The sequence below is a fragment of the Candidatus Poribacteria bacterium genome (genome assembly GCA_009839745.1).
Classification (GTDB): domain Bacteria; phylum Poribacteria; class WGA-4E; order WGA-4E; family WGA-3G; genus WGA-3G.
Window position 1 is genome coordinate 1 of the sequence record VXPE01000134.1, and the last position, 45,142, is coordinate 45,142.

Here is a 45,142-nt window from a genome sequence, read left to right on the forward strand (position 1 = left end):
CAACGATTTACCCGTGCTTTTCTAAAGACTAAACTTTTATCAAACTCACGTTATTTTTGTAAATATTTTAAAATAGGAACTTTTAGCGCATCCGGGATCTCAACTATACTATCTGGATCAGGGGTAAGATAGCCTTTGTTAGGTCTGACGAATATACTACTTTGGGCGACGACGCGATGCATCGGTTCATTAGGTTCCCACGGGCTTTCGACTAATCCTTCGATATCTTCTCTTTTTCGCAGGATAACCCTACCTACCTCATCATGAAAGCCGTCGCAAGCAAAAAAAAGTGCCACGCGAACGTCAGTCGTAAAATCTATCAGATTGGTTTTTCCACCATAATGCTGAAGTTGGATTAGAATTTGTAAAGCACTGTGCCCAAATCCCAAATCATTATTGTCAATGGATCCTGCAAGATGTTGTCTTGCATGGTTTATCACTATTTCCCTCTGAATACGTTCAATATCAAGATCATCACGCAATATTTGTCGGTACCCTCTCCAAAGGCCTGAGGAAACTTCTGTATAGCATTTAGGCTCGCCACGGAAAATATAGTTTCCGCCTAGAGTCTTATCTTCTATTTCTTGGATCTTTTCTCGAACTTTGCTGATTTCACTCTCGGATTCGGACCGTTTTACTGTGGTCATTCATTCTCCTTTACAGATATAGGTTACTAATCTTTTTAAATGGATTTCACTCGTTAATTAGTATATGTATAGGTAATTTCTACATGCAGAGTCATTTAATTGTCGGTTTTTTGAGTATTTTCGCGAAGGCATCGCGATCTAAGGAAATCGGAAGAAACACCCAAGCAAAACATTCGCTTCTATAGGGATGTATCGGGAATCGAAGGTCCCTCCTACAGGAAAACTAAATGCCCCTATCCATGAGTGAAAAGGATATCATCTAAAAGAAGTCTTCTCCATAAGAAAACCGTGTTGTGTGAGTTCAGTCGATACGGAGGTCCAGACGGCGCGGGCATGTTCAACGGCCGTGGATGCGTCTGTTTCCGTGGCTTCTTGTGCGGTCTCCGGGTAGCGGGCTTGGACCGCCCATCTGTTTAAGTCCCGAAAGTTTGGCAGCGCGGTTTTGAGGGGTTTCCAATTCTCAGGCAACAGATCCCGTAGAACATTCAAGTCATGCGTTCTCCGAAAATCGATCTGTAAGAAAATTAATGCTGCTTTAAGTGCCTTTTCGGCGGCTTGTTGGGCGAACCAACACGCTTGGCGAGGCGGAACGTGTCGTTGCCTTAAAAGGGTTTCAGCTGTTGTTAAGTCTTCCTCCGCATAGCGGAGCCAGCGAGCGGTGTCTGTGAGTCGATCAGTGGTTTGCATGGCGGAGTTTACCTCCTTGCTGGGTATATTGCGGTATGCATCTACATTCCAGTTCTTCCACAGGACTTTACCCTCCTGCTGGGCATACCGCAGCACTGACCCGATCCGGGTGCGGCTGCGTTCAAGCTCTTCCGGTGTGGATACAATGATGTCCTTTGCCACGGGCACATCAGATAGTGCATCCTCAAGGTCAATGGCGGTTTTCCGTTTATCCGTGAGTTCCGCGAAAACCACGAGCAGATCTATGTCGCTATCGCGATCTGCGTCGCCTCGTGCCTGTGAACCGAAGAGGATAATCTGCAAAGGGTCGAAGTCGCGCACGATGCGCTCTGTCATGATTGAGATAAATTCGTTATCCATTGGCCTCTCCTTCTAAATTGACCCCTATAGTTGGCAATTTTCTAACACCGATGCTTCCTCAGGTATTGACTTGATAGGAGCAAGGCAAAATCCGCGTAATCCGTGCCATCCGCGTCAATCCGCGATTCAGACAGGTAATTGCCAGTATATTTACATACTCGTTAGATTGTGGAGACTACGCGTGCGCAAACTAAAAGTTTACGCTACAAGCGGTTGTCTCATCCACCGATTAACTTGGTGGTTCAGAACGAGCAAGCAGTTTATTGAGGTCATAATTTATACTCGTCGCACTGAAGTCTGGTTCTTTTTCAAACGGTTGTCGAATATAACGAGGTTCTTTTGCTTCTTCACCGTCTACTTCAATAATGGCAAGGATAAAACTCTCTGGCTTGTTGAATGCGGTGAAAATCTGTGTTTTGGAGACAGTAACAGTCGGGGAATTGGGAGATTTTCCTTTCACTTCAATGAACAGCAACTGATTGGTGTTCGGATCTCTGGACTCAATATCGTAGCCCGGGTTTTCATGAGGCATCTCTTTCGGCTTCCGTCCAAGTTTGCATTCTGTTTCCATCACAGCGGCAACTGCGAGTCTATCAATTCGTTCTCTGTCGGCTTGTGAGAATGTAACGGGCACGGGAGGTTCAGGATCGAGGCAAGTATCTAATAAACGCTGCGGAATGACAAGTGCTCCACCAATAACAACGGGTGACAGTGGCGAGATGTGGCGTTCTAATTCTAACTCCTCCATTCGCTTTTCGAGTCGTGCCTGTAACTCATCGGCGCGTTGCCGCGCTTGTGCTGCGTTGAGGCTCGCCATCCTGTTTCCAGATTCCTCCTGCAGTCTTAATTCATAAGCCCGATTGTCCCAATAGTGAATCTCTTTTGTAAGCCGTTCCTTGACTGCGCGCATTGTTTTCTCGACAAGAGTCTCTCTGTGTTCTTTCACTTCATCGAGGTGCCCTGGAACGAGGCGTTCCACAGCATAATCCTTAATTTCTGATTCCAAATCCGCGCTTAGCCAATCCGCTTCCAATAGAGGTTCAACCGCTGACCATTCATCCTCGTCTATCGGGCGGTAATCAAGATACGGAGCATATCCGGGCGTGCTAACCGTTTTGTCGCTGTTGATTTCCACGAATTGCATCTGTCGTGAGACAACTTGTTGGCTTCCATCACTACGCATCCGCCCATCTTGAATCGTATGTTCAAGGTAAAATAGGACCCGAACCTCGTCGCTCCGTTCATCTGAATCAACCAAAACGGTTCCTTGTTTAAGCAAGTTCCGATGACGTTCTAACGTTGCACTTAATGCCGCATCAAGCAGTGGATGCCCAGGGCAAACGAACTCGGCGAGCGGTTTTCCTTGAATGTTCACCTTATCCTTTTCAAACGTAATCCGATCATATTGACCTAATATAGGCTTACCGGTCCCTAAACCGCGATTATAGATACCCCCGGGGACATGACGAATTTCATAGCGTCCCGGTTCGCGTTCAGATAACCTTCCTTGGAGTCGTGAAAACGCCTCGCGGAAAAAGGATGCTATAAAGTGCGGTTGCAAACGGCGGGCTTCCGCACGTTCCATTTCTTCACGGATATTACCAAGGCGAGTGGTGTCCATTATTCCATGAGTCAAAACATTTTCATCAATCAATGCTTGTAGGTGCCCTTGGTTTATCATGCCATCAATGACTTCTGTCAGGCGCGCTTTGACTTCAGGTTTATCGCCTTCACGGATGGCTTCAATGAGAAGATTTCGGAGCGATGTGTCCGTGAAACATTTGCCGAGCACGTCAAAAACAGCTCCGCCCAAGGCATCGCGTTGCTGTCCAAGTTTATAAAGCAGTGTGTTGAACACTTCACCCTCACGAGTTTTTGATGCGACGAGATTCCAGAGATTACACACTTCTGTCTGCCCGATTCGGTGAATACGCCCGAACCGCTGCTCAATGCGATTTGGATTCCAAGGGAGATCGTAATTCACCATCAAATGTGCACGCTGTAAGTTGATACCTTCACCTGCGGCATCTGTCGCGACCAGAATCTGGACCTTGGCATCTTGCATGAACGCCTCTTGTACTTTTCTCCGTTCTTCCCATCGCATACTTCCATGAATTGTAGCAATAGCCTCGGTATCGCCAATCAATGTTTGGATACGCTCTGTCAAATAGTGGAGTGTGTCCCGATGCTCTGTGAAAATAATGAGTTTGCGGCGGTGTCCTTGTGAGTCAAACAGTTCTTGAGCAGCATCGGCATCGCTTTCACCCTGTAGAAGATTGGACAATTCTTCCCATTTCCGATCCGTATCGCTTTGTCGAACCCTTTGGGCAAGTGTCTCTAAGTGTTGCAGGGTCTGAATTTCTGATCGCAATTCAGTAATCGTCCCAGCGGCTGAAGCACGAGCAACGACTTCTTCCTCTTTTGCTTCTACTTCTTCAGCGGGTGTTTCATCATAGAACTCATCTGCTTCTCCAGTGTTTATCGGAATCTCAGTCAATCCTGCCTGATTTTCTAAATCAACATTACGGTTCTGTATCATTTCTTGCAGGAGTGCCTCTAAACGCGCCCTGCGACGTTGAATCGAGCGGTAAATCGCCTCTGGTGAGGAGGCAAGCCTTCGCTGTAAAATCGTGAGTGCAAAACCGATTCTGTTACCGCGTTGTCCTCTGATTAAGTCAGCGCGATTCATTTCCTTACGGACATACGCTGTCACTTCATCGTATAGAGACTTCTCCAGTTCAGAGAGTTCATAGTTAATCGTATAGGCATAGCGTTCCGGGAATAACCGTGTGCCATCAAATTTCAATAAATCTTCTTTCACCATTCGGCGCATCAAATCAGAAGTATCCACAGCGTGAACACCATCTCGGAAACGTCCCTCAAAACGGTCTTCATCCAGCAATGCCATAAAGAGTTGGAAATCTGCCTCTTTACCGTTATGGGGTGTTGCGGTGAGCAAGAGAAAGTGGCGTGTGAGTTTTCCAAGCAATTGTCCGAGTCTATAGCGTGCTGTAGTGCTTATTTTCGTGCCAGTGGCTGAAGCCGACATTTTGTGTGCTTCATCGCAGACGATAATATCCCAGTGGGTTTCTTTCAATTTCTCTTGATACGCGTCATCTCGGCTGAGTTGATCGAGCCGACAGATAAGGAAATCTTCTTCCTGAAACAGGTTTCCAGTACGAGGGGTATTAAATTTTTCGCGGGTGAAAATCTCAAATGGTAGGTGAAAGCGTTGATAGAGTTCTACCTGCCACTGCTCCACAAGGTTACCCGGACATACAATCAGGCATCGTTTTAAATCACCTCGCACAAGGAGTTCCTTAAGATACAGCCCCGTCATAATCGTCTTCCCAGCACCCGGATCGTCTGCGAGAAGGTAACGCAAAGGCTGCCGGGGCAGCATATCTTCATAGACTGCAGTAATCTGGTGGGGTAACGGTTCAACCTGCGAAGCATGCACCGCAAGTAACGGGTCAAATAGATGTGCTAATCGAATACGATGTGCCTCAGAAACGAGTCGAAACGTTTCGCCATCTCCGTCAAAGCTCCAAGGGAGACCGGCAGTGACAATTTCAAGGTCGGATTCCTTACTACGAAAAAGAAGTTGGGCACCCGGATTGCCAGCCGAATCTGTGAAAAAAAGGTCAATTGCGGCATCACGTCGCCAATGCACGACGACGACTGTTACGTGTTGGTTGGGTAATACACCTTTAACAATAGTACCTGGTTGGAGTTCTTCTAAGCGTGCCAAATGAAGTCATCCTTGCGTTTTGGGTTGATTATGGTAGATTTCGGACTTGCACAAACTAAAAGTTTATGCTACAAAGAGATCTACTTATTTATAGGTTTCACCATTGTCAATGCCTTAAAATGTTACACCAGTGTAACATTGCAGGGTCAGCAGTCAGTATCTCTAACCTTAGGGTCCGTCTGCTTTTCGGAGCATTTTTGGAACTGGTGTTCTGTTAGAAAAAAATAAATTGGTGGAAGTGTAACATTTTCGAAGTGCTTTTTTCTTGGTTCGGATTTACATTATATATGATAACATATTTGACTGCGTGATGCAAATTTATCTTTATCGTGAAATCTACAATTACAAAGAATGTGTATTGCTTTAACCTGCGGATTTATGCTAATATAATGGTGTGAACTTAAAAGCCGTTTTTGAACAACTTCAAGGCAAGCGGGTCGTGATTATCGGTGATGTCATCTTGGACAGATATGTCTGGGGGGATGTGAAACGAATTTCGCCAGAAGCCCCTGTTCCAGTGTTTGAAACGACGACAGAGAAGACCGGATGTGGTGGCGCAGCGAATGTCGCCCAAAATGTTGCCAGCTTAGGCGGCAACGCAACGCTGGTCGGGGTCATCGGTGAGGACAGGGAAGGCGAAAAGTTAGTCCAGATGCTAACCGAAACGAATCTCGTTACGACCGGGGTCTATGCGGATCCGCAGCGACCGACAAGCACAAAAACACGCGTCATTGCCCGTGGCGCCATGCCCTTCCCAGATCGGGAACGGGATTCGGGACATCACCTGCTCCGTATTGACAGGGAATCCAAACAGGAAATCTCGCCGCAGATACGAGAACACCTACTGAACACTATCGCTGCGCAGCTGCCAACAAGCGATGCAATTATCTTTGCTGACTACGATAAAGGGGTCGTCACGCCTCAGCTCATCAAGGATGTTATGAAACACGCCAAATCTTACGGTATCCCCATCATCGTCGATCCGAAGCAAAACAACTTCTGGCACTATAAAGGTGTAACCGCCGTTACGCCGAACCACAAGGAAGCAAGTGCTGCTGTCCATGAAGAAATCACGGATATGTCCGATCTCGTCGCTGTTGGTGAGAAAATTCTGGACAGATTGTCCCTTAAGGCGTTGCTAATTACCCGCGATGCGAAGGGTATGTCTCTGTTTCACCGTTCGGCAGATAGTATCGTAAAAGCAGAGCATCTCCCACCCCACTCAAACAGTGTGACAGATGTTACAGGGGCAGGGGACACGGTTGTTGCCGCTTTCACACTCGCGCTCGCAGCCGGTGCTGAATTTCGTAGTGCTGCGGTGCTGTCTAACCTTGCAGGTGGGATAGCCGTCGGTAAGATGGGGTGTGCGACCGTTACACCACAGGAACTGCTGTACACTATCAAGGCTTTTTAATTTTACCTTAAATCGCGACGAAAGTTTCAAGGTTGCGAAGTGTGCTAAAGTTTGCGAGTTTCAAGAGACGCCTTAGCAACTTTACAGATTTTAGAACACTTTACAACTTTCTACCAGACCCGTAGCCTGCAACAACGGCGCAGGCGGATTTAAGGAATGTGCGTTAAAGATTCAAAATGATGTCATTTCTCCGCAAGGAAAGATTAAAAAGATGAAGACTATTTTTCTCGATAGAGATGGTGTTATCAACCGGAATCCACCCAATAAAGGCTACGTCCGGAAATGGGCAGAATTCACCTTCATTCCGAATTCCCGGAAAGCGATCCGAGAATTAACAGAAGGCGGTTATCGAATTATTGTGGTAACCAATCAATCAGGAATCGGGAGAGGCCTCTATTCAGAGGAAGATTTAGCGGATATTCACTCACGAATGGTTGCCGAAATTAGAAAATCAGGTGGAACAATTGATGCCGTTTATTACTGTCCACACCATCCCGATGCCGGATGTGAGTGTCGCAAACCGAAGCCGGGTATGTTAATGCGCGCTGCCCGTGAACACAACATTGAACTGGAAAATGCCTATTTGATTGGTGATTGGACCACAGATATTGAGGTAGGACAGCGTGTCGGTGCCACAGCATTTCTCGTTTTAACAGGACTTGGACAGGAGAGTTATTACCACTACATTCGGACGAAACCGTGTCGGCGTGCGGATCAGAACGGACATCGTCCTGATAGGATCTTCACAAACCTTTACACAGCAACGCGTTGGCTTATAGAAAATTAGAATGAAAAACTGAAACTGTAGCCCGTAATGTAATGGAGGGCGGATATACGGAGAGGCACTTCATCCATCAAATCCACCTGACCGAACCGCAAGGTAAAATTAAAAGATGATTCTTGGAAAAATAGAAACCCGGACGGCTCGCTCGGGTGTTATCGGGCTTGGATATGTCGGACTGCCGCTTGCCGTTGCGATTGCGAGTGCAGGATTCCGAGTTACAGGCATCGATATCTGTTCAGAAAAAATAGAACGGTTGAAACAGGGCATCTCCGACGTTCCTGATGCGACCAACGCAGTGCTCGTCCCCCTTATTGCGTCCGAGCAGCTGCAGGTAACGACAGACTTTTCTGTGCTACGCGAATTGGACACAGTTAATATCTGTGTGCCGACCCCTCTGGGGGAAAACCGAACCCCCGACATGCAGTTTATCATCGCTGCAGTTCAGCAAATTGCGCAATACCTCCACCCCGAACAACTGATTATCCTCGAAAGCACCACCTACCCCGGCACTACCGCAGAGGTTGTATTGCCCGAACTCAACGCCCAGTTTCCTGGCACCCTACAAGTAGGACGTGATTTCTATCTCGCCTACTCACCGGAACGGATCGAGCCGGGGAATAGTACCTACTCCGTGACAAACACCCCTAAAATTATCGGAGGTGTCACGCCGCAATGCACCCACGTCGCGAAAACCTTCTACGCACAGTTCATTCATAAAACACACACAGTCTCTTCACCCCGGACAGCAGAGATGGTCAAACTCTTAGAAAACACGTTTCGGAGTGTCAACATCGGCTTAATTAATGAGGTCGCGCTTATCTGTGACCGGATGGAGCTTGATGTGTGGGAAATCATTGATGCCGCTGCGACAAAACCGTTCGGATTTATGCCGTTCTATCCAGGTCCCGGGCTGGGTGGACACTGTATTCCAATTGACCCGCATTATCTCTCTTGGAAAGCACAGATGTATCAGTATCACGCTCGATTTATTGAGCTCGCTACCGAAATTAACAGTGAGATGCCGAAATACGTGTTAGACAAAATCATCCACGCCCTGAATCTTCAACGTAAACCCTTGAATGGAGCGAAACTATTAATCTTAGGAATCGCTTATAAAAAGGACATCGGCGACATTCGCGAATCGCCCGCACTTGAAGTAATTCGTTTAATTCTTGACAAAAAAGCGGAATTCCTATATCATGACCCCTATATAAAAGACTTGTCTCTTGATGATACAGAAATCTATCACTCAGAACCGCTAACAGCAGCTCTTGTAGAAAGTGTTGATTGTGTTGTCGTCCTAACCGATCATACTGCTATAGACTACAACTGGCTCGTCACACATGCCCAACTGATTGTTGACACACGCAATGCAACGCGCGGTGTCAAGAAAGGACAGGAAAAAATTATCAAAATTTAATTTTTAATAAGGTAAAATTAAAAATCGGAGTATAATAATGTCAAATCCAGACCTAAGATTTCATATACAGCGCGACCAACTCACGTGGTTTCTCGACCTACTTTTAAATGAAAGAGAAATTTTTCAATTGAGTGCCTCTACTGGCATCGTTCTCGATGTGGACCGGTTGTATGCCTTATCAAGACGAGAATTACTCGTAAATTTAGCCGATGTGTTTTTGGAGGTCGTTGGCACAACAAAATCTGAACTAAAAAATCCAGAAACTTCATTAGTCGGCCAATTTCTTACTGAAAAAGCACAAGCTGCGATCTCCCGAGTCGGGTATATGGAAATCTCGGAAATCGAAACGTTTTTCAAAACGTCTGATGTCCTCATAGAAGGCGGCGATTTTGGCGAAGTCGTCTGGGCACTTCTCACTGACCAGCGGACCGCAGTCGTTGAACACGGCTATAAACTCCTCAACACAACATACGAATCTATAGAAGTGGCGCATACAAATGGAAGCGGAAACGTCCATGCTATGGATCCAATGGAAAGCATCGAAGCTCAGCCCATTTACGACCCGGAAAGTGGACTGCAACACGCAGACGCATCTGACCAAGACCTTGAGCATCTTGAACGACAACTGGCGGATTCGAAAGCAGACTATACCTCGCTTGAGCAAAAACATAACCGGTTAGAGCAACAACGCGCCCTTCTATTAGAGGAAAACAAGGGATTAAAAACGAAAGCAGAGGAAGTTCATGGAAACGAAAAACGATTGAAGGCTCTTGAACAGGAAAATCACATACTTCGTGAACAGGTTGCACAATATATTGAAGACACCGCTGAACTACAACACCTTACCGCCGAACATGAACGCCTCCTTGCTGAAAAGGACCAGATGACAGAACAACTCAGAGAATATGAACAGATTAAGGCAGCCAAGGAGAACTTCACTACCGATCTCAAGTTGGTTGAGGAGGCAGTCTACAAAGGGCATCAAGGCCTCGAAGACTTTCAAACAACGCTTGACAACCATTTCGATATTCTGGAAAACAGCCATCAGGCGGCACGCGGTGCCTTGAATCAGATTCGTCAAACGCTCGCTTATCTGGATACGCAAGAAGCCGTGGAAGGTCAGGGTCCCTACAATCTAACGACGGAGCAACCCCGTGTTGGTGTGTTTGTTGATGTCCAAAACATGTTTTATGCCGCTAAGGATCGATTTGGACGCAGGGTCGATTATATCAAACTCCTCGATCTGATCGTCGGACCCCGGTATCTCATGGTAGCCTACGCCTATGTCGTCCAGATACCCGAAATCAACCAATCCAGTTTCCTGTCCCTTCTTGAGCACAACGGTTATACGATTAAGAGCAAAGACTTGCGTCTGCGCGGCGACGGGTCTGCAAAGGGGGATTGGGATGTCGGCATTGCAGTGGATGTCGTTTCAATGCTCGGTTCATTGGATGTCGTCATTTTGGCAAGCGGTGATGGCGATTTTTGTCCGCTTGCTGAGCTTATCAAACAACAGAATAAGCGTGTGGAGGTCGTCGCTTTTGAGCATAATACCTCCATGGATTTACAACAAATCGCCGACCAGTTCTTTCCAATCGGAGACGAGTTACTCATCTGATTTTTAATTTTTCCTTGCGGTTGAACGCCGTGTGTTTGGAACTTTGACGTGTCGTTCTCAAATCTGAAGAAATACGCAGAAACACCCTATCAAAAACCCCAAGCAAAGACCTCTATCAAAAACCCTGCGCCGTTGTTGCAGACTATAGGTTTGGTTTAAGGAAAGGAACGTCAAAATTCCCGAACCCAGTCGAAGCGGAACCGATTTTTAATTATACCTTGCGGTTCGGTCAGATGGGTTTGATGACTGAAGTGCGTCTCCGTAGACCCGCTTGCGCCGTTGTTGCAAGCTACAAGTTTGGTTTCAGGAAAAGAATGAAATGGAGTCCACAAATTAAAAATCTTTTCACTCTCCTTTCTGTGCTTATTGTAATAGACGCGGCAAGCGCGGAATGGTCATCCTCAGCGACAGAAAATCTTCCATTATGCACAGCACAGAATGAACAACACTTTCCTGTCCTCGTTACGGACGGGCAAGGGGGTGCTATCGTGGCGTGGAGTGATGCCCGGCACGCGAACCGTGATATTTTTGCACAACGCATCAGCGCGACCGGTGACGTTCAGTGGGAGGTGGATGGTATCCCAATTTGTGATCTACCGTCTTCGCAAAGTTGGCCCCTCATTGTCAACGATAACGAGGGAGGCGCCATCCTCGTTTGGGGGGATACCCGTCACGGTAATCAGGACAGTTACGCACAGCGTATTGACGGTAACGGAAACAAAGTGTGGGATCCCGAAGGTATACCTGTCTGTACGCATCCTACGTTGCAAGATGATTTGAATGCTATCGCTGACGGTAAAGGGGGCGTAATTGTTGTATGGGAGGATTGGCGGAACGGAAATCAAGATATTTACGCCCAAAGAATCGACAGCGCTGGAAACCCATTGTGGGAAGCGAACGGTGTGCCTGTTTATAGAGGCAATGGTGATCAGTATGATCCGGTTCTCGTCGCCGATGGACAAGGGGGTGCTATTTTCGCATGGTGGGACATCAGCACTCCAGACTGGAACATTTTCGCACAACGGTTGTCAGCAGAGGGGCATCAGATGTGGGATTCCGCCGAGGAGCCAGTTCCCGTCTGTACCGCGACCGGGAACCAAGGCGCGCCGGTTGCTGTTAACGATGCGAGTGGCGGTGTATTCTTCGTCTGGTCGGACTATCGCAATGACCCGAATTTTTATACGACTGCGCAACTATACGCGCAACGCATAACCGCTGAAGGACACGTCCTATGGGAAAAGGACGGCATTCCAATCTGTGAATTGCCTATCAACCAACAACAACCCTATTGTGTTCCTGACGGGAGTGGCGGTTTCATCGTCGCATGGTGGGACGAGCGAGATATTTTCGCGGACATCTATGCCCAACGTATCAACGGAAATGGCGAGAGGTTGTGGATCGACGAAGATTCGCAGTTCCAAGAGGCGGGTGTGCCTGTTTGCACCGGGGCAGGGGTTCAACGTCTCCCCCAACTTGTTCCGACTGGTAAGGTTGGAGAAGTTATCGTCTATTGGCTGGATTATCGCGAAGATTTCGGGGATTCGACAGAGGATGCAATCTACGTGCAACGGCTTGATGCCGATGGGAAGCCGTTTTGGGAAACCAACGGTATCCCTGTCTGTCAGGCACCGAAAGAGCAAATTACCCCCCAAGCTGTATCTACAGATGGTGATGCGGCAATCGTCGTCTGGAGCGATGCGCGCGGGGCAGATTACGACATCTATATTCAACGTGTCCCATAACAGACAGATTTGACTTTTTCTGTTTTCTATGCGATAATAGACACAGTAAAGGAGGACGAAAACATGTCGGAGCAAGATTTCAGAGAACGAGTATTAAGTGCCATTACGGACCTCAAGCGCACGACCGAACGCATAGAAGACAAAATAGAGCGCGTGGAAGACAAAATAGAACGCGTAGAAGGCAGAATGGAACAAGTGAACGAGAGACTAAATAGTAGGTTAGCAGCTGTAGAAAAAGACGTAACTAATCTTCACGGTGATGTTAGATGGATTCGGGGTAAATTTGAAGGAAGACAGGAAGCAACATCGAACCAAGACGTAAAGACTGCTATTTGGATAGCGTTGGGCTCGGCACTCGCAGCGATCGTATCGTTGATTAAGTCGTTTTGGGCATAATATGGTAAAGTTCACAATTATTTCAACATTACGGGAAGGCGAGGATACTAGGGGAAACACCTCACCAAAAACACCTTGCCAGCGTTGGTGGGGGGTCCTTTGTAGGGATAACCCCTGAAAGTTGCTGAACCTTGCAGAATGAATTCCCAACCTTTGAGGTTGGGGAGAGCGTTAAATAAAAGGAGTTTTTATGGCAAAACGTGCACAACTCGCTCCTGCAAAACGGGCAATTATTATCGGGATGGATGGCGCGAGCATGGAACTGGTCAAGAATATGATTGATTGGGGACACACCCCGAATATGGCGAAATTGCTGCAAACAGGCGTTTACCGACCCATGATCGGGGTATTTCCGACATTGACACCGCCAGGGTGGACGGCACTCTCTACGGGTTCATGGCCCGGTACACATAAGGTGATGGACTTTAACATCCGTGCCGTAGGAGATCGCCTTGATAAAACGGTGTGGGGTATTAATACCGGCTTGTGTCAATCCGAATACCTCTGGAACCTCGTAGAACGGGTAGGTGGGAAACCGATTCTGGTGAAATGGGAAATGTCTTGGCCCCCCACCGTCACGACGGGCATTCAGGTTGAAGGGACGGGCCCAGGGGTCTCGAACCACCATCAGGTTGCTGGGTATCATCTCTTTGTCGCAGGAAAATGGGCGGCACGTCCTATCGGGGGACAGCGGGACCCTGAGACGCTTGATCCGAGTGCCTTACAGGGGGTTCAGCACATTGATCCCGTCACTATTGAACCGATTGAAGATGGGGAATGGGCGGCTTTGCCCGATTCCACGGAACCAGCGCGGGAGGTCGTCCTCACAATTCGACCCTTGGCGCGTGGCAGAGAAGATGTGATGCCCTCCATCTATTCCGAAGGTGAGGCTTCCGATGAAACACGTATTCCCAAACCGTTTTACGGGTTGATTTACGCCTCTGGCGATAAAGGTTATGATCGAGTGCGGATCTGTCGGAGTCGGTCTGGAGACGATGCCGTTGCGGATCTGGGGGTCGGTGAATGGAGCGAGTGGTGGCTGGATACTTTTGAAATTGATGCGGCTGATGTGGAAGGTTACGTGCGAATGAAACTCGTGACGCTCACCGAAACGGCAGACGCTTTTGAACTCTTCGTCCCACAAATTTGGCCCAGAAAAGGGTACACCGTTCCAGATACAATCGCCACCACAATTGACACTGAAATCGGTTCATTCCTTCAAAATCCGGCGCGTGATGCACTCGGACAAATGGACGATGAGACCTATTTCGAGGTGCTTGACTATCACCATCAACGGCTCGCGGATGTCGCAACGTATCTGGTTTCCGAAAACAACGATTGGGATGTTCTAATGGTAGAAAGCCATGCCCCGGACTACGCCAGCCATTTCTTCCTCAGTCAAGCAGATGAAATCAGCGGCGCAGCACCAGAAACAATTCACCGGTGTCGTGAGGGATTACGACGAACATACCAATCTGTGGATCAGATGATTGGACGACTCATGGAACAAGCCGATGAAGATACTGTAATTCTTGTCTGTTCCGACCACGGCGGCACACCTAACCAATTCCGTGCCATAGACATCGAAGAGGTACTTGAGGAAACCGGGTTCATCGTTAAAGATGGAAACCGGGCGATAGACTGGACAAAGACGCGGGCAGTCAATGTTGGATTAGTGCATATCTTTATCAACTTAGCCGGACGTGAACCGGATGGAATCGTTGCCCCTGAGGACTATGAAGCAACGCAACGTGAACTCATCGCTGCATTGCATACCTATAAGGACGAAAAGACCGGACGACATCCCTTTACATTGGCTGTGACACGAGCAGATGCGGAGATGTTTAACTTACACGGAGATTTGGTCGGTGATGTTGTCTATGCCCTTCGACCGGAGTTCGATGGTGCACACGGCAAGCAGTTACCCTCTGTGAGTTTCGGTATCGGCGGGCAACACTCTACATTTATTCTTTCAGGTGCTGGGGTCCGACAAGGAGGCGCATTGCAGCGACAGGTTCGCGTTGTTGATGTCGCACCGACGCTCTGCTATCTACTGGGACTTCCGATGCCTAATAACGTGGAGGGTGGTGTTGTCTACGAAGCGTTAGCGGATCCGAATTGGCATTTGACTCAACTCGCGGCTTTAGAGTAAACAATTCATGCTCGATCCTCACGACGCGGAAATTGTTGATACGGAAGTGAGAAGTCGGAAATCGGAAGAGCCGCCTACAGATAATTATTTGGGCGTTGTATTACCAATTCCACAGACCCGACGCAATTTTTCCAGAGGGTATGTGTTGATGACTTCGGCTTTTGTCAACCATCCGCGCCGGGCGACATTCAATCCGGATTGACGGTGCGCGAGTTGCTCGATGGCATGCGCATCCGTGTTGACTGCTAAGAGTACCCCCGCTTTTTTTGCCATACGCACGAATTCAGGGTCAAGATCCAATCGGTTCGGCGCGCCGTTAATCTCCAAAACCGTTTTATTCTCCGCAGCGGCTTCAATAATCTCTTCAAGATTCACTCGATACATCGGTCTACGTCCGAGCAGTCTGCCTGTCGGATGACCGATGATGTTGACAAAAGGATTTTCGATCGCTCGAACGATACGCCGCGTCATTTCCGCTTCCGATAGCGAGAAATGACTATGAACGCTTGCGACAACAATGTCAAGTTGTTCTAAAGTTTTAGCACGATAATCCAGATCGCCATGCTCTCGGATATCTACCTCAGAACCTGCGAGGATTGTGATATCCGCAACTTCTGCATCCAATTCACGAACGCGTTCCACCTGTTCCAGAAGTCGCTGCCGCTTCAAGCCATTTGCTATGACAGAGGAGGCAGAATGGTCAGTGATAGCCAAGTATTCAAGTCCCGCTGTTTTTGCCGCTGCGACCATATCTTCGAGGGTATGTCGTCCATCACTCCAATCGGTATGTGCGTGTAAGTCACCTCGTAAATCGGTAAACTCAATGAGTTTTGGCAAAGTACCTTCTTTTGCCGCTGCCACCGAGGCACCGTCCTGTCGAAGTTCCGCTGGAATATAGGAGAGCCCAAGTTTTTCGTATATTTTCTCTTCCGTCATGTCCCGCGCTTCATGCCAAAAACCAGGGGGCTCCAGAAAACTTTCGTCAGAAAGTGCGTCAAGGTGCGCGTCTGTCGCAGTTGTCAGGAAAAGAGTCGCCTCGTATGTGGCAGCAGTACATAGATAGACAGATACCGGAAAATCTCTATCAATATAAAATTGAATCACAGGGAGCGTGTCACGCACGTCCCCTGTTCGGTCGTGTTGACTTTCTTCGGTCGGTCTTTTGTAAAATTTAGACGTGTCGTTGTCATATAGGTACTGAGTTTGACTGTCTGTTTTGAAAACAATCGGGGTCTGCGGCGTTTTAATAGTGTTTAAAGGCTCCAGCAGTGCTTGTAGCGGCGCAGGCACGGGACCACTGTCAAACTGAAACGTTCCTTCGTCTTCACATTCAACAATCAACGCGACGCTGTGGCATATCTCTTCATACCGCCGTAAATCACCTGTCCATTGGTAACGTTTTATCCAGTTTTCGCTATCTATCAAGTGCGTCAGATGGTCGAAAAGGTCTTGAGTGGGGGGTAAAATGTGCCATAGCGGACGTTTGTTCCTCTGTTCTACCTGAAACGCCAGACTTTCAGTGATCATCCGGATCGAGTTTTGTCCTATACCTTGTATGTTTCTCATTTGTCCGCTCTCGATCAATTCCGAGAGATCATCAAGGTTTTTGACGCCATAGTCTCGATAGAGCCTCCCGGCGGTTTTTACACCAACCCCTCGGAGATTGAGCAATTCAAGGATGTCTGCTCCCATTTCTGCGGTGAGTTCGTCATAGAATTTGCAACGTCCGGTTTCCAACATTTCAACGGTCTTGTCTTCGATGGCTTTCCCTATACCGGGGGTGGCGCGAAGTCTTTCTACTGCTTCTCTGTTATATCCCGGTGTCCTGTGTTGGGAATCTTTGGAAACCAATTCATCGGGAAATTTTTCAATGATAGTTGCTGCTCGTTCATAAATTCGAGCCCGAAAGTCATTTTCACCGCGAATTTGTAGGAGGGATCCGATAGCTTGGAATATAGCACTAATCTCCCGATTTGTCATATTTTTAATTTTCCTTGCGGTTCGGTTAGGTGGGTTTGATGCATGAAGTGCCTCTCCGTATATCTAGGGGAAACACCCAAGCAAAAACCCTGCGTGTTTTTGCTTGGGGTCTTTGCAATGTAATACATTGTCCCGCAAGTCCACACGTTGTCCTCGGATGCCACACGCGCATCCGTTCTGGTGCTACGGAAATGTAATACAAGGAACAGATTTAGCCTATTCCCAGACTAAATCCGGTATTTCTGCGTATTTTTGAAGGCTACCACATGTCTGCGTGCTTATCTGATAGGCGTAGGTTACTATACCAACTTCCGCTGCGCGGCAAAACCGGCAAGGCACCCAATTGCCATTTCGCCGACAACAATTAGAATAGACTGATAGATAGTAAGAAAATCGACCGCCCCTAATTGTGGTTTGAAAATATAAAACATTCCGTAAAAGCAACCAAGTCCACACAATGCACCAAGACTGCCAAGGAAAATTCCGTGAACAACAAAGGGGGTGAGGAGATAATGACGCGACATGCCGAGGAGTTTCATAAGGACTATCTCCTCTCCACGGGCAATCGCTGTTTTCTTGATAACAGAACCGATAATAAACCAAATAATGGCAACTGCTATTCCAATGGCGACCAGAGTCGTCCGTTCTGAATCGCGTAGATGATCCTTCAACTGCCCCTGTCCTGTCAAGAGCACATCCTCAATTTCACCGTGGGCTTTAATATCCAACGCAATCTGCTCTAAAGTTTTACGCGTTATCAAGTCTTCGTCCACATAAATTTTGAGGGATGCTGGAAATGGATTTACGCCTCTATTTTCTGCGAATGCCTCCTTAATGAGGATACCCAAATCTTGGAATTGGATTTCACCGCGGGCAAGGCTTTCTGCCTTTGAAGCGTAATTGACGGCGAGTACCTGCCCATTTTTTTCTATTTGGCTCACCAGGGTGCGCCCGGCTGATTCATCAACAGTGTCTTTTAGAAACGCGATTAGGGTGGGGGCATGACTTTTAAACTCAGACTGCCGTAGTATAAATGAATGTTTTAACAGTAAGGTAGCAAGTAAAACAGTGATGAAACCGATGCCAAAGAAACTCAGTACACTTGCACTGCCGGCACGGGCTATATGGGATATGGCATTCTTAAGATGATAACGCATTTTTTATAGTTATCGGTTGACTATTCAATGGATGCCGCCATCTCGTAGTTCAATAATCCGCTTATTACATTTCTCGGCGAGTGTTCGGTCACTCGTGGAGACAAAGATAGTCATCCCCTGAAAGTTAAGCGCATTAAGAAGTGATATCACTTCAAGCGAAAGGCGTAAATCTAAGCCTTCTGTTGGGGCATCCGCAAGGAGTAACAAAGGATTGTTGATAATTGCTCTCGCTATAGCAAGGCGGCGTCGCTCGTTGCCAGATATTTCTGATGGCAGTGCTTTGTGATGGTGATAGAGTCCCATCTGATTCAGGAGTTTATCGACATTTTCCTTAATCAGTTGCGTTGGGGTCCCTATTAATCGCTGTGGCAGTGCCAAATTCTCTCGAACTGTTTTGTTTTCTAAGAACTTGAAGTCTTGAAAGACGAGCCCTATCTTTTGCCGAAAGTAGGGTAGCCTCACTTTATCCAACTGCGCAAGTTGTTGTCCAACCACACTCAGGTCACCGCCTACTGGATCTAAATCCGCGTATAATAGGCGGAGTAATGTTGTCTTGCCAGAGCCACTTGGACCCACGAGAAACACGAATTCGCCGCGTTCCACGCGAAGGCTTACCTTCTCAAGCACACTAAGTTCACCATAACTGAAACTGACCTGGTGTAACTGTATCATTTTTCCTCTGTTTTTGTATAATCACAATCTGCTGTGTGACAGACGAGGCGCGTGGTTACGCTTTCACTCCCTTTTGACTTTGCTGTCTTCTCAACGAGGAAGGGCGCGTTGCATTTCGGACAAGGTATTGACACAGGTTTATCCCACGTCGAGAATTCACATTTCGGATAGTTGCTGCAACCATAAAAGACCTTCCCACGTCGGCTGCGGCGTTCACCAATGTAGCCATCACAATTAGCCTCCGGGCAGTCGACTCCCATTGGAATCGGCTTTGCATTTTTGCATTTTGGGTATCCACTACACGACAAAAATTTGGCACCCGCACGGCTAACTCTCACAACCATCGGCTTATCACACTTGTCGCACGCGATATCGGTCGGCTCCGGTTCCGCAGTAGAAGCGTCATCCGCAGTTGTTAAACGCTTGATATTCCGACATTCTGGATAATTAGCACAGCCGAGGAACCGTCCATATCTGCCCCACTTGATAATCATGTTGTCCCCGCACTTTTCACACTTTTCGTCCGATTGCTTTTCCATCGCCTTTCGGGCTTCATACATCCTATCCGGGGCTTCCTTGAGTGCAGTTTGGAATGGAGGATAAAACTGTCCTAATGTTTCTACCCACTTAACTTTGCCATCAGCGATGACATCAAGCTGCTCTTCCATTTTTGCTGTGAATTCAACGTCGACGATGTTGGGAAATCCATGTTTCAGGAGTTCGTTAACGAGTCTTCCGACATCTGTAGGCGTGAGCCTGCCGCGTTCTTTGGTGACATAACCTCTATCCTGAATTGTTGATAGAATAGAGGCGTAGGTACTCGGACGTCCGACCTCCTTCGCTTCCAGCATTTTCACAAGCGTGGCTTCACTGTAACGGGGAGGAGGTTGCGTAAAATGCTGCTTCGGTTCTAATTTACGTAAATCCAGTGTGTCCCCTTCTTTAACGTCGGGCAAATTGACATTCTCTTCGCCCGACTCACGTTCATCGGCAGCGGGATCATCTTTACCTTCCATATAGACGCGCCTGAATCCTCGAAATTTCATCACTGAGCCGGTGGCACGGAACAGATAAGTGCCTGCTTGGATGTCAATTGTTGTGCCATCAAAAATCGCTGGATTCATCTGACTCGCTATAAACCGCATCCAAATGAGTTCATAAAGTCGATACTGATCTTTACTCAAATATGGCTTCAAATCTGCGGGAGTTCGCAACGGCAAGGTTGGGCGGATCGCTTCGTGGGCATCTTGCGCCCCTTTTTTGCTCCGGTAATTAACAGCACGATTGGGTAAATATTCTGCACCATAAGTTTCTTTGATATACGCTCGCGTTGCTTGGAGGGCTTCCTGAGCAACACGTGTCGAATCGGTCCGCATGTATGTAATGAGCCCAACGGATCCTTCGCTGCCGATTTCCAATCCCTCATAGAGCTGTTGGGCAATAAGCATCGTCTTTTTGGCAACAAAACGGAGTTTTCGAGACGCTTCCTGTTGTAAGGTACTTGTGATAAACGGTGGGACGGGTCTCTGTTTCCGTTCCCGCTTTTGGACTTTTTCAACGAGATATGTCTGTGTTTGTGCGTCCGCCGCCAGTTCTTTGGCGCGCGTTTCGTCTATATGGAACCCATAATTATTGATTTCACCCTTCTTTTTCCCAATTTTATGTAACTTTGCGGGGAAGAGATGCTGGACCTTCGTCGGTGTCAATGTTGCTGTGAGTGTCCAGTATTCTTCTGATTTAAACGCCTCGATTTCTGCTTCACGCTCACAAATCAGGCGCACTGCAACGGATTGAACTCTCCCGGCACTGAGACCCGGTTTCACACTACGCCACAAGATAGGACTAATCTGGTATCCAACGAGCCTATCCAAGACACGACGCGCCTGTTGCGCATCAACGAGTGCCATATCAATGGTGCCCGGTTTTTCAATTGCTTCTAAAATTGCGTTTTTGGTGACTTCGTTGTAGGTAATCCGGTGGATCGGCTTCTTTATCTTTTTCAGTTCCTCAAAAAGATGCCAGCAGATCGCTTCACCTTCGCGATCTGGATCCGCAGCGAGATAGATACTGTCAACCTTACGCGCTTCGCTTTGGAGGGATTTCACGACCTTCCCTTTTCCCCGAATCAAGACATACTTCGGAGCAAAGGCATTCTCAATATCGACACCCAGTTCCTTCGGAGGGAGGTCCCGGATATGTCCAACGGAGGATTCAACGATGTAATCCCTACCTAAAATCTTTTTGATAGTCTTCGCTTTCGCCGGCGATTCAACAACGACGAGTGACTTTGGCATTTTTTTTACTATTGCTCCTGGGCTGCCCTCCTTGCGCAGGTTTCCTATGGAGGTTTGCGGGACAATATTTCGGGCAGATTCGAACCGTCAACTCGGGCTTTGCTGCCTTGTATCGGAGGCAAGTTGGAAGTTCGAGTTACGTCGCGACTGAATCGCGTCCATTACATTTATGTCACTATTATACACTTTGATTAACGTCTTATGTTAACTGCGGTTTCATATCTTATCAATCCGTCCGTTTACGCGGTATAAGGTACACATTCTATTTTTCGGACGGGAAAAAGTGAGAAGACAGATACATACATTAGGCGGCGAAGGCGATTAGGTCTATCAGCATCTGACGCATATCCGACCGGTGAACGACCGAATCGATGAATCCATGTTCCAGTAACGATTCTGCTTTTTGGAAGTTTTCCGGGAGTTCCTCGCGGAGACTGGCAACGGCTAACGGACCCGCAAAGCCGATCCGAGCCCCCGGTTCAGCAACGATTACATCACCGAGAGATGTATAACTGGCAGTCGCACCGCCGAACGTTGGATCCGTGACAACCGAAATATAAAAGACTCCCGATTTGGCATACTCCGCACAAGCGGCAGCGGTTTTCGCCATCTGCATCAAGGCGAGCGTGCCTTCTTGCATCCGCATCCCTCCACTCACGGAGACAATCACTAATGGCAACTGATTTTCAAGGGCGCGTTCAATACATCGGGTAACCTTTTCACCGATGACAGAGCCACAGGTGCCGCCTATAAATCCGACATCGCCAATCGCAAGAGCAGTCGGATAGCCACCGATATTCGCTATGCCGGAGAGCATCTCCGATCTGAGTCCCGTTTTTGCGACATCTCTTTCGAGTTTTTGTGGGTATTCTGGGAATTCCAGCGAATCAATAGAGTAAAGATGGGCATCGTATTCTTCAAAACTATCCGCATCTATAATGAGGTTGAGCCGCTCATGCGCACTCATGTAGTGATGGTAATCGCAGTGTGGGCAGACCTTGAAATTGTTTGTGAAGGTCTCTACCGCGATCTGTGCATTGCAATTTCTACATGAAATTGTTTGTGAAGTTTCGGACATTTTTTAGTTGGTAGGGCAAGGTTCGGAAACCTCGCCCATTGAAAAAATTCAGTGTTAACGTCCTGCTTTCAGGCGACCCCAGGTTGTAGAGAGTTTCCCCGCTGCTTCAACAGCAAGGGCATCTACACCCTGTTCCATGAACGTATTGATCTCATCCTCGCTCAGTGCGCGATTCCAGAGACGGACTTCGTCAATAATTCCGGCAAAGACGTAATTAAGACGTTCGCAATCCTGTCCAATCCGCCACGGATCATCGTTGGCTGCAAGTTTGCCGGGGACATCCCCTTCAGCTTCTTCCTTACCATCAATGTAGATTTTGCCCTTCTTGGTGTCGTTGGTGAAAGCGATATGGATAAATTTCTCGGTGTCAGGCAGACCGGTCGAAATATCATTGCGACCCGCTTCGGTTTCAAAACGGAGTTTGAAGGTGCCACCTTCACTGAACAATCCGTATTGAACCCTACCACCGCATCCGCCGTGAACGGATTTACCGACAATCTGGCGGGTGCCGTTCCAGTGCTCGGCGTTAACCCACGCCATAAACGTCATTTCATCCACATTCAGTTCGGGAGTGCTTTCAACGGTGACAAAAACATCGCTGCCTTCACCCCCAAATTCCAACGCCTTGTCGAATTTGCCGTCAACCCATTCTGGATTGTCAATGACACCGTCATGCCCGTTTCCGCTAAGATCTTCCGCTTTGTCCCCCTTGCCTTCATCATAGGGGTGGTACACCACCAAGCCATCTAGGAACTCTGCTGGACCGATAGACATAGCGAAGGGTGTCACTACCAAAAGTAGTGTGATGGATAAACAAATAGCCAGTTTCATAAATTGCCTCCCTATAGGTAAAAATAAGGTGTTTTCAATGAGAAGAGTGTCTACAGGTTTCCAAAAACTTTGTAAATAACAATTTGGGTTATTATAACAAACAGAGAAACACCTGTCAAGAAAAACTTTTTAATGTTCCTTGCGGTTCGATGGAGAGAGTTGGAGGTGCGAAGTCTCTCTCCTTTCTTCCCACTATTCGTTTCATAGATAAATCCTGTGCCTGTTAAGGGTCAAGCGTTCAAGCCGAGTTGACTGCTCAGTTCCATTAAGCGTCTATTAATTCCGGTCTTATCAATCCGATTGCCATCTACAAATTCTTGATATAGCGGCGACAGGGGTGCTTCTGGGATCATGTTCCGAGAATTCGCCTCCCGTAACGCTAACAATCCCATGAAAAGCTGCATCTCCGGTGAGTAGTCAGGTATGAAGTCATCCAATGCTTGACGGAGTTCGGTTTCAGTGAAGGTATCGCGTCCTTCGCGTTTTGCGATGTTACTCGCACGTTGAACAATCAAGGAAAGGTCCCGTGCAGTCAACCCATCCGTTGCTGAATCTCCAACAAGCCCGCGGAAGTCAAATGGATCGGAGACTTGTCCTTGACAGAATATCTTTAAAATCTCTATCCTGCCTTCAGCATTTGGCGGTAACAGAATTAATTTAGTGTCGAAAATGCCGTATCGTCGAAAAATCTGCGGCATCAGGTCTGGACGGCTTGATGCGCCGATCCATATCACTCTCCCGTGCAAAGAAGGATCGCTGATAGCGTTCACGAGGTTCTGGGGGAAGGGCTGCTGTTCTTCTGGATGCCTCGCTGTGCGTGGCGATGCCTGTTCAATTTCATCCATAAAGACAACCGTGGGTGAAATCCCTCGGATAAAATTAAGAGCAGCATTTAAGTTCCGCTCATAAGTGTTCCCATTTTCATTGATGTTTACCGCTATCTCGCCGACCTGACTGGCGTATCGGAGTTGGACAAACGTCATGTCCGCCTCGCCTGCAAGTCCCTTCGCGAAGTAGACCTTACCGGTGCCGGGAGGTCCCAGGAAGAGCATACCCCGCGGCACACGACGCAGATCTCGGTTTCTCATCCCTTCTGCAATATCCTTAATTGTTGACATCACATACCAGCCATCATCCGAAGCATGCGTGTAGGTTTCACCGAGTTCGAGGACGCCATGGCTGAAAGCCTTAATGCTCTCCCTTCGGTATCTCACAAGCGGTTCTCCGCCCGTCTGCTGTCCTGCAGATTCTGCCTGTTTCACAACATCGTGAATGCCGAAAAGGTTCAGTCCTATTGTCTCGCGGGCAAGGGACTCTCTGTCGTGCTCGTTTCCAAGGGTTACCCGCATTTGCGACATCGGATCCGAGATGTTGTGGAGATATTCAATAAAGTGGCGGCGTTGATCGTAGTCTGGAAACGGAATTTCTATCAGCGGAATCTCCGGATTCACGGTGAGATTCGGATGAATGTCATAGGTGTTATGGGTAAGAAGTAGAATGATGTGTTTACGCTTTCGGATCTCCAAGTCGGATGCCCAATGCTGCATCTGATTGAAAAAGCGTTGCAGGTCATCATTGGAGGCACTGCTCAACGAAGGGGCGTTTGGGGCGAGTTGCTCCAAGAAGTTGATAACCAAGCCGACTCTCGCCTTGTCTTGCTGCAAAAGATGTTTCAATCTTTCCTGCAACTCCTCCGAAGGGGCAGGATCTATATGCATGAACGGGTCTTCATGCGGCTTATCGAACGCCAAAGTGGCATTAATTCTTCTGCGTGCAATCTGTGGATCTATTTCATGCTCAGTAAGGTGTGCGTCTTCTGCTTCCGGAAAACGTCGAAAGGTCTGAAGCCATGTCGCTATACTTTGAAAATGAAAGACACCGGTTTTCTCGTACTTCGGGGCAATGTTCAGCATTTTTTGGGTCGCTTGCCACCGCCGAATATTAGGCAAATCAATGCCTTGTGATGTATTATATCCCAGGACGAGTTCACAACCCGACAGACTGAGTTGCTCCATGAGATATTCTGTAGTCGGCAAGTAGCCGTACACATCGTCATGTAACAGGTCTTGGACGTTGAAGTGGAGGAGAAATTGGTGTGCAGACCCAGCATCGCAGTGTCTTTTTATCTGTTCCCAAAACATATTTTAATTATACCTTGCGGATTTTTAATTTTACCTTGCGGGTCGGTCAGATAGGTCTGGTGAATGAAGTGCCTCTCCGTATATCCGCCCGCCTAGCGCAAACCTATAGAGGCTTGCGGGACAATGTTACGGGCTGCGTCCTTAAGTTTAAAAAAACCTCCTAACTGAAAAATGATAACCGACACGCATAAAAAGAGGGAGGCGCGCGTGAGACGCGCGCCTACAATGTTCTAATGCGCAATTTTGATGTTGCCCCAAGTGGTGGCTAATTTCGCACGAGGGTCAACGGACACCCCTAAGTCTTGTGCCCCAGTAATTTCGTCAGCACTCAAGGCACGGTTCCAGAGAGAAACCTCATCTATAATGCCCGCGAAGACATAGTTGAGGCGTTCACAATCCTGCCCGATCCGCCACGGATCATCGTTGGCTTTCAATGTACCCGGCACTTCGCCTTCGGCAACCGCTTCAGCGTTGATATAGATTGTTGCTGTTTCGCCATCGTTGGTAAAAGCAATGTGGATCCATTCACCTGTTGCTGGCAGATCGGTTGTGATATCAGCTCTGCCGCCTTCGGTTTCAAAGCGGAGTTTGAAAACGCCACCTTCGCTGAATAGACCGTATTGTGTTCTACCCGCACACCCACCGTGAACAGATTTACCAACGATCTGACGTGTGCCGTTCCAGTGATCTGCGTTAATCCATGCCGCAAAGGTGCACTCGTTCACGTTCAAGACATCTGTGCTCTCAACAGTGACGAACACGTCGCTGCCTTCGCCACCAAACCGGAGTGCCTTCCCGATCTGCCCGTCTACCCAATCCGGATTGGAAATTTCACCGTCGTGTCCGTTACCGCTCGCGTCTGCAGCGAGTGTGCCTTCCCCTTCATCATAAGCATGATGTAGGACAAGCCCATCTGTGAGTGCTGCCGAGACGAACGGTGTAAATAACAGGGTGAGTGCTATTGAGAAACACACAATCCCATAGACTGAGAATCTGCCAGTCAATATTGCATTCTTCATATTTTGCCTCCTAAAAAATTATATAACATTATAGCAGATTTACGGAATTCTGTCAAAGGAAAACAACGCGAAACAAAGCGTATATTTTTGTCTTGACGACCGGGCAGAAGTCTGCTAAAGTAAGACGTAAGCGTTTGTTACGATGGAATGAAGGTAAATTAAAAATATGAGAAAAACACGGGCCGATTTGACCCGAGGAAGTCTTCTCAGACACCTGTTACGACTGTCAGGACCGATAATACTCAGCTACATGCTGCAAGAGGCATTCAACATTGTTGACATGATCTTCGTTGGAAGGCTCGGTGCTGGCGCGATCGCGGCTGTCGGGGTGAGCGGAAACTTAATCCGATTGATCGGGGTTTTTTCGCTTGGTATTTCAACGGGAACCGGGATTATGGTGGCACAGTATCTCGGCGCGAGGAATCTCGCACAAGCTGAGCACATCGCCCTCCAGTCAATCCTGTTAGCTGTGTTTTTTTCTATCGGTGTAACCCTCGTTGGCTACCCGTTGGCTGAACAAGGGTTACTCGCTGTTAGGATGGTAGACCCAGAAGTGCTGAGGCTCGGCACGACTTACATGCATATCATTCTCGCCGGTATTAGTACAATGTTCGTGTCGATGACGCTCGGTTCTATCTTCCGTGCGGGTGGCGACACTGTCACCCCGATGGTGGTATTGATTTTCGCAACACTGATTAACATTGTCCTCGATCCATTGCTAATTTTCGGTTTGTGGGGATTCCCGAAACTCGGGGTCGCAGGTTCGGCGTATGCGACGCTTATCGGGCGCGGCGCGAGCGTAATCATCCTACTTTATCTCTGTTGGAGTGGACGCGCCCCCGTTTCATTTCGGAGCGTTCGGTATCAAGTAGATTTCGTGGAAATGCTTGACATTTTAAGGCTCGGGGTTTACAGTTCGATGCAAGGGTTTTGGCGGCATATTTCGCGACTCGGATTCTTGTGGGTCATCGGACCCTATGGGAAGACGGTTGTCGCGGCATATACGATCTGCATGCGACTCCGAATTCTCGTGATGAATCCCGGCTTCGGCATCGCAAACGCGGTCGTTCCGTTAGTCGGACAGAATTTAGGGGCGAATCAGATAGGGCGCGCTGAGCGGTCAACACGGGTGGCGAACCTTTTAGGTGCTGCAATCATGGCAGTCATCGGCGCAATTTTCTTCCTTTTTCCACAGACATTCATCCGAATTTTTACACCGGAAACGGATGTTATCGAGATCGGTATCACTTATCTACGGTTTCTATCCCCGACATTCGGATTCATCGCCTTTTCACTCATTTTAGGCAGAGCCCTCAACGGTGCAGGAGACACCTTCTCCCCGATGGTGATTACACTTGCGGCACAGGTCGTTGTCGGTTTGGGACTCGTGATTTTACTTTCGCACTTCATCGGTCTCAATGGCGTTTGGTTGGGGATTGCCCTGTCAAACGTTGTGCAAGGGATCGCAATGTGGCTTTGGTATAGTACTGGAAGGTGGAAGGCAATAAAACTTGTTAAAAAGAAACCAAAGATAGCATAGGACACAACATAGCGAATGTATCCTACAAAGAATTCAGAAGGAGTTGGCGAATGATGGAAACCTATAAAGGTTACGTAAATCCACAACTAATTATCTCTGCTGAGGAATTGAAAGGCGCGCTCGACGATCAAACGTTCTGCATCGTCGATACGCGACCGACATCCGAATATATCCGCGGACACATCCCCGGTGCCCTTCATTTAGATTTGTTCGGTTTAAGCCTCATTGATACTCGGAAAGAGACGTTCGATGCCTTTATGTGGATGATAGCATACCTGTTTCAGCAACGCGGTCTTGATCCGAGTAAACCGATTGTATGGTATGAAGACATATCGGGAACGCGCGCCTCGCGCGGGTTCTGGTTTTGCGAATACTTAGGGCACCCTGAAACCCATCTATTGGATGGCGGTTTCAAGGCGTGGCTATCAGCAGATGGACCTGTGAGCACAGCTGGGGCTGAACCCCCGGAGGTTCCACCTTTTCCGATAAATACGCAACACGATATACACATGGATGCGGATGTGATTCGTGTCCTGTTAAATCGAGACGACTTTATTCCCCTTGATACACGCACCGACGATGAACACTACGGTCGGGTTGCCCGTGCAGAGCGGGCAGGGGCTATTCCAGGTTCCATCCACATTGAATGGCTCGATAATCTTGACGAGGTGGGGGCATTCAAACCCGCTAATGAACTCCGGGCAATGTATGAAGCCGTCGGTATTACACCGGAAAAACAGGTAATGTGTTACTGACAGGGCGGCTACCGCTCTTCCCAAGCCTATTTGGCGTTGCGGCTCTTGGGTTACCCAAAAGTGAGCAACTACATAGGCTCTTGGAAAGAGTGGGGTGACCGGCTGGATTTGCCGGTCGAAATTCCGGAAGCTTAGCGGTTATGGCACACGGTGTGATACCACCCAACGCCTAAAGGCGTGGGAAACCTCGGCTTCGTAGACGCTGCGGTTTTCGCAAAGTGCGTCAACCGTCTTATTACGTCTCCACCCGCAGGCAATTCCCTATCCCCCTGAAAAAGCGGGGGTAGGCATATCGTGCGGAAACTTTCACGGGTATCCCTGCCTGCCTCTCTCCGTTTTGGAGAGAAAAGATTTTAGGCGAGAATGCAATACAACGTGCGGAATTTCACCCCCGCTCCGATTCACACTTTCGTGCAATTACGCCTTAGCATCCTCTGATACTTTTTAGGGGGTATTGACACCTGACACCGATTCACTCCCTCTCACAGGAGCGGACAACTCCCGCACAAGGATTGCACGGGGTGAGAGCGTTGTCCAAGTGTCAGTATTCATTATAGCATTTTTTTATGTTTTTGTCAAGGGAAAAAATGCTTTTTTTAGACAACAGTTTGGTCTAATTAACAGGAGCGGGCATTCATCCTAAACCTAAAGGATTAGGAAACCTTCTGCCCGAATTTCGGTAAGTCATCTCTCCCCAACACATTGGAATTGTCGTCATGTTGTTAAATCCCAAATCTCTGCGGCGGTGCCGCCGAGGATCCGATCTTTGTCATTTTCTGTCAGGAACGGAAGACCTTCTCGAATGAGTTGGAGTTCTTGCGCTAAAGTGGGCCAGTTGTGTTTTTGTCTGTGGTGACCGGGATAACCCGTTCCCCATATCGTCCGGGATGCACCGAAAACCGATAACAGGTTCTCAATGAACGGATGCACGTCTGTATAAGGGAAATCCTGATGTGAACGTCCAGCGACATCCGATAGTTTCAAGTAGATATTGTCGTGGCGTGCAAGCTCCACGATGGGTTGAAACACCGCTTCCGCAGCATCTACCTGTGGATAACCCATGTGATCGAGAATAAGTCTCAGATGCGGGTAACGTTCCGCAATAACGGCAACCTGATCCGCGAACTCCGCGCGGAGGTGAAATTGGATGATAGCATCCAACGCCGCTATCTCTTCCCACATCGGACTGTTTTGTTGGGTGAGTAAAATCTTTTCGTCCGGGTAGTACATCGGATGGAAACGGAAACCGGCTAAGCCTCGCTCCTTTATCCAATAGCGAACCTGCGCTGCATTGTTCGGATCTTCTGGATCGATTAAACCGTGTCCGATAAACCGATCAGGAAAACGCGCTACCGAATCCGCAATATAGCCGTTATCCCAAGTCGACCAACTCGTCTGCACGAGAACTGTCCAGTCTACGCCGTGCGCGTCCATCTCCGAGAGGAGTTCATCGGCAGTCCCGGGTTCATCTGGATAGGAATTCCAACTCGGAGCGGTGGGACCGACGGGATACTTTGGAGGATCGATTTCCCAGACATGCACATGGGTATCTACAATCATGGAGCACTCCTTAACACATTAGGTTTAGAACAGAAACTGAGCATCCACTGTTTCTCCAGCACTTAACGTCACACCGGCTGGAATCGTGATTAAACCGTTCGCCAAAACCAGTGAATGCAGAATGCCTGAACCTTGTGGGCCCGTCGTTTCGGCAGTGTAATGTCCGTTGGATTCTTTGAGAATGGCGCGCATATAATTAACGCGTCCGTCTCTATTGGTAATGGATTCTGCTAAAGTTGCTTTAAAGGTTGGACGCAACAGTTCTGTATGACCTGCCATTTTGAGGAGCGCGGGTCGCACAAAAAGTTCAAACACAACGAGCGAAGAAACTGGGTTGCCGGGTAATCCGAAAATAGGTTTCCCGTCCGAAATGCCGTAAGCCTGAGGTTTCCCGGGCTTCATCGCGACGCGCCAGAAGTTAACTTCGCCTAATCTCTCCAATACACTTTTCACAAAATCGTGCTCCCCTACCGAAACGCCGCCACTTGTAATGAGGGCATCAGCCTTCGCGAGTGCTGCACGAAAGATACGCTCTATTTCTGCTTCATCGTCAGGAGCAATACCCATATTAATCGGAATGCCTCCCGCTTCCTCGACCTGGGCATAGAGACCATAACGGTTGCTTTCCCGAATTTTTCCGGGTTCCAGCGGTTCGCCGAGTAGCAGGAGTTCATCACCCGTTGAGACAATCGCAACAGTGGGCTTGCGATGGACTGTAGCCTTTGGACGATTCAGAGAGGCGAGCATTGAAACTTCTGGCGGACGTAGGTGTTTCCCTTTTCCCATGACCTGCTGACCCGCCGCCACACTCTCACCTGTGAAACGAACGTTTCCGGTTTCGTCAATACTCTCAAAAATTTTGACTGTATTTCCCTCTCGCTGGGTCACCTCTTGCATCACAACCGCGTTAGCACCCTCAGGCATCATAGCCCCCGTCATGATACGTGCTGCCTGTCCGGCTGCGACCTGTTTTGTTGGCGCATATCCCGCGGCAATTGTTTCAACGATTGTGAGAACCGCAGGTTCAGCTTCAGAGGCGTTCTGAACATCCGCTGCGCGAACCGCGTACCCATCCATCGCTGAATTGTCGAACGGTGGAATGTTTTCTTGGGCATGCAGTGCCTCTGCGAGAACATACCCCCCACAATTTAGAATTTCCCGCTTTTCCGTGGGTAAAACCGGAATCGTATTCAACATCTGCTGGCGGGCTTCTTCAACACTTAGCATCTAATTTTTTCTCCTTTGCGTAATCTCATATTGAATATAATAAAGCATCGCGCCGATAAGTGCAAGTGCATCTTTTTCCAGAGATTGTCAGCAATCAGCGATAGGCGATCAGCCGTCGGGATCTGGAGATTCCTCCTACAGGAAAACTGGATGGCTCTGGTCCGATTTTCAAGTTTATTTGACATTGACACAATCACATGATATAATATATCGCAAGTTTTTTGGCAATCTCATTTTCGATAATAACACGGGCATGGATTATGAGAAACGGCATGGTTTTCCCCAACACACTAATATTTCGGCGTAGTTTGAGAACCGGCATTTTAATAAGTTTATGTTGTTATGTTATGTTGCTGGGTGTCATCGAACTCACGCATGATCATGATGATCATGACGAACACGCCCATTCTGGGGAAGCCTGTGCAGCCTGTTTCTACTGCAGCCAACACGTCGGAGAGGAGATTGAGTTCTTTGCACTCATCTTTTCATTCCTTCCGATTACGGTGCTTCCGTTTTATGAGGGTACCGTTTTCCTTCCTTTAAGACTCATCACGAACACGCGCAGTCGTGCCCCACCCGTATTCTCCACTGAAATTCCAGATTTTGTCTGAAGACAAAATCTTTTTCTATTTTATGTCGCTATGTTGTCCAAAGGGTTAGGGAGTACTTGCACTCGTCCTCCGTTTGGGTACCTATGCTTTAAGAGTTATCGGTTAAAAGAGACTGTTTTTACTTGGGGCGTTCCCTTGTTAAACGAAAACCTCTTAACCTTACCTATCAACTCGTGCTTTAACACTTATAACGGAGAATTTTTGTTTGCGTGTTTCTGTGAATTTCTTCAGGTTGATGGTTAAAACCGATGACCGATAACTGAAAACCATTTAAGTTCATTTTACAAAGTAAGAGGACTTTAGAAAGTCCACACGCGGCTTTTTCCCGCCGTGTGCCATCAGATATATATAGGAGAATACAATGCTTACACGCTTTGTAGGACAAGATCTTTCTGTTACCATTTCTCACTTAATGTTACTCGCTTTTGTTGCTATCCTTCCGTGTATTGGCGGTTGTGGTGAAGATGACAACCCTATCCTTGAGGATGATCATGATCATGACCACGCCCACGAATCGGATGCACCCCTTCACGCCGATGCCGACGGCTTTAACCTGGAAATCAATGGAAAAGTGGTCTATCATCAACATCAAGGCCACCACGAAGGCGGTCTCACCGTTCCCGTTGGTGAAGAGATTCAGATCGATGTACATTTTCTTGACGCGAACGAAATGGAACTCCATCTCGATGAAGTAGAGGCCCCGCCGGGTGAAGATGGACATGACGACCATGCCCATGAACATGGCGGAGCGGAATTCTTCAGTTTGGGTCTATCGGGTTACGATTCCTCTATTATTAGGATCCATCTCGACGAAGAGGAACACGAAGAGGAACACGAAGAGGAACATGACGACCATGGCCATGAAGAACACGGTGACGCGTTACCGTTTGGACTCGAAGGATTGAAAGCAGGAAAAACGGAAATTAAACTCCAACTGCTTCACGGGGATCATCCCGATTTCACGGCAGCACTCCTGATACCAGTAACAGTACAATAAGGGGGACATCATGTTAAGCACTTGTGCTTGTTTGCACAGGTCTCCCACGGTGAGGACGCTTAGAAAGTGTCCTCACCTATTGGTGTTCGTATTTGGAATAGCAGGATGCCTGTTCTGCTATCTCAAGGATGTCCAAAGTGCTTCGGACATAACGCAGTCTTTGGAAGGAGAAGTTACTGAAGAACGGAGTCATGCTCGCCTGAGTGACGTTAGAGTCCAGATTAAGGGCCTTGAGAGGAGCGTCCGGACCGATGCAAGCGGTCGGTTTAAGTTCGACGCAGTGCCGGAAGGACAGCAGACGCTTCAGTTCTTGAAGGTCGGCTATCAGTTTTTTGAACAAGTCGTTGATGTCAATGCCGCCGCGCCTCATCTCAAGATTGAACTGGCGGCGTTGTCATTTCAATTGCAAACCATCAGGATATACGGTTCAAATCGCTATCTGTCGCGGTTTGAGGAAACAACCGACTTAGCATTGGATGAGGCAGAACTCCAAAGACGGTTAGGTATGACCTTGGCGAACACGTTGGCGAATGAGATCGGCATTTCACAACGGACGATGGGGCGGGCAATCGCTCGGCCTGTTATTCGTGGATTGGGGGGGGACAGGCTGCTCATTCTCGAAAACGGCGAACGGACAGGTGATAAATCCGCATCCAGTGCCGACCACGCTGTATCCATTGATCCAACAACCGCTGAAGGCGTTGAAATTACGCGGGGTCCCGCATCGCTCATTTACGGTTCAAGCACTCTGGGTGGGGTTATCAACGTCAAAAGCAATCACATACCCCAAATTCTACCGAGACGGCTCGATATGCACCTAACGTTCCAGGCTGAATCTGTTAACTCGGGTTTGACCGGAACAACAGGTTTTACTTTCCCAATTGGTGACTTTGCAGGGAATGTCGAATGGAATCGACGCCTTGCATCTGATATACAAACGCCGGTCGGAGTCCTCGAAAACACTTCCCTTTCAAACGTCAATTTTTCAGGCGGCGTCTCGCTGATTAAGCCGTGGGGTTTCATCGGTGCCTCTGGGAGCGGATATCGTTCAGATTACGGCGTGCCGGGGTCTCCAGAAGGACATATCAGCGGCGTTAACATCGTACTCGACAAACAACGCTATGAAGGGCAGATGGAGTACCGCTTCAACACAAGGCTGCTTGAAAAGGTAAGACTTCAGACTGCCTATACGCGTTATCAGCATCAAGAGTTGGAGTCGAACGGAACACTTGGGGTCGAATTCGGGGTGCTAACCTACAATTTCTCAGCGATGGCGCATGTGTTGGACAACGCCGTTGCGGGTGTTTGGGGGGAATATCGAGATCATGCCACAGGTGGGTTTTATTGGACACCGCACACCCGTGAATTCGCGTTGGCAGGATTTTATCTCAACCAGCGTAACTTCGACAAACTCACCTTACAAGGGGCTATTCGCTACGACCTTAGGCGTTCGGAACCGTTTCGACCTGGGGCAGTTGTCCGAGCCGGAACCGTCCGACGCCGCGATTTCAACGGTTTCTCCGGGGCTACCTCTGGAATTTACCATTGGACGGATAGGTTGAGCACTGGAGCGACCCTAATGAAAACGTTTCGCGCACCCGGTATTGAGGAACTTTTCAGCGATGGCCCCCACTTGGCTGTCTTTTCCTACGAAATCGGCAATGCAGAACTGGAACCTGAGCACGGCTATGGTACTGAACTCTTCGTCAAATACACAAACGAGAGGTTCAGGCTCAATCTGGCACTTTTCAGGAATCAGATACAGAACTACCTCATTCCGACGCACAGCGGTGAAAAGGAGTGGGGCAGCGGGGCAGCCGGATGGTTATGGATTTATCAATACATGGGACACGATGTTGTGATGGATGGGGCTGAAATCCAAATAGGGAGTGAAGTCCTCTCACAGATCCATCTTCAATTGAATATGAGTTACATCTACGGAACTGTTCAAACCAGTGGGCGACCGCTGGAGCGTATCCCACCCCTCAACGGTAAATTCGTCATTAGCTACACACCGACACCGTTGCATTTGCATGTCACATCCCGTTTTTCAGGCAGCCAGACCCGACTCGGCGAGTTTGAGGAACCGACAGACGGCTACCTCGTCTATGATATTGGAGGTTCTCTCAATTTTTCGTGGTGGCAGCTGGAGAACATGGTCGTTTTCGAGATTGAAAACCTCCTTGATACCGCATACCGCGAACATTTGTCTCGCATCAAAGCGGTAATGCCGGAACCCGGACGGAACGCGAAGCTTCTGTATAAACTTAATTTTTGAAACTGTAGGATGGGGACGATGGTTTTTATCATTCGTCCCCGTTCTCAATTTTCTAAGGAGATAAAATTGAAAAAATATTTTAACCGCGAATTAGCGGATACGACTGGCGCGTGTCTCTCTGTCGCATGCGCAGCGTGTCTCCCCGTCGCATGCGCGATTCATTGCCTCGCGATGCCGCTTTTAGTCGCAGTTTTGCCTTTGATTGGGTTGGGCTTCCTTGTGAATGAACGTGCGGAATTGGTCCTTATCCTTGGGGCAATTGGATTGGCAGTTGGGAGTTTAACGTGGGGGGTTCGACGCCACCGCAGTTGGCGAGCATTTTTGATACTGATAGTGGCGTTGGCATTCATCGCTACCGCTCGAACAGCGGTTGAAGGCACTTTTGAAGTGGTTTTCTACAGTATCGGTGCGGTTTTACTCGCCTCCGCACACCTTGTAAATCGGCACCTGTGCAAAACCTGTCTAACATGCGATCAGGAAGGTGTATAAAATTATGCAGAGAATATACATTGCAGTGTGTTTAATAGGTATACTGATATGGACTGGCTGTGACCCAAAGGGACAACCGGGTGCTGCCACAGGCGATAAACTTCGCGTTGTTACCACGATCGGTATGATTACTGATATTGTTAAAAATGTTGGCGGTCCGCGCGTTGAGGTGACCGGGATAGTGGAACCTGGCGTAGACCCACACTTTTACAACCTGACACCTAAAGATGTTCAAAGGCTGAGTTCAGCACACATCATCTTCTATAACGGGCTGTACCTTGAAGCAAAAATGGCGGACATTCTTGCGAAGATGTCCGAGGATACGCTGACGGTCGCCGTAACAGATGCCGTAGATCGGAGTCTACTGCTAACACCCGCAGAATACGAGGGACTCTACGATCTGCACCTATGGTTTGACGTGAAGCTTTGGATGCTAGCGGCGGGAAAGGTTCGCGATGCCCTAAGTGAATTCGATCCGGATAATACTGACCTGTACCGAAGCAATGCCGAACGCTACCTCACGAAACTCATGGAACTCGATGAATACGTAAAGTCGCAAGTGGAACGCGTGCCATCTCAGCAACGCGTCCTTGTGACGGCGCACGACTGTTTTAACTACTTCGGAAAAGGGTACGGGTTTGAGGTACGCGGATTACAAGGTGTTAGCACCGCGACAGAAGTCGGTATCGCTGATGTACAGGAATTGGCGACGTTTATTGCGGAGCGGGGTATCTCTGCTATTTTTGTAGAGTCATCCGTCTCTCCACGGAGTCTCGAAGCCGTGAAAGCCGCCGTGAAGTCAAAAGGATTTGATGTGAAGATCGGTGGTGTGCTCTTCACAGACGCTATGGGAAACGAGGGGACACCTGAAGGGACCTACATCGGGATGATCCGATATAATATTAATACGATTGTACATGCTTTGATTGGGAAATCGGAGTTATAAACCGTTGGCTTCCAGCCCGCAGGTTTCTATCAAGACCGGGCGCGTGCTGCCCATTGGGATGGTCGAAATGATGTGGGGAAGCGGGTTTCAAGTGGTGTCTATTTCTATCGATTGTCCACGCCGTCTTTCCATCAGATGAAGCGGATGGTTATTTTGAAATAAGTGCCGAGAAAATTCATCACTACCCTGGAATGTCATTGGGTAGTGGTGAATCTGTATATTCTCAGGAGTGTAACACAACGGCTGATTTTATTGAGCTGGTCCGGTTGCCGCAAGCCGGCGTACTATAACTTTGACGCATGTTAAGAAATAGTGCAAAGAAACCGACAATTCTTGACACCGCTTTTGAATTGCTTCGTGACCTTGAGAAGAAGTAGAAGCGGCTTCTTATGAGGGAATAAGTCATGTCTGGTAGAACTGACGACGAATCTGCGCGGTGGTCAGGTGCATTGAACAAGGTCAGGAAGATTGGGACGACGCTGTTGGACCAACAGTTGTGGTGTTGGGGACAGGACATTCGCCGGGCAGAGGGAAATGCTTTGCTCGCCTACGGTTTTACCAGACATCGAGCGCCGGAAGGCAAGCACGGAAGTCCCGCTTATGAGTGGCGTGGCTCTGGCAGAAGCCGAGTTATTTTATGGGGATTCGGGTTTTTCTATGGCGATGGGGACCGAGGCGGGCTTTTCTTGCAGCGTTACAAATTCGCGCCCAAACAGACAGCAGCGGTCGATTTTTCGTTGCCCATATGGAAACCGGAGCAACTCCCTGAGCTTACGCATCCACGTGGTGTGGAAGCGTGGTGTTGCGTTTTCAGCTTGCTCACTCAAGGTCTCGCATGGATAGGCGACTACGAGCAGTGGATTATTTCTGAATACGGACTTGACTATCGCCAACGGTGTACTGACGCATGGAAGAAGAAATGTATTCCTGCACACGAGATGGCTGCAAAGTGGCATGAACTCGTCGAATACTTATACCAACTCTAAAAAATAACTCCGCATTTCAGAGATTTTGAAACATATAACGGGCGAGGGGACCTCGCCCCTACGCGTAGGTTGCGTTAATGAGGAGTAGTCATTCAGAAATGGTATTACTTTCACAGCCCGGAAGCGATTGGTAAATATAAGGAATAATCCGAATCAACTTTTTAAGTTCTATTTGACATTGACACAATAGCGTGCTATAATTTATCGCAAGTTTATTGGCACTCATTTTTTTTAAATCATAACCATAGGTTCTGGTGTATGAGAAACGGCACAACTTTTCCCAACAAGTTAATATTTGGGCTTAGTTTGAAAATCTGTGTTTTAACAGGTTTATGTTGTTACGTCGTGCTGCTGGGTATTATCGGACTGGCACACGATCACAGCGAACATTCGCATTGCCGTAATTGCCATACCGAACATTCGCAGAGCGAGAATACCTGCGCAGCCTGTTTCTTTTGCAGCCAGCACATCGGTGTCGAGATTGAATCCTTTGCTCTCAACGCACCCGTCTGCTTTCATACGATACTCCAACTTTATGAAGACACTTTTATCCCTATAAAACGGGTCATCCACACGCGAAGTCGTGCCCCACCTATATTCTCTACTGAACTCGTAAATTATGCCTTTTAAAGGCAGATTTTGTTTTTCCTTTATATCCTTGGTTGTACAAGGATCGCGAGGGTACCTATGACGCGCCCCGCGCTTTGTACACCGTTGCTTTGCAACGTATCGTAGCGTTTCTGTAGTATCAGCACTACCCCTGAATGTCATTGGGTAGTGATGAATCTGTATATTCGCAGGAGTGTAACATACAGGAGAAAAGTATGAGAACAGATAGAATCGAATCGTCGCCTAAGCTGGCATCAAAGCGGCGTGTCTTAATGCATATATTGGTCTGTAAGGGGTGTTGTTGTGGCGTGACAGAGAAACGGAAACCGGCTGTACCGGCTGAGTGGCTCATACAGGAGTGGCGGAACAGACGACTGGCCCCTTCAATAACATTGACAATCAGCGAAGGCTGCCTTGGGCCATGCGATCTCGCAAATGTCATCTGTATCACATCACCGGACGGTGTCGTGTGGTTAGGACAGATAGAACTCCATCTACACTATGAGCGACTCGTGGATTGGGCGGAAGCCGTGGCGCAAACAGATGCACTACTTCCGTTGCCTTCAGCTTTTGATAGTCACCGTTTTGATCGGTTTCGATCTTCCTAAACCTCTTCGACAGAATAGAGACCGCGGACTTGAGAAAAATCTGGTCGGAATTGTGTGCGATGACCGATTCGTGGCGAAATTTCAGGTATAAAAACAGCATCATATGCGAGGAAAGGAGACCATACAACAGTGCTGAATTTTTTGAATTCGCAAAAAGAGAGTGACCCACGGCAACTCGGTCAAGTCAAATCGTGGGTTTCCCAAGCCTTTGACCTATCAGAAGACGTCGCCGTGATGATTACTCAGTTACAATGCACCGAAGAAGGCTGCCCGCCTATTGAAACGGTCATTGCGATCATGGAAACGCCGGGAAAGCCCCGGCAATACAAGATTCATAAACCGCTGGCGGAGGTGAAGCAGACGGACATCGTTAGCTTGACCACTGGCTAAATTCAACAAGGAGAGAAAGATGAACACAGCCATGCTAAACAATCAAGTCCCCGTCACTGTATTGACGGGCTTTTTGGGGTCTGGTAAAACCACGCTTCTCAACCGTATTCTCACCGAAAACCATGGTAAACGTATCGCCGTCATCGAAAACGAGTTTGGCGAGATCGGCGTCGATAATGATTTGGTCATCGGCGCGGAAGAAGAGATTTTCGAGATGAACAATGGGTGCATCTGCTGCACCGTGCGCGGTGATCTCATCCGTATTTTGGGGAATCTGATGAAGCGTCGCGATAAGTTTGACTACATCATGGTCGAAACCACTGGGCTTGCGGACCCCGGGCCAGTTGCTCAGACGTTCTTCATGGATACCGAAATGAAGGAGAAACTGCAACTGGATTCCGTCACGACATTGGTTGATGCCAAACACATCTGGCAGCACATCGATGACAGCGACGAGGCGCGTGAACAGATTGCCTTTGCAGATGTCATTTTGTTGAACAAGATTGACCTTGTGACCGAGGGAGAGTTAGATCAACTGGAAGCCAGAATTCGCAGCATGAACAGTGCGGCGAAGGTTTATCGAACGAAAGACGCCGTGGTTGAAATGGACAAGATTCTCAATGTCGGCGGATTCGATCTGGACCGGGCGATGGAGGTTGACCCACAGTTTATGGAACCGGAGTATCCCTTTGAATGGGGTGGTGTTTATAACCTTTCGGTAGGCACGCATGAACTGGTTCTTCAAGAAGGTCCTGACCCGACGATGAAAGTCGCGTTGGTGCCCGTAAGTGCGTCAACCGATGCCGCTTTGAGTGCTGCTGTTGAACCAGTCGTTATGGTTTTCTCCGATGATGAGCATGAACTTTCGGTGGGTGGCACGCTTCAACCGAGCGGACAGCTCATTGCGTTGAATCTCACAGCGGACGAATTACGCTTTGACGTGCAGATCGGCCGCTCTGGTGCTTACGCGCTGTTTACCGAGCATCACCCCGACGAATTTCAGGCACAACTCTTTGGCAGCGGTGCCCTTGTTAAGCCAGTTGTTGAACGCGAATTTAAACCAGACCACGAACATGATGACGAAGTCACATCGGTCGGCATCACAACCCCCGGCGACCTTGACCCCAATCGGTTGGACGCTTGGATTAGTGGGCTGCTTATGACAAAAGGTGTTGACATCTTCCGCATGAAAGGTATTCTGAGCATCAAGGGGCAGTCAAACCGATTCGTCTTCCAAGGTGTTCATATGCTCTTCGATGGTCGTCCCGACCGCCCGTGGGGCATTGAACCGCGCTACAATAGCCTCATCTTCATCGGACGCAACCTTGACCGGACCGAATTGACTGAGGGGTTTGAAGCATGTCTCGCTTGAACGACCTGAGGAACCGCTTTGTCCAGCCCTCTCAACTGCGCGAAAATTGGACCGCAACCCTCAGCGACCACGTCATTGATCTGGCGTGGTCCCCTGATGGGAAATACATCGCTGCCGCGTCGGTTCTCGGTCCGGTGACAATTTTTGAAGGTCGGCGTCAATCGGTTATCCATGCCTTTGAAGGGCATGAATTCGGCACAATGTCAATCGCGTGGCGTCCAGACAGCAAGGTGCTTGCAAGCGCAGGACAAGATGGGAAAATTCGGTTGTGGGATATGACAAGTGGCAAAGCGACCCATTCGCTTGACGGGGGCGCAGCATGGGTTGAGCATCTGGCTTGGAGTGGCGGCAAAAAATCGATACTCGTCTCTGCCGCGGGTCGTAAGTTGAAGCTCTGGAACGCTGACGGCGATCTTGTTCGCGAATATCCCGAGCATCAAAGCACGATTTCTGGTGTCCAATGGAAACCGCGTGTAAGACAATTTGCCTCGAGTGCCTACGGCGGCATCACCCTGTGGGACCCGCAACAGGCGGAAGCCGTCCGCCGATTGGAATGGAGAGGCTCATCACTGGTGATTGAGTGGAGTCCTGACGGCAAATACGTCGCCACTGGAGATCAAGATTCGACCGTACATTTCTGGATTATAGCTACCGGTGACGACTTACAAATGTCTGGCTATCAGACGAAAGTGCGAGAACTCTCGTGGGATGCCACGAGTCGATACTTGGCTACAGGAGGCAGTCAGGAAGTTACGGTGTGGGATTGTTCCGGTCGTGGACCGGCGGGTACCAGACCCATTTCGCTTTCCGGGCATCAGGATTTTCTCAGTGTTGTGCGTTTTCAACATCGCGGAAAATTGCTGGCCTCAGGCGGTGCCGATGGTCTGGTCTACGTCTGGCAATTGCGCGGCAGCTTCGGTTCTCAGGCGGTTCATAGAGCCGTTCTGACAGCAGGGGTCACAAGCCTCGTTTGGGCACCGAATGACCGGTATATTGCTGTTGGTGACGAGTCGGGTGGGGTGAGCGTTTTTTCCATAAGTTAAAGTTCAACATTCAAACGGAGTCAATTGCCCGGGTTCTTGCTGCTGTAGCCTAATGCAATAGGGCAGTTCTGTATCCCCCGCCTAAAGGCAGGAGGTTTTAGAACCGAAACGTATGATAAAAAGAGGTTGAGATTCCGGTCTGGCGATAACGAATGGTATGACTATAGGTAATGCGAAAGTGGATTAACGCGTAGTTTGCATGCTCATATAGGTGTCCGCGCTCTCAAGGTCTTCAGGTGTGTTGATGTTGAAAAAGGACATGCCCTCCGGATCGAACGCCTGCCAGACTTCAGGCGAAACGCGCTTAATGTGTGCGCGTTCCTGTAAAGCATGGACACGCAACTCGGAGTCCCGTAACATTGACTTGATGATAGGTAGGCATCTTTTAGAATAGGCAGCACACAACGTTTGGAGGGTTATCTGCACATCATTGTGGGAGGCATGAATTTCTCTATGGGTATAAGGCATCACCGCATCATATTCACCTAAAACGGAAACGAGATAGGTGAGTAATTTCGGTTCCACAAACGGACTATCACATGCGACACAGAGAACGGTGTTGTGCGAAGCACGCTTCAAACCGGTGTAGATGCCGCCCAACGCGCCAGTCCCCAGAAGAATATCGCCGTGCATCGGGACATCAAGATGGGCATATTCAGCAGGACTATTGGTGATAAGCAGGAGTTCGTTTGTAACGAGGCACATGCGGTGGATAACATGCCCGATGAGTGAATTGTCGCCGAGCCGCATCAGTGCCTTATTCTCTCCCATCCGCCGACTCTTACCACCCGCAAGGATAACACCCGTGACCGGAATCAGTTTTTTAGACGCGTCCAACGACATTGACAATTAACTCACCTACCTGTTGTAAACTTTTCGTGTTGAGCAGATCACACGTGTCTCGCTCCGAATGAATTTTTAATGCAACGCGTCCGACATCTCCCGCTGTTAACGTAACCGTTTCAAATCCGTGGCTCGCAATCGGGATGCTGTCTAATCCGACACCGATAGGTAAGTACCGCTCGAAAACCTGTATACCGAGTGCTTTGCCCGATGTTCGGAACATCTCAGCTAACATATCTGCGGTGTGGACCGTCGGGATTCCATAGCGTGTAACGACACTAACGGCGTTCCCAACGCCGAGCCCGTCTAAGTTGATAACATAGGTATTTTCTTGGTCATATTCATCAGCATGTGTTTGGACATAGCGTAATGCCCCGCACATGCCGTATTCTTCCGCACCAGCAGCGAGGAATGTAATAGATTTATCTTCACCCCGCGCCATCACGACCCGTGCCACTTCAAGCATAACGCCAACGCCAGAGGCATTATCAAAACCTCCAGGAGAGCGGTTCTGTGTGAAATTGATTTGTAAAAGCAGCAAGCAAAAAGCAGTAACGCCAGCGACACTCCAGACAGTAACGATGGAATCGGACAACCGGACCCAGATGAGGGGGCTGTAATCGGGGAACCAAACGAGGGTAGCGACCTCAATCACCATTACAGTTGTCAAGGCAGTAAGCCCGACAATCGCGATACCGTAAGCGACTGCCCGGACAGCAATCGGCAATACCTGTGATTTGGAGTCATAGTGTGCAACGAATAGGAGAGCAGGCGTATTATCATTCGGTTTCCTACCGTTTGTCGCAACAATGTTCTCCGAATCATACTTTCTACCCACATCATATAACCCTTCAAACCGCTTCTGCCACTGGGTACAAAGCAATGTTACGGCAAGACTGAATAAACAAGCAAGACATACGGGTATCAGAAACCGTTCGCCGAGCCACGGGACAGAGAGGACTATCGGAACGAAAAGACCACACAGGAGACGCGGTAATACCTCTGCGGGAAACTTTGTAAAAGAAAAAGGTTCTCGTGTGACATTCAACCCTAATTCTGAGAATTGCTGGACGATATACTCTTGTGCTTTCGCTTCGCCCGCGCTGCCCACCAGTCGCGGAAAAGCGAGTTGCGTGATGTGGTGATACGCACGTTTTGCATTATAAGCGTCGTTTGCGTCCATTGGAATTTATCAAGTTGTTCCTAATTCTGACCCGAACCGCCGCCCTAAACGACCACGGAGCGTCTGAGCGATTTGACGTTCCGATTCCGCGATGTTATGGAGCTCACACGGATCGTTCTCTAAATCGTATAATTCTGTCACATCGCTGTAGTTTTCGATGAGTTTATGCGTCGCTGTCCGAATACACCGGAAGTTTCGGAGGGCACTCACTGTCTCGGTGCGATGGGTTTCAGTTTCACCACGAAGGACAGGCGCGATAGACCTCGCGTCGATACGTGGTAACACCGGCACACCCGCTAACTCACATATCGTCGGATTCAGATCGATCAACTCGACCAAACTCTCTGAAATCTGGTTTCCCGAAATACCGGGTCCAGCAACGATGAGTGGCACCCTGAGTGATGCTTCATACGCAACACTCTTCGTGTAAAGCCCATGATCACCGAGCATTTCACCGTGGTCGCTTGAATAAATAATATAGGTATTGTCGAGCATTCCGCGCGCCTCAAGTGCGCGGAGCATTTCCCCGATCTGGTCATCAATCAGTTCCGTTGCGGCGCAGTACTGCTGTCGTGTCAGGGTAATCTCCTCAGGGCTAATATCAACGACGCGCCGTTTCACCCATTCAGGCTTTCCTTCCATATCGTCATTGATGGCGGGCGGCATCTCTGCCTCTCTATATTTGTCCCCATACGCTGTCGGTGGATCGAACGGATCGTGCGGTCCGACGAAACTCACAAACATGTGCCACGGGAAATCATCAGGGATCGTTTCAATGAATTCAGTTGCCCGTCTGCCAATATAGGTATCGGCAAAGTCCTCTGTTGAGAGCACAGAATCGTGGGAACCCTCTTTAATCCAGCCGCCGCTACTGCGTTTCTGATAATCTGCGTGGAACGCTTTGAGCATCCCTTTTTCTGCAAGATAGTGCGTATAAGGACCGATGGGTGTTGGTGAACTTCCGGCATGCATTTTACCTTCACACTCTTCAGGATGTGTGAACCCCCAACTGTAGGTGCGTGGACGATCACCGTAGCGTCCATTGTAGCCATCGGGTTTGGCGAGGTCGAGTTTACCGACACACCCGACCCGATAACCGTGGTCCCGGAGTTGCTGATAATAGGTCGGCACGGTGGCGGGCAAGAAACTGCCGTTATCCACTGCTCCTACTCGTGAAGGTTGCAATCCCGATGCGAGAGCGATACGTGAAGGCGCACAGACAGGGGCATTCACTGTGCAGTTTGGAAAACTCACTCCCGTTTCTGCTAAACGTCGTAAGTTTGGGGTATTGAGTGCAGTCGGAGCATTCTCGTCAGTCTCCAGATAATCGTATCGGTGCTGGTCTGACATGATAAAGAGAACGTTCGGTCTATCGGTTTTTCGAGGCATTTCAATTATTCCATATCAATGTTTTAAAAGTTTGTTTAGGTGTATTATATACAACCTGACACCAATTTTCAACGACAAAATCATCTAAAAAACGGATTGGAGACCTCATCCTTTAGGTCTTACTGTTACCCATAAGTATAGGGGGTATGGAGCGTCTATCTTTTCCGTTCTGC

Annotated in this window: 36 protein-coding genes; 19 read left to right on the forward strand and 17 right to left on the reverse strand. The window is 48.5% G+C overall.

The window, feature by feature from the left end; all coding sequences use genetic code 11:
• Window positions 1-50 precede the first annotated feature (50 nt).
• The 3 genes from F4X88_20880 to F4X88_20890 form a co-directional block, all read right to left on the reverse strand.
• Window positions 51-647 carry an FRG domain-containing protein gene (locus tag F4X88_20880; GenBank protein ID MYA58737.1) on the reverse strand — a complete coding sequence of 199 codons (597 nt, stop codon included), beginning with the start codon at window positions 645-647 and terminating at the stop codon, window positions 51-53.
• Between the two features lie 255 nt (window positions 648-902).
• Window positions 903-1,694 carry a HEPN domain-containing protein gene (locus F4X88_20885; protein MYA58738.1) on the reverse strand — a complete coding sequence of 264 codons (792 nt, stop codon included), beginning with the start codon at window positions 1,692-1,694 and terminating at the stop codon, window positions 903-905.
• Between the two features lie 229 nt (window positions 1,695-1,923).
• Window positions 1,924-5,445 carry a DUF3883 domain-containing protein gene (locus tag F4X88_20890; protein ID MYA58739.1) on the reverse strand — a complete coding sequence of 1,174 codons (3,522 nt, stop codon included), beginning with the start codon at window positions 5,443-5,445 and terminating at the stop codon, window positions 1,924-1,926.
• A gap of 394 nt (window positions 5,446-5,839) precedes the next feature.
• Here F4X88_20890 and rfaE1 point away from each other — a divergent pair, with 394 nt between their 5' ends.
• The 7 genes from rfaE1 to F4X88_20925 all read left to right on the forward strand — a co-directional run bounded on the left by rfaE1 (window position 5,840) and on the right by F4X88_20925 (window position 14,971).
• Window positions 5,840-6,859, forward strand: coding sequence for a D-glycero-beta-D-manno-heptose-7-phosphate kinase (rfaE1, locus tag F4X88_20895; protein MYA58740.1), 1,020 nt, complete (start codon window positions 5,840-5,842; stop codon window positions 6,857-6,859).
• A gap of 211 nt (window positions 6,860-7,070) precedes the next feature.
• Window positions 7,071-7,646, forward strand: a complete 576-nt coding sequence (gene gmhB / locus F4X88_20900; GenBank protein MYA58741.1) for a D-glycero-beta-D-manno-heptose 1,7-bisphosphate 7-phosphatase — start codon at window positions 7,071-7,073, stop codon at window positions 7,644-7,646.
• Between the two features lie 106 nt (window positions 7,647-7,752).
• The gene (locus F4X88_20905) at window positions 7,753-9,063 is read left to right on the forward strand and encodes a nucleotide sugar dehydrogenase (protein ID MYA58742.1); all 1,311 of its coding nucleotides are present in this window, start codon (window positions 7,753-7,755) and stop codon (window positions 9,061-9,063) included.
• A 37-nt stretch (window positions 9,064-9,100) separates the two neighbouring features.
• Entirely contained in the window at window positions 9,101-10,681 is a 1,581-nt protein-coding gene (locus F4X88_20910; GenBank protein MYA58743.1) for an NYN domain-containing protein, read from the forward strand.
• A gap of 314 nt (window positions 10,682-10,995) precedes the next feature.
• The gene (locus F4X88_20915; protein MYA58744.1) at window positions 10,996-12,423 is read left to right on the forward strand and encodes a hypothetical protein; all 1,428 of its coding nucleotides are present in this window, start codon (window positions 10,996-10,998) and stop codon (window positions 12,421-12,423) included.
• A gap of 63 nt (window positions 12,424-12,486) precedes the next feature.
• Entirely contained in the window at window positions 12,487-12,819 is a 333-nt protein-coding gene (locus F4X88_20920; GenBank protein ID MYA58745.1) for a hypothetical protein, read from the forward strand.
• Between the two features lie 190 nt (window positions 12,820-13,009).
• Window positions 13,010-14,971: a hypothetical protein gene (locus F4X88_20925; GenBank protein ID MYA58746.1), complete on the forward strand. Its 1,962-nt coding sequence runs from the start codon at window positions 13,010-13,012 to the stop codon at window positions 14,969-14,971.
• 84 nt (window positions 14,972-15,055) lie between these two features.
• Here F4X88_20925 and F4X88_20930 read toward each other — a convergent pair whose 3' ends face one another.
• The 8 genes from F4X88_20930 to F4X88_20965 all read right to left on the reverse strand — a co-directional run bounded on the left by F4X88_20930 (window position 15,056) and on the right by F4X88_20965 (window position 26,143).
• A complete protein-coding gene (locus F4X88_20930) occupies window positions 15,056-16,951 on the reverse strand; it encodes a PHP domain-containing protein (protein MYA58747.1) in 1,896 nt (631 codons plus the stop codon).
• A 299-nt stretch (window positions 16,952-17,250) separates the two neighbouring features.
• Window positions 17,251-18,108 carry a hypothetical protein gene (locus F4X88_20935; protein ID MYA58748.1) on the reverse strand — a complete coding sequence of 286 codons (858 nt, stop codon included), beginning with the start codon at window positions 18,106-18,108 and terminating at the stop codon, window positions 17,251-17,253.
• A gap of 24 nt (window positions 18,109-18,132) precedes the next feature.
• On the reverse strand, window positions 18,133-18,780 hold the full coding sequence (locus F4X88_20940) for an ATP-binding cassette domain-containing protein (protein ID MYA58749.1): 648 nt from the start codon (window positions 18,778-18,780) through the stop codon (window positions 18,133-18,135).
• A complete protein-coding gene (gene topA / locus F4X88_20945; GenBank protein MYA58750.1) occupies window positions 18,777-21,074 on the reverse strand; it encodes a type I DNA topoisomerase in 2,298 nt (765 codons plus the stop codon). Before topA ends, F4X88_20940 begins: the two co-directional genes overlap by 4 nt.
• 304 nt (window positions 21,075-21,378) lie before the next feature.
• A complete protein-coding gene (locus F4X88_20950) occupies window positions 21,379-22,152 on the reverse strand; it encodes an acetyl-CoA carboxylase carboxyl transferase subunit beta (protein MYA58751.1) in 774 nt (257 codons plus the stop codon).
• Window positions 22,153-22,206: 54 nt separating this feature from the next.
• A complete protein-coding gene (locus F4X88_20955) occupies window positions 22,207-22,983 on the reverse strand; it encodes a LamG domain-containing protein (protein ID MYA58752.1) in 777 nt (258 codons plus the stop codon).
• 230 nt (window positions 22,984-23,213) lie between these two features.
• A complete protein-coding gene (locus F4X88_20960; protein MYA58753.1) occupies window positions 23,214-25,124 on the reverse strand; it encodes an ATP-binding protein in 1,911 nt (636 codons plus the stop codon).
• A gap of 230 nt (window positions 25,125-25,354) precedes the next feature.
• Window positions 25,355-26,143 carry a LamG domain-containing protein gene (locus F4X88_20965; GenBank protein MYA58754.1) on the reverse strand — a complete coding sequence of 263 codons (789 nt, stop codon included), beginning with the start codon at window positions 26,141-26,143 and terminating at the stop codon, window positions 25,355-25,357.
• A gap of 166 nt (window positions 26,144-26,309) precedes the next feature.
• Here F4X88_20965 and F4X88_20970 point away from each other — a divergent pair, with 166 nt between their 5' ends.
• Window positions 26,310-27,683, forward strand: a complete 1,374-nt coding sequence (locus tag F4X88_20970; protein ID MYA58755.1) for an MATE family efflux transporter — start codon at window positions 26,310-26,312, stop codon at window positions 27,681-27,683.
• Between the two features lie 50 nt (window positions 27,684-27,733).
• Window positions 27,734-28,438: a hypothetical protein gene (locus tag F4X88_20975; protein ID MYA58756.1), complete on the forward strand. Its 705-nt coding sequence runs from the start codon at window positions 27,734-27,736 to the stop codon at window positions 28,436-28,438.
• A gap of 714 nt (window positions 28,439-29,152) precedes the next feature.
• Here F4X88_20975 and F4X88_20980 read toward each other — a convergent pair.
• Entirely contained in the window at window positions 29,153-29,998 is an 846-nt protein-coding gene (locus F4X88_20980; protein ID MYA58757.1) for an amidohydrolase, read from the reverse strand.
• 24 nt (window positions 29,999-30,022) lie between these two features.
• Window positions 30,023-31,225 carry a molybdopterin molybdotransferase MoeA gene (locus F4X88_20985; GenBank protein MYA58758.1) on the reverse strand — a complete coding sequence of 401 codons (1,203 nt, stop codon included), beginning with the start codon at window positions 31,223-31,225 and terminating at the stop codon, window positions 30,023-30,025.
• A 272-nt stretch (window positions 31,226-31,497) separates the two neighbouring features.
• On the opposite strand from F4X88_20985, the gene F4X88_20990 reads away from it, so the two are divergent.
• The 6 genes from F4X88_20990 (at window position 31,498) to F4X88_21015 (ending at window position 37,532) form a co-directional block, all read left to right on the forward strand.
• Window positions 31,498-31,836: a hypothetical protein gene (locus tag F4X88_20990; GenBank protein ID MYA58759.1), complete on the forward strand. Its 339-nt coding sequence runs from the start codon at window positions 31,498-31,500 to the stop codon at window positions 31,834-31,836.
• 361 nt (window positions 31,837-32,197) lie between these two features.
• The gene (locus tag F4X88_20995; GenBank protein MYA58760.1) at window positions 32,198-32,833 is read left to right on the forward strand and encodes a hypothetical protein; all 636 of its coding nucleotides are present in this window, start codon (window positions 32,198-32,200) and stop codon (window positions 32,831-32,833) included.
• Window positions 32,834-32,843: 10 nt separating this feature from the next.
• Complete coding sequence (locus tag F4X88_21000; GenBank protein ID MYA58761.1) at window positions 32,844-35,111, forward strand: TonB-dependent receptor; 2,268 nt, start codon at window positions 32,844-32,846, stop codon at window positions 35,109-35,111.
• A 9-nt stretch (window positions 35,112-35,120) separates the two neighbouring features.
• Window positions 35,121-35,600: a MerC domain-containing protein gene (locus F4X88_21005; GenBank protein MYA58762.1), complete on the forward strand. Its 480-nt coding sequence runs from the start codon at window positions 35,121-35,123 to the stop codon at window positions 35,598-35,600.
• A gap of 4 nt (window positions 35,601-35,604) precedes the next feature.
• Complete coding sequence (locus F4X88_21010; protein ID MYA58763.1) at window positions 35,605-36,546, forward strand: manganese transporter; 942 nt, start codon at window positions 35,605-35,607, stop codon at window positions 36,544-36,546.
• A gap of 404 nt (window positions 36,547-36,950) precedes the next feature.
• The gene (locus F4X88_21015) at window positions 36,951-37,532 is read left to right on the forward strand and encodes a hypothetical protein (GenBank protein ID MYA58764.1); all 582 of its coding nucleotides are present in this window, start codon (window positions 36,951-36,953) and stop codon (window positions 37,530-37,532) included.
• Between the two features lie 330 nt (window positions 37,533-37,862).
• Here the strand turns inward: F4X88_21015 and F4X88_21020 are convergent, their stop codons facing one another.
• Window positions 37,863-38,051, reverse strand: coding sequence for a hypothetical protein (locus F4X88_21020; protein ID MYA58765.1), 189 nt, complete (start codon window positions 38,049-38,051; stop codon window positions 37,863-37,865).
• Between the two features lie 305 nt (window positions 38,052-38,356).
• Here F4X88_21020 and F4X88_21025 point away from each other — a divergent pair, with 305 nt between their 5' ends.
• The 4 genes from F4X88_21025 to F4X88_21040 all read left to right on the forward strand — a co-directional run bounded on the left by F4X88_21025 (window position 38,357) and on the right by F4X88_21040 (window position 41,554).
• On the forward strand, window positions 38,357-38,749 hold the full coding sequence (locus F4X88_21025) for a (2Fe-2S) ferredoxin domain-containing protein (protein ID MYA58766.1): 393 nt from the start codon (window positions 38,357-38,359) through the stop codon (window positions 38,747-38,749).
• A 132-nt stretch (window positions 38,750-38,881) separates the two neighbouring features.
• Window positions 38,882-39,139 (forward strand): hypothetical protein, encoded by a 258-nt coding sequence (locus F4X88_21030; protein ID MYA58767.1) that lies wholly within the window; start codon window positions 38,882-38,884, stop codon window positions 39,137-39,139.
• 31 nt (window positions 39,140-39,170) lie between these two features.
• The gene (locus F4X88_21035; protein ID MYA58768.1) at window positions 39,171-40,511 is read left to right on the forward strand and encodes a GTP-binding protein; all 1,341 of its coding nucleotides are present in this window, start codon (window positions 39,171-39,173) and stop codon (window positions 40,509-40,511) included.
• A complete protein-coding gene (locus F4X88_21040) occupies window positions 40,499-41,554 on the forward strand; it encodes a WD40 repeat domain-containing protein (GenBank protein ID MYA58769.1) in 1,056 nt (351 codons plus the stop codon). Before F4X88_21035 ends, F4X88_21040 begins: the two co-directional genes overlap by 13 nt.
• Before the next feature lie 183 nt (window positions 41,555-41,737).
• Here the strand turns inward: F4X88_21040 and F4X88_21045 are convergent, their stop codons facing one another.
• From F4X88_21045 to F4X88_21055, 3 genes are read right to left on the reverse strand one after another with little or no spacing between them, the layout of a single operon-like run.
• A complete protein-coding gene (locus F4X88_21045; protein ID MYA58770.1) occupies window positions 41,738-42,397 on the reverse strand; it encodes a molybdenum cofactor guanylyltransferase in 660 nt (219 codons plus the stop codon).
• Entirely contained in the window at window positions 42,378-43,580 is a 1,203-nt protein-coding gene (locus F4X88_21050) for a M28 family peptidase (protein MYA58771.1), read from the reverse strand. Before F4X88_21050 ends, F4X88_21045 begins: the two co-directional genes overlap by 20 nt.
• A 9-nt stretch (window positions 43,581-43,589) precedes the next feature.
• Entirely contained in the window at window positions 43,590-44,969 is a 1,380-nt protein-coding gene (locus tag F4X88_21055; GenBank protein MYA58772.1) for a sulfatase-like hydrolase/transferase, read from the reverse strand.
• Window positions 44,970-45,142 lie beyond the last annotated feature (173 nt).

Excerpts from the sequence above, each read along its gene's own strand:
- F4X88_20930 (MYA58747.1), bottom strand. The coding sequence starts at position 16,951 with ATGACAAATCGGGAGATTAGTGCTATATTCCAAGCTATCGGATCCCTC.
- F4X88_20995 (MYA58760.1), top strand. The coding sequence starts at position 32,198 with ATGCTTACACGCTTTGTAGGACAAGATCTTTCTGTTACCATTTCTCAC.
- F4X88_21040 (MYA58769.1), top strand. The coding sequence starts at position 40,499 with ATGTCTCGCTTGAACGACCTGAGGAACCGCTTTGTCCAGCCCTCTCAA.
- F4X88_20925 (MYA58746.1), top strand. The coding sequence starts at position 13,010 with ATGGCAAAACGTGCACAACTCGCTCCTGCAAAACGGGCAATTATTATC.
- F4X88_20955 (MYA58752.1), bottom strand. The coding sequence starts at position 22,983 with ATGAAACTGGCTATTTGTTTATCCATCACACTACTTTTGGTAGTGACA.
- topA (MYA58750.1), bottom strand. The coding sequence starts at position 21,074 with ATGCCAAAGTCACTCGTCGTTGTTGAATCGCCGGCGAAAGCGAAGACT.
- gmhB (MYA58741.1), top strand. The coding sequence starts at position 7,071 with ATGAAGACTATTTTTCTCGATAGAGATGGTGTTATCAACCGGAATCCA.
- F4X88_20915 (MYA58744.1), top strand. The coding sequence starts at position 10,996 with ATGAAATGGAGTCCACAAATTAAAAATCTTTTCACTCTCCTTTCTGTG.
- F4X88_20980 (MYA58757.1), bottom strand. The coding sequence starts at position 29,998 with ATGATTGTAGATACCCATGTGCATGTCTGGGAAATCGATCCTCCAAAG.
- F4X88_20990 (MYA58759.1), top strand. The coding sequence starts at position 31,498 with ATGGTTTTCCCCAACACACTAATATTTCGGCGTAGTTTGAGAACCGGC.
- F4X88_20910 (MYA58743.1), top strand. The coding sequence starts at position 9,101 with ATGTCAAATCCAGACCTAAGATTTCATATACAGCGCGACCAACTCACG.
- F4X88_21045 (MYA58770.1), bottom strand. The coding sequence starts at position 42,397 with ATGTCGTTGGACGCGTCTAAAAAACTGATTCCGGTCACGGGTGTTATC.
- F4X88_20950 (MYA58751.1), bottom strand. The coding sequence starts at position 22,152 with ATGTCCGAAACTTCACAAACAATTTCATGTAGAAATTGCAATGCACAG.
- F4X88_20960 (MYA58753.1), bottom strand. The coding sequence starts at position 25,124 with ATGTTTTGGGAACAGATAAAAAGACACTGCGATGCTGGGTCTGCACAC.
- F4X88_20970 (MYA58755.1), top strand. The coding sequence starts at position 26,310 with ATGAGAAAAACACGGGCCGATTTGACCCGAGGAAGTCTTCTCAGACAC.
- F4X88_21020 (MYA58765.1), bottom strand. The coding sequence starts at position 38,051 with ATGAAAGCAGACGGGTGCGTTGAGAGCAAAGGATTCAATCTCGACACC.
- F4X88_21035 (MYA58768.1), top strand. The coding sequence starts at position 39,171 with ATGCTAAACAATCAAGTCCCCGTCACTGTATTGACGGGCTTTTTGGGG.
- F4X88_20905 (MYA58742.1), top strand. The coding sequence starts at position 7,753 with ATGATTCTTGGAAAAATAGAAACCCGGACGGCTCGCTCGGGTGTTATC.
- F4X88_20920 (MYA58745.1), top strand. The coding sequence starts at position 12,487 with ATGTCGGAGCAAGATTTCAGAGAACGAGTATTAAGTGCCATTACGGAC.
- F4X88_21000 (MYA58761.1), top strand. The coding sequence starts at position 32,844 with ATGTTAAGCACTTGTGCTTGTTTGCACAGGTCTCCCACGGTGAGGACG.
- F4X88_20935 (MYA58748.1), bottom strand. The coding sequence starts at position 18,108 with ATGCGTTATCATCTTAAGAATGCCATATCCCATATAGCCCGTGCCGGC.
- F4X88_20940 (MYA58749.1), bottom strand. The coding sequence starts at position 18,780 with ATGATACAGTTACACCAGGTCAGTTTCAGTTATGGTGAACTTAGTGTG.
- F4X88_20975 (MYA58756.1), top strand. The coding sequence starts at position 27,734 with ATGATGGAAACCTATAAAGGTTACGTAAATCCACAACTAATTATCTCT.
- F4X88_21055 (MYA58772.1), bottom strand. The coding sequence starts at position 44,969 with ATGCCTCGAAAAACCGATAGACCGAACGTTCTCTTTATCATGTCAGAC.
- F4X88_20965 (MYA58754.1), bottom strand. The coding sequence starts at position 26,143 with ATGAAGAATGCAATATTGACTGGCAGATTCTCAGTCTATGGGATTGTG.
- F4X88_21025 (MYA58766.1), top strand. The coding sequence starts at position 38,357 with ATGAGAACAGATAGAATCGAATCGTCGCCTAAGCTGGCATCAAAGCGG.
- F4X88_21005 (MYA58762.1), top strand. The coding sequence starts at position 35,121 with ATGGGGACGATGGTTTTTATCATTCGTCCCCGTTCTCAATTTTCTAAG.
- F4X88_21010 (MYA58763.1), top strand. The coding sequence starts at position 35,605 with ATGCAGAGAATATACATTGCAGTGTGTTTAATAGGTATACTGATATGG.
- F4X88_21050 (MYA58771.1), bottom strand. The coding sequence starts at position 43,580 with ATGGACGCAAACGACGCTTATAATGCAAAACGTGCGTATCACCACATC.
- F4X88_21015 (MYA58764.1), top strand. The coding sequence starts at position 36,951 with ATGTCTGGTAGAACTGACGACGAATCTGCGCGGTGGTCAGGTGCATTG.
- F4X88_20880 (MYA58737.1), bottom strand. The coding sequence starts at position 647 with ATGACCACAGTAAAACGGTCCGAATCCGAGAGTGAAATCAGCAAAGTT.
- F4X88_20885 (MYA58738.1), bottom strand. The coding sequence starts at position 1,694 with ATGGATAACGAATTTATCTCAATCATGACAGAGCGCATCGTGCGCGAC.
- F4X88_20985 (MYA58758.1), bottom strand. The coding sequence starts at position 31,225 with ATGCTAAGTGTTGAAGAAGCCCGCCAGCAGATGTTGAATACGATTCCG.